Here is a 41,607-nt window from a genome sequence, read left to right on the forward strand (position 1 = left end):
GGAGATGGGGAGATGGGGAGATGGGGAGAGAGGGAGATAGGGAGATGGGGAGATGGGGAGATGGGGAGATGGGGAGATAGGGAGATAGGGAGATTTTTATTAAGGGTAATTATCCTGACATGATATAATAACCAATTTAAATGCGCGACAGGTTAGCCGGGGAGTTAATCTAAAAAAATAAGCATTCAGCTATCAGCTGAATGCTTAAAAAAGTTACTAATTTTTCAGTTTTATCAATCAACCGTCAACCGTCAACCTCTTAACCGTCAACCTTCAACCTTCAACCTTGGCCAAAAGGCCACGCTACGCGAACAACCTCTTAACCTTCAACCTTGGCCAAAAGGCCACGCTACGCGAACAACCTCTTAACCTTCAACCTTCAACCTTCAACCAAATAACCTTGGCCAAAAGGCCACGCTACGCGAACAACCTTTTAACATTAAACCCTTAATCCCCAGTAATGGACAAACCATCAACCCAGATTTTTGGACACACTCCACCAGAGGTAAACTCAGGCTCTTTTTCCACATAAATAATGGATTTCAGCAGTTCCCGAAAATCTCCGGCTACGGTTGCGGAATCAATACTAGTTAATTCTCCTTTATTCACCATCCAACCATCAAAGGGTAGAGAAAAGGAACCTTCGAGTGCTTTAACTCCCGCATGAAGCGCATTCACCTCATCAATCCAAATCACATTTTCGGCTTGCTCCAAGCTGTATTCTTGTTCAGCAGATTGACCAGGAAAAACATGATAGAAATTAGGGCTAACTGTAACTTTTGCCCCCATATTGGCATGACCTGTTGGTTGAGCATTCAGGCGTTTGGCGCTGCCAGCACTGTGCAGAAAATTGCTTAACACCCCTTCTGTAATTATGGGTACTCGACGAGTAGGTGTTCCTTCTCCATCAAAATAGACCGGTGCTACATTCTTTGGATGTAGCTCATCATCACAAACAGAAAGCAGAGGAGAAGCAATTGGAGTACCTAGAGACTCGGGAGTCGAGAGGCTTTGCTTGTCTAGAATATTCTGAGCATTAAATAAATTAGAAAAAGCATTCAGTAGACTCAGGAAAGCTTCGGGAGAGAACACTACCCGATATTTTCCGGACTTAACTTTCTCATAGTTCAAGTGACTGATGGTTTTCTCAGCAGCTTCTTGCAGACAAGTCTGAATATCCAGAGTTTCTAAACCTTGACTAATCTTATAGGCACCAGCACTACGGGGCTTTTTCCCTTCTTCCTCAGTTTTGGTATAAAGATAAATGGAAGCAGAAGAGCTAGCTTGCTGGCGCAATGCCCCATCACTATTGAGATAAAAGCGCTCAACATCCCGTTGAGATAGTCCATTGTAAGGAACTCCGGCAATAGCTGAGTGAGCGTCCAGTAACTTTTTCTCTGAATCCAGTAGGGTTTCTACTAATTTAGATACTGGCTGTTGAGGCACTTGATTATTGGGAATCTCTGGAATCGATACTGTTGACTCAGGGCTAAAGTCTGGGGCGTTTTCCTTCACCCCAAAACTACTCGCCTCATAAGCGGTTTTTAAGGCTAGTTCCAACCCAGTTGGGTTGGTATCGGTAGTTGAAGTAATGCCTACTTTCTGGTCTTGATTCCAAACCCGTACAGTTACACCAGAGCGATTAGATGCCTCAACCTGTTTTGGCTCACCCTGGTCTACTTGAACACCAGCTTCATCCACTGCAGAGCCATAAATATCGAATTTTTCAATTCCCAGGCGTTTTGCGATCGCAATCGCCGAATCAGCTATCTCATTAATCTTGGTCATGTTATCTTAAATTTTGAATGTTGGGTTAACAAAAAAAAGAGGCATCATATCAAATCCGGTTAATCACTTCGGATGTAAGCGTATGCGCTACGCGCACGCTACGCGAACAGCGATCAGCATTCAGCGATTAGCTAATCGCTGAATGCTTACGATAAGTCTTCAACCGGAGATGATAGTCTAACACTAGTCCCAAAGCCTGGCTGCTGGGGTAACTTACCGTCCACCAACCGTAATCGAATCTACCTTGATATGAGGCTGACCGACGGTGACATAAACACTGCCGCTAATGGAACCACAGAAACCAGCGGCTAATCCTAAGTCTTTGGAACACATGGAAATCTTATTCATAATTTCCTTAGCTTCCCCAATCAGAATTGCCCCTTTCAGGGGTTTAGTGACTTTGCCATTTTCAATCAAATAGGCTTCATCGACACCAAAGTTAAATTCCCCAGTAGCACCAACACTACCACCGCCCATCCGCTTGCAGTAAATACCTTTATCGATAGAAGCAAATAAATCCTCTACCTCGTAATCACCAGGAGCAATGTAGGTATTGCGCATCCGTGAAGCAGCAGCATAGGCATAATTCTGACGGCGGCCACTACCTGTTCTGGGGTGTCCAGTCAGCTGAGACCCTGCCCGGTCGGCGATAAAATTCTTCAGTATGCCATTTTCTATCAACAGAGTTCTTTGGGCTGGCATGCCCTCATCATCCATATCAATGGTTCCAAAGGCATTGTCAGATAACCCTTCATCCCAGGCAGTAAGGCTTTCGTTAGCAATCTTCTCGCCTTTTTTGTCAGCAAACGGAGTAGTTTTCCGCTCAATCTGGGTCGTTTCCAACAGATGTCCACAGGCTTCATGGAAAATTACCCCACCAAAGGAATTGGCCATGATAATCGGGTAAGTTCCAGACTCTACGTAATCCGCATAGAGCATCTTACCAGCAGATTCAGCAACTTCCTCAGCAGTACCATTATAATCCCAGGCTCTTAGAAACTCTGGGTTACCGGTACTACCAGCACGCTTGCCAATCGAAGAGCGATGGTCGCCATCAGCACATAGTAGGTTATATCCCACAGACTGAGTTAAACGAATATCTCTGGCAAAGGTGCCATCACTAGCTGCTACCAGAACTTCCTGCCAATCCCGGAAATAAATAGCCCGTCGGGATTGGACATGGCTAGCCTTGCGCTGGAGTGCCCCATTGGCATCCAGGAGTACTTCTCCCATTTCTGCCATGGAACTGCAACCGGATAGCCAAGTGTCTTTGCCTTTAGCAGTAGCGTAATCCCGCAACAGTTCCAGGTTAGTTTCTGGGATAAAGGCATTAGGGGTAGGTAATTCCAGCCCTTGAATAGACAGGGCTTTCTCCAAAGCCGCTTTTAGCCCCGAAAAGGATAGGTCATTAGTGCTAACATAGCAATCTGACTTACCCCGAAACACTCGGATACCAGCACCAGAGGAAAGGCGGGGAGAAATGCTAGTAATGGCATCATCTTCAGCAAGACAGCTGATGTAGTTGACCCGTTCTAGGAAAAACTCAATGAAATCAGCACCAGCTGCTCGTCCTAATCCCAGGAGGGTGGAAAGGGGAGCTCTCCAGCTTTCATCAAAGCTTGAGGATGTGGATTGGTATTCCAGAGTAGGTAGTTCTTTGGATAGAAGTAGGGTTGGGGGCATATATAATTTCCTTATCCTTTGGATATATATCCTTTTGATGATGGGTTTTATATCTGCCAGTCTAGCAAAATCCTCAAAAGTTGGTTGAATCTGGTTCTATACTATGGGGGATGAGCTTTCTTGATTTAAAATTATTCATCTCTTACTTAATTTCAGATTATTTTTATGAAGACTAAAGGATTTCACCATGTAGCGATTATTTGCTCATATTATGAAAAATCGAAACAGTTTTATGTGGATATTTTATGGTTTTCGATTATTGAAGAAACCTTCCGAGCTGCTAGAAATTCTTATAAATTGGATTTACAAGTGGGTGATGGGGATAGGATTGAGTTATTTTCCTTTCCTAATCCTCCTGAACGAGTTAGTCGTCCTGAAGCTTGCGGATTGAGACATTTAGCATTTCAAGTAGATGATATTCAAGCGTCGGTGAATTATCTCAAATCCAAGGGTGTGGATGTAGAAAGGATTAGAATTGATGAGCATACTGGGAAGCGATTTACGTTTTTTCAAGACCCAGATGGATTGCCGTTAGAAATGTATGAAAGTTAAATGGAATCGGGAATCGGGAATCGGGAATCGGGAATCGGGAATCGGGAATCGGGAATCGGGAATCGGGAGCAGGGAGCAGTTCATTTATAATAGTAACCCACCCCTAACCCCTCCCAGGATGGGAAGTTAAAATATTGTATAATTTCCTAAGAAGTAAAATTTTCAAGGAAACTCAAGAAAATGTCTTGGGATAGCTACATCGATAATCTAAGAGGTTGTCTGAGAAGTCTCATTTGCTACATCCAAGCCCCCGTTGGTCCCCCGAGCGAGCAATCCCTCGGTCGGGGGACTTTTAGAAGCAAATTGACTCTTCCCCCAAAGTTGGGGGGCTAGGGGGGCAAAATTCAGTATCAAAAAACTTTTCAGATATCCTCTAATTGGACAATCTAAAGACGCTAATGGAAGGTAACAAAATAAGTATAGCTGTTTTTAGCCTAATGAGGTACAAATATTTTTTTACTTCTTCCCTCTTTTGACTTTACTGCTCCCTGCTCCCTGCTCCCTGCTCCCTGCTCCCTGCTCCCTGCTCCCTGTTCCCTGTTCCCTGTTCCCTAAAACCCAAAAACTCCTTACTAGCTTGAGAACCGCTATAGAGTAAAGCAATGACTAAAACAAGTGATCTATATTCTCTGTATGATGTTGATAATGAAAAATGGTTATTAGAAACTCTGAAACTCCTAAAAGAAAAACGACTAGGAAATCTCGACATAGAGCATTTAATTGAGGAATTAGAAGGATTGAGTCGTCGAGATAAATTAACAGTTGAAAGTTTTTTAGAACAAATTATCCGACATTTATTACTCCTGAAATATTGGCAAGAGCAATATGACTATAACGCGAACCATTGGCAAGCGGAAATTATGAGCTTTAGAACCCAACTGGACGAGTATTTAACTAAAAATCTCCGCAATCATTTACAAGAAAATCAAGCCAAAGTTTATAAAAAAGCCTTAAAATATGTCAGAAAAAAAACCGCTATGATGATTCAATTTCCTGAAGACTGTCCCTATGCTCTCGAACAATTATTAGATCAAGATTGGCTGCCTTGAAAAGCTGATATTTAAGTAGTCAGCGGTCAGTGGTCAGCAGTCAGCGGTCAGCTTTGTGGCAAAGGCTTTGGCCTTGGCCAAAAGGCCACGCGGGGCGCGTTTGGCCACGCTGTGCGAACGACCCTGGGACCTACCCATTAGCTGATAGCTGAACGCGCACGCGTGCGCGTAGCGCATTAGCTGAATGCTTACTAAAATAAAGATTGAACTTGAAGTATTGAGTCAAAGACCACTTGATTGCTAGCAGCGCTGTCATCAAACTCATCAATAGACGTGCTAGGATCAATAAACCCAATGATATAGTAAGAACCAGGGTTGAGGTTAGGAAAAGAACCACTCCATGTTGCGTAATCCCAATTGAAAGGATCTAAGGAGCTTATTGTATCGCTACCAAGTAACCAATAGCGTAAGGTGCGTTGCAACGCACCCTACAGGTGTATTTTATGGGTAAGTCCTGTTCAAGTATTGAGTCAAAGACCACTTGATTACTAGCAGCCCTGTCATCAAACTCATCAATAGACCTGCTAGGGTCAATTTTTTGTCGGCGTTGCTGAATCGAGGAATCAATGCGCGATCATCTGGTTTTGTTAAAGCCCCCTAAATCCACCAATTTTGGAGGACTTTGAGAGTTTTATCACACCAAAAATTTGGCACAATCATACCCAAAATCAGCAATTTTTTTTTGTTAATCTACTTGCTATTCAGTTGACAATACCAAGAAGCATGGTATATGTATTTTGGGATCTTTTCTGCTTCAAACTCCAACAGATTGTCCTGTGGTAATATAGCTGGAAAAGGTGCTGTTTGTTCGCACACTCGAAACAAGCTTGCTTCCAGATAATCTAGCTTGCCCTTGGCATTATAAACAGCCTTTTTAACATTCAGCTCCCCATTGCCCCATGTCTGGCATCCTAACTGGCCATGAGAAGGGTCTGAGTATAATTGCCGTGAGTAAGTGATCACCTCTTCCACGGGTGTTGTTCCACCTGGTCGAACCCTATAGGTTCCTGGCATTAATTTCTTGCCTGGCAACGACAATTGAATCTCCGCAACATTGCCTCTGGCTGGTGCATTTGCTCCCCCCTGAAGACAAGCTCTAGTAGCATCTGATTCGCATTGCTGCTTAGGTATGCTGGAAACTTGAAACAGATATTTGATAGTATTACCCTGATTGATCAAAGTAATATCGAAAGCCCCATTATTATCGTCAGTGATAGACTCGGCATAGTTATCTGGATTGGTCAGGACTGAAGAGGGAAAGTCCACATGGGCTTCAAAATTAAATTTTTCAGCATAAAAATGAACTATCTCATTTTCACTCTTGGACTGAAATCCTTGTTGACCAGTCATTTGATGTTCGTCGTTTTGGTATGGAACTGTTGCTTGAGAAAACGGCTTTGAAACAGCTAATAAAGTAGCTCCAAAAGCTGTAGCACCAAAAACAACTATGAAATAATAGGTTTTAAACCATCGATTCTTTCTCAAAACTTCCACCTCCTGACGGGGTTAGTCTCAGGGCAAACGCATCTTATTTTTGTACATGCTGGCGGGGTGAGGATTTCAGCGTACGAGTCCTGTTTTTAATCAATTGATGAAATCCTGACTGGATAAGGGTTTTGGAATTTAGATGCGTTTGCCCTGGGGTTAGTCTACCCTCGATAAGTTAGCTAACACAAGTCTCTCGACCACATACCCCTAGACGAAGATAAAATCACGGCTTATAGACACGTTTGTCGTCTCATCGAGGATACCGATGAGATCACCTTGGTAAAAGATGGTAATGTCTGAGGGGTCAGTAACACTATAATACAGAGAGTAGCTACTGGCACTGCCAAAGACTCGGATGCGATCGCCTTCATTCGAGTTGAAGTCAAGAATGTTAGCATATCCAACACCTCGATAGTAAGCTTCATAGGAGTCACCCAAGACAAAGATATCTGCTCCGGCATTACCAGTCAGATTATCATATTCACCAGTACCAGAATTGAAGACATTAGGATTTGAACCTGTGAGGACATCATCCCCTGACCCGCCAAACAGTGTGTCACTGTTTGCACCTCCAATCATTGTATCGTCACCGGAAAACCCTTTTAGAGTATCATTGCCAGCATCGCCGTAGTAGCGTTCGTTGCCAGTATACCCGTAAATGTAATCATTACCATTGCCGCCGTGAAAAGTGTCGTCACCCAAGGAGGTAATATTAACGTAATCGTTACCATCACCGAGATAGAGCAAGTCATCACCATTCCCACCATCAAGGGTATCATTTCCAGTTCCACCATCAAGGGTATCATTGCCTCCATAGCCGTAGAGGGTGTCATTTCCAGAATTTCCCAGCAGCTTATTATTAGCGCTGTTACCAGAGATGCGGTCATTCCCTGAGCCACCATAGGCATTCTCAATCAGCGAGCGGCTATCACCGTTGTATTGAAGGGCATTGAAGACATGGCCACGGGCATAATGACCGTTGCCTAGATAGGCTTGCTGGAAGTGCCCCCCGCTGGTATCAAGGTTAGACCAACCACCTGGACTCAGGTCGATGGATAGATTAGTGGTGTAGTTAGAGAAGTCGTAGGTATCAATCCCATTACCATCCCAGATGGTGCGGAAGATGCGGTTAGCACCAGGTGTGCCTTGCCCGACACCATTGACAAACATCTCCCCGGTAGTGGTTGAGAATTTATAAGTGGTGTTGGTAGCATTGTAGCCAAACCATGCACCATACATATGTTGGATCGCCGCAATATCGTACATCATCAGGGACTGGGCATATCCGAATTCCTCGTTGGTATAGTGATCTGCCGAATGCCCGACATAGGAGCGGTAGGTCATAATCGAGAACTCCATGGAGTCGCGATCGGAGTTCATAGCGACATTACTAACACCACCAATCTGATGACCGTGTTTCAGGCCCAAGGCATGACCAAGTTCATGCCCGAAGGTATGATAAGCAAAGTTGCCAATGACGGGGTTATTGTAATCGTTAGGATTGAACCAGATATCGCCTCCTTGGACAGTGTTGGCAGGGTAATAGGCCCACGCTGTATTGCTTCCTAATTCAGGCGGTATGTTAGACTCGGCCATACGAATGGTGGCATTGCGGTCATTGGCACCGGTCAGTTCAGACGGGTTGAGTAAGGAAACATTATAGAATTCTCCCCCTGGCCCAATCCATGCCCCGGCCACAGCTCGCTGGGTTGCGTTTAAGGTTTGGAAGCTAGCTCCATGATACGTACGGTGTGGATAATTGGACTCATAGTCATTGATGCTATTAGGGAAGCTAAAGCTCAGTGAGGTAGAAGACCACTTAACCCCACTCAGTAAGCCATCAATGTTATTGTTGCCGGTTGCTGTTACAGTTGTTGATTGTAACCCAGTCATTGCTATTGCCTCTAAAGTTTGAATTAAGTAGAACTTGTGTATTGATGAGCAACCGATTACTAACTGCCATGACTACCCTAGTGGTAGGCATTAAGCAATTAGTGCATTAGCTGAAAGCTGAGTGCTGATAGCTGATGCAGGAAGTATCTATAGACTGATCAGGCCAAACACCAAAAGTTATGCAGTAAACTTTCAATATGTTGACAGTTACAGATTCCAAAAAAAATCACAAAAATGCCTCTGTTAGTAGCGAGTAAAAACCTTATTAGTCAAAGCTAGTAAATCGTAATTTTATTGGTTATTGGTTTATTCATTAACCGGTCAGTTCATCTAAAAATCAAGCATATCAAGTCAATTAATTAGCCCATCTAGACCCCAAGACTCACGCGATAACCATGAACTGACCTATCGAAGACAGATAGTTTGAAGCTGGATTTAAGTAATTAGTTAGGAGTTTTATAAACTTTTGGTATTGATGGCTTACTTATATCCAATCAAATTTTATATCTAACTCAGATAAAAATTATAAAGTTTACGGAAAATTCACTAAACCTTTAACTATAAAAAGCTTTGATAAAGATGAGATAGAATATGCATATTTTATCTATTTTTGCACAATGGATGTAATCTATAGCGTTTCTCATAGTTATGAGGTACATTCAATTTTTCCATGGGCCATTCCCTACTCCCTACTCCCATTAACCCAGGAGGAAGTACCTCACCCAATTGAGAAACGCTATAATATATTGACATCTCCACTAGAAATGGTAGAGAACACAAATTAACCACTAGTAGCCATTTGCTGTTAAAGAAGTCATACCACCCACATCAAGGTTCGATCCCATGGCTGTATAAAACGCGATGTTCTGAAGGAACATCGCGTTTTATACTTTGGGCTAATCCCATCTAGGGATCACCTTCACTCAATCTTCTGTAGCCCAGCACCTCAATGCGATCGCAAACAACCGTCATCCTTCAACCTACCCTAAGGCAAGGCCAATAACCTTCAACCTTTAACCTTCAACCTTTAACCTTCAACTTTAAACATTCAACCAATACCATTCAACCAATACCAACCGCAACTTAATTGACCACCGATGGCTTCAACTCATCTTCGGTGTCAGCACTGGTTGCCTTAAGGCCATTATCCGGCAAGGGATGACGAGCCTCAATGAGTTTGATCGCACGACTGACACTTTCTGGCAGAATCACCACTAAACCACCATCAGCCACTTTATCCAAACCCCTATCAATTGCCTCTGTTTCGTTGAGGATAATCTCATAGTTGGACTCGCGATTTTCCTCTCGTATGCCCTTACGAATTAACTCAGCTGCATCACCACTGGGACGTCCTCTTAAGTCATCATCTTCTTTGATAATAATCCTGTCAAAGATTTTTGCTGAGAGTCGTCCTAATTCAATAAAGTCTTCATCCCGGCGATCCCCAGGACCACCCACAACCCCAAAGCGCTCTCCCGGCCAGTTGCGCACAAAACTACCCAATGCCTCGTAACTAGCTGCATTGTGGGCATAATCCACTAGAGCATGGTAACTGCCAAGATTGAACAAATTCATTCGTCCTGGTGTCTGGTCTACAGAAGCCCGAAATGTGGTCAATGCCTTTCGAATGGCCTCAATCGAGACCCCTTGAGCAAAGGCAGCAAGACTAGCAGCTAGAGCATTAGCAATCATAAAAGGTGCCCGTCCCCCAATTGTCACTGGCACATTAACTGCCTGCTCAATCCGCAGGGTCCAATCCCCTTTGATGATAGATAAATAACCATTTTCGTAAACCGCCGCCAGACCACCACCACTAGTGTGATTTTTGACCAACTCATTCTCTGAGTTCATCGAGAAATAAGCCACTTGACCCTTTACCTTTTCTGCCATAGCTCTGACTAGGGGGTCATCAGCATTGAGGATAGCATAGCCCTTCGGACTCACCACTTCCGCCACAACACTCTTCACCTTGGCCATCTGTTCAATGGTGTCGATGTCTCCAATTCCCAAGTGGTCAGCGGAGACATTTAAAACCACCCCAATATCACATTTGTCAAAGGCCAAGCCAGAACGCAGGATCCCACCCCGGGCAGTTTCGAGGACTGCCACCTCAACTGTAGGGTCTCTGAGAATTACCTGAGCACTTTGGGGTCCAGTGGTATCACCTTTTTCCACCATATATTCATCAATGTAGATGCCATCTGTAGTGGTATAGCCCACAACCTTTCCAGTTTGGCGATAGATATGGGCAATTAAGCGGGTTGTGGTGGTTTTTCCGTTGGTACCTGTAATCGCGATGATGGGAATACGGTTAGGTTGGCCATTTGGGAAGAGCATATCTAGGACTGGTGCTGCCACATTCCGGGGCTGACCTTGACTAGGACAAACATGCATCCTAAAGCCAGGGGCAGCATTCACCTCAACCACCACCCCATCAGCTTCCCGTAAAGGCTTAGTGATATCGGAGGTGACAATATCAATTCCAGCAATATCCAGACCAATAATTTTGGCAACCCGCTGTGCCAGCCAGATAGTTTCTGGATGGATGTTATCGGTGTGGTCTACAGCAATACCCCCAGTGCTGAGATTGGCAGTTTCCCGCAAGTAACAAACTTCCCCCTTTCTGGGTATACTGTCCAATCTGTACCCTTGCTTCTTCAATACACTGTCACTGGTAGCGTCTAACACAATTTTAGTCAAGAGATTGTCGTGTCCCTCACCGCGATGGGGATCAAGGTTAGTTTGCTCAATCAGTTCCTCAATCGTAGACCTACCATTCCCCACCACATGGGCAGGGATACGCTCTGCTACCGCTACTACCTTGCCATTGACCACAAGAATCCGGTGGTCAAAACCTTTATAATAGCGCTCCACAATCACAGAGCGGGAGACTTCTTTGGCGGTCTTATAGGCAGTCTGCGCCTCTTCCCAGCTATTAATATCGAGGGTAATGCCTCGTCCATGATTCCCATTCAGGGGTTTAATCACAATCGGGTAGCCACCTACATACTCAATTGCCCCTTCCAACTCATCTAGGAATCGAATCGTTGTCCCCCGGGGAACCGGTACACCAGCATCCCTCAGGATTTGTTTGGTACCTTCCTTATCACAAGCCAACTCAACCCCTAAAATCCCTGAATAATCACTCAATGTGGCTTGAATCCGCTTTTGGTGGACACCGTAGCCCAGTTGAATCATCGCTCTCGCGCTCAGCTGCATCCAGGGAATTTCTCTGGCTTCGGCTTCCTTAACCAGGGATTGAGTGCTTGGTCCTAAAGCTGAATTATTAGCCAGTTCTTGTAAATCTTTCAGGTCTTGTTCTAATTCACTTTGGGGATAGGTTTGCTTATCAATGATGCTACGACACAGCCGCACAGCTGCCCTAGCGGCATAACGACCCACCTGCTCATCAATGTACTCAAATATGACCTGGTAGACTCCTGGTGTCGCTGTTTCCCTAGTGCGACCAAATCCAACCCCCATGCCTGCCAGATCTTGTAGTTCTAGGGCAACGTGTTCAATGATGTGCCCCATCATGGTGCCTCTGGCAACCCGAGCAAGGAATCCCCCCCGGACACCAGGGGAACAGAAATGCTCTTCCAGACTGGGTAGGACAGTCTTTAGTCCCTTATAGAAGCCAGGAATCTCGTTGGAGGGGGTATTTGCCAATTCCTCTAAATCGAGACGCATGACAATAAGTTTGTGATGTCCAATACTCCAATAATTAGGGCCACGTAAAGTCTGGATTCTCAGAATTCTCATATCAACTGAAACTTCGGTGGTGATGCTCGCTGAATGTGCAAGGAAGCCTAAAGACCCAATTTATCAAATAAATTCCGCCTTTATCGCCTACTTTGGCACTACTTTGGCACATTATGAGCCGATTGGCACGCTTGAAAACTCTAGCTCCAATCCGGGAATCAGGCGATCCGGTAGGCTGCTGATTAGATTTGGGATAATCTTATTATTATCAACCTTGGAGATAAAAAAAACTGTTGACACAGAACAGTTTTTTCAAAATTATCCATAATTATCCATTGCACCCAGCAAGTCCTCAGATGAGTTCCCCCAACTACAGTCATGAGGAAAACCCCTGATTAAGGCGCTGCATCCCTTGGCACAGGGCAGGTAAAGCCATACTCAAAAGTGTGGGCTGGTTATTGCGCTTGTTGTCCAGGAGGTAAGGTTTAGCTTTCTACTGCGAATAACGAACGCTTCTGAAAGTGGTAGCGATCGCCATGACACAGAACATGCACTCGCAGATTGTGGATACTGATCGGGTCGTTATGACCAATCTTAGGCTGGTTGGTGTAAGACATTTCCTTGGGATCAATAATTGTGACAGTGCCTTTACCCATCACTTCTAACCAACCATTTTTTTCAAACAAAGCACAGGTATCTTCATCGATTCCGATGGCCAATCGCTCCGGATGTTCCGAAATAGCACTGATCAGGCGTGCCATACGATTCCGATGGTGGAAATGTTGATCGACAATCACCTCTGGAATGATTCCTAAGCCCATGGTTATATCCACCAAAGAACGATTAGGAAACTCACCACTACCACCACCAGCAATCATGTGATGACCCATAACTGCAGCCCCAGCACTTGTCCCAGCTATGGTAATCTCGCTCTGATGAACCCGCTGCCGAACTTTTTCCATTAAGGGGGTATCGGCTAGTAGCCCGCACAAGCGTAGTTGGTCACCTCCAGTCATGAATACCCCGGTACAGATTTCCAAGTACTCTAGTAAGTCTTGGTTTTCTGCTTGATAGCGATCGCGTATATCTAGCAACCGAATTTCCTCGGCTCCCATGTCTTGAAAGATGCGTTGATAGCGACTGCCAATCACGCTTGGTTCTCTGGAGGCTGAAGGGATAATGGCAAGGCGAGCATTAGTTCCTCCAGCACGCCGAAAAAAAGTTTGCAGGATCTCTCGTCCGTGAACTTTATCTTCAGCGCCGCCGATTACCAAAATAGCTGGTTGAGTGGACTTAGGCATCCTCATTATTTGCAATTGAGATTCTAACTGCTGCATTATATTAGTAATGGGCATGAGGTGAGTTGAATACTTTTGAGTAGTGCTTTTTAGTTAAAATGCCACATTATAGCAATTTTTCCGTTGAATCCGTGATTTTTTAATGATATTCACGCATTATAGCCTTACCATTTATGCATAATCACTGATTATGTATGTTACCCTCTTCTGACAGGATTCTTAGCTCCAGACCCCTACCCTCCCTTAACTCCTTGTGCGATTTGACATTATCACTCTGTTTCCGGATTTCTTCACCTCTCCCCTGAGTTCAGGGCTGCTTGGTAAGGCACTCCTCAAACAAATAGCCGAAGTGCATCTGATCAACCCCCGAGACTTTGCTACTGACAAGCATCGACGAGTTGATGATGAACCCTACGGTGGTGGGGTGGGAATGTTGATGAAACCAGAGCCGATTTTTGCGGCTGTAGAGTCTTTACCCATTTTACCCCAGCGTGATGTCATCTTAATGACTCCCCAGGGGCAACCGATGAAACAGCAATTGTTCAAAGAATTGGCCACAGGTTATGATCAGCTGGTGATAATTTGTGGACACTACGAAGGTGTGGATGAGCGGGTATTACATTTAGTCACCCGAGAGGTATCACTGGGGGATTTTGTCTTAACCTGTGGAGAAATCCCAGCCCTAGCCATGATTAATGGTGTCACCCGGTTGCTACCAGGAACAGTAGGCAAAGCCGAATCCCTTAAATTAGAAAGCTTTGAAGCCGGGTTACTGGACTATCCTCAGTACACCAGACCTGCTGAGTTTCGGGGATGGAAGGTTCCAGAAGTTCTGTTATCAGGAAATCATGGGGAAATTGACCGTTGGCGTAAAGAGCAGCAAATTCAGAGAACCAAAGAACGCCGTCCTGATTTGTTTGACACTCTCTAAATAGCAAAGGGAACAGGGAGTAGGGAGTAGGGAGTAGGGAATCGGGAATCGGGAGTAGGGAATCGGGAATCGGGAGTAGGGAATCGGGAATCGGGAATCGGGAATCGGGCATGGCTTGTCAAATGAAAATGGTATATAAAAAGAGATTGTCAAGCTCCTACTAAGGCAAACTTTAAGATAAATACTGTTGCTAAAATCCACATGGTAATAGTCGTTTCGTGAACTTTACCCTGAAAAGCCTTCAACAGAGGAAAGGTAATTAAACCGACAGCTAAGCCATCAGCAATCGAATAACTTAAAGGCATGATCAAGATGGTGAGAAATGAGGGAATTGACTCGGCTGGATCGTCCCAATGGATTTTTATAACACTTCCGATCATCAACACTCCAACCATGACTAAGGCTGGTGCTGTGGCAAAGCTGGGAATGGCAGATAGAAAGGGAATGAAAACTATGGATAGGGCAAATAAAATGGCAGTAACAACGGCAGTCAAGCCAGTGCGTCCCCCTTCCAATAGTCCTGATGCAGACTCAATATAGGTGGTTACTGTAGAGGTGCCTAAGATTGCCCCAGCAGTAGTACCGATTGCATCTGCCATAAAGGCTCGCGACCCATGGGCAAATTCCCCCTTTTGATTGATATAACCTGCTTTGACTCCTAGTCCAGTTAGGGTACCAACGGTATCAAACAGATCCACAAACAGTAGCACAAATAGGATACTCAGTAGTTCCCAGATATTGGTCTGAACTACCTGTGACAGACCTACAAATGCCTGACCAAGTAAATCTCCTGGCCACTGGGGTAAGGCAACAATTCCTTGTGGCCAAGGGGCTATCCCCAAAATCCATGCCAGTAATGCGGTGGCGAGAATACCCCACAGCAGGGCTCCGGTAATGCGTCGAGCGATCAAGGCTGAGGTAATTAGAATCCCGACAATGGTTACTAATGTGGCTGGCTCAGTCAAATCTCCCAAGGTAGTGGTAGTTGCCTGAGACTGAGTAATGATACCTGAGCTATTGAGACCAATATAAGCAATAAATAAACCAATGCCTGTGGTGGTGGCTTGTTTAATGCATTCGGGAATCCCAGTGACAATTTTACGGCGAACTCCAGTAACCGTCAGCACTATAAAAATTAATCCTTCAATGAAAACCGCAGCCAGAGCAACCCGCCAATCTATGCCTAAACCCAACACTACTGAAAAGGCAAAGTAGGCATTGAGACCCATGCCTGGTGCTAGGGAAAATGGATATTTGGCATAGAGTCCCATCACTAAGGTTGCCAAAGCAGCTGAAATCCCGGTGGCAATCACTAATTCCCCAAACAAATCCTTGGGTTGTTGGAGGAAAATGGCATTAGACAAAATATCGGGATTGACCACCAGAATGTATGCCATGGTGACAAAGGTGGTTACTCCCGCCAGAATCTCGGTACTAAGTTTGGCTTGGTGTTGATCAAATTGGAAGAATTTAGCGATCGCGATCGCTAACTCTAAAATCCCTAACCTCTGCTGGCTCCAATCCATCCTTTGAGGATAGATTAGGGGTTGCCTGAAATAACAAAACGACCAACACATACCACAAAACCGCCAACTGCTGTGACCAAAATGCCGATCAATGTCCAAATTTGTGCCTTGCTTGAACCGTTTAATTCTTTGAAATCCGTTGCAATCGCGTTTTGCTTGCTCTCTATTTTTATTAGTGTTTCGTTTATCGTGTTGACATCTTTTTGAAGGCTGTCTAGCTTCCCGTTTATGTCTTTTAAGACTTCCTCTAAGGAGTAAGTAATTGTTATGGGTGTCTCGCTCATGGGTTAAATTTCTAATTGATTATTGGTGATGTCATATACCCTTGACTTTTATTGCAAAATATTTTTTACAATAATACCAAATAATTGTATACTAGCTTAGTTTGGTAATACTGCATCCAAAGAATTTGGCTGAGGTAGTTATATGGATGACTTGGTGAAAAACTATATCGCTGAAAAAAAACTAAACGTTGCATCATGGGCCGAGCTCCGGGAGTGTCGTAAAACTGGGAGCAAATCCCTACACACCACTGTCGAGTTTATGCCCGGACAGGTAATCTGTAAATTTGGCGCAAAAAAAAGCCTAGATCGCCCTAATTATTTAACCGTCCAAATTGACGATTGCCAACATATTATGCTCGACCCAGAGTTTTTGCAGTATCTCAATCATAGCTGCGCTCCCAATGTATTTTTCGCTCCGAGCGATCGCGTTGTGAGAGCCATAACTAAAATTAAAATTGGCGAGGAAATGACTTTCTTCTATCCATCAACGGAATGGTCGATGGATAGAGAATTTGATTGTATTTGTCAAAGCAAAGATTGCTTGGGGACTATTCGAGGTGCCGCCTACTTAGCCTTAGATATTTTAACAAAATACAAACTCGCGGAGCATATACAACAGCGCTTGGCTAAAGGACCTTGATGTCTTAAAATTTGCTTGCTCAACAGTTTTAATAAACAGTCTTAAATAAAAGCGGGAGAGCTACCACTATGAATAAATACGATGACATTGCCGAGTATTATGACTCCACTATGAAGAGTGGGTATTACGACTATCCGAAAGAAGCTCAGTCCCTCGACTCTATCCTCAAAGGTCGGAAAAAACTTCTCGAAATAGGGGTGGGAACGGGATTGCTTGCAGAAAAACTGCTGGAATTAGATCCCAGCTATGAGATAACTGGAATAGATTTTAGTCCTGCTATGTTAGAACGGAGTAAAGCTCGTTTGGGAAATCGGGCAAAGGTAGTAGAAGGTAATGTGTTATCAATGGATCTACAGGAATCTTTTGATGGAATATATTCCCATGGGGGTCCGGCAGGTGTATGTCGGGTTGGTAAGGATTACCACTTATACAGTTTTCTGCCCAATTTTGAGGACACCGTTAAAATGTTAGACAATATTGCCCGCCATTTAGTTGACGGAGGCTTGTTTGTACTTAACATTCAAGCCGAAGAAATTGATGCAGATGGCGAGCAAGACATTGGCAACGGCATTGTTTACGCTCAGCAAAAGCATCTCGCTTTCCTAGACAATCAAGAAATGTACTTTTGGGAAACAGATTATCGTTTCAAAAAAGAAGGTGAAATAGTGGCGAGCGATCGCCATAAGTTCTTAATGGTGTACGGCCAACTTCTAGAAGATACGATGAAGGCGGCAGGGTTTAAGTTAAAAGAGGCGACTCGCGACGATTTATATATGGTTTACCAAAAAGTGATGTAAAAGCAAGTTTGAGGTAAGCATTCAGCCGTCAGCCGTGAGCTTTTAGCTCACGCTACGCGAACAGCCGTCAGCTTATTTTATTCAAAAGCTGTTCGGTGTAGCGTGCGCTATGGGCATAAACTGTTCAGTGTAGCGTGGCCACAGGCCTTTGGCTGATAGCTGATACGCGACACGCTAATAGCTGATAGCTGATAGCTGAATGCTTACAGTTTGAGTGCGACGCAACGAGAACAAATTATTCACAACAATTAAGATTTGGCAGTAGCATGATCTCAAAAGACGATAACAACCAAGAAATAAAAGATGGATGGCGAGATGATGTAGCTGAATTTAGAAATTGGATGAAAATTATTCCAACTATTCCTGAGAAATTGTTTAAGATTGCCAGTGATATTCCCACCCCGGCACTGGTGTACGACCTAGATGCCATCACTGACACTGTAACCGCTTTACGAAACGACCTCAGACAAATTCCGAATATTGAGCTTTGTTTGGCTGTTAAAGCAAACCGCTGCCAATCTGTGTTGCGTCATATGGCTAAACTTGGGCTAGGAGCAGACATTACCACCATACAAGAGCTAGATGCTGCCATGGCAGCAGGGCTGTGGCCAATCTACTCTACAGCACCAGGCTTCTCAGTTGCCGACCTTAAGCGTTTGGCAACTGAGGGTGTGATTCCAGATTTGTGCAGTTTGTCTCAGTTGCGTGTCTGGTGTGAAAGCGCTAACCCAGACAAAAGAGTTGGGCTTCGACTTCGCCTTCCTTTTCACGAAGATGCCAAGGCTAAGAATGTAGTAACCAGGTGGAGTAGATTTGGAGTTGATCCAAAAGATTCTGGTCTACACAGCCTAATACAAACCCATAAGCTTGAGGTCGTCCATCTTCATGTTCATGAAGGTGAAACTTTTTCAGAAGCAGATCTACATCAGACCCTTGATTTGCTAGTATCTTGCTTGGAAATCTTTCCTAAAGTTGAAGTGCTCAATCTCGGCGGCGGTTGGGCTTACCTGTTCCATCTGCAAAAACCTGAAGCACAACGGGTTTGGAATCTAGTAAATAAAACCATTACTCGTATCAACAACCAGCGCCAGCAACCAGTGCGGCTTGTGATTGAGCCAGGAATGCTATTGACTATGATGGCGGGCTACCTGGTTGCGGAGGTCAAAGCAGCAGACGATCATCCCTCTGGGCATCGCATTGTGGTTTTGGATACCTCTGCTTGGAACTTGATGTTCTGGGCACCATGTCCAGCAGTTGCTCAGATCCCTTTCCGAGAAGGACCTATGTTGGTGCATGACCTCGCAGGTTGTACCTGTTATGAGACAGATTATTTTTGTCTTAACGAAAAGATGGCAAGAGTAGAGGTTGGTGACCGCGTGATCCTGAATGCATCGGGTGCCTACACGAGCAGTGTGGCACGGAGTCTGCATGGACTACCAATACCGAAAGAGTTTGTCATTCGCGACAACCGTCTATGCCTGGTTGACTGATCATATTGGGTGAGCAAAAAAAAGCTTTTCAAACCCTTTTGCTCCCCGTTCCGTCACCAGACCGGGTTTTCAAGGAAAGACCCAAGGAATCACACTGGCGCGATCGCAAACTTTGTGATCAGCTGCAAAAGCTGATTACACTCCTTATTATTATTAATAAAGAAGTGGCCACCAGGAAACATGTGTACCGTGAAAGTGCTACTGGTTTGGTCACGCCAGGCCGCAAGCTCATCACTGTTGGCGTCGGTATCCTGCAAACCTCCGAAAGCAGATATCGGACAATTAAGTGGGGGTTCGCTAGTGTAGGTATAGGTTTCGTTAATCCCGAAATCCGCTCGCAGGATCGGTAGAAACAGCTCCATTAGCTCCTGGTTTGCTAGCACAGCCTCTGGTGTGCCATTATATTTACGCAATGCTTCGATCAACTCAGACTTGGGCAAGTTATGAAGGGGAGGTTTTCGAGCAGGTACTTGAGGAGCGCGGCGACCGGAAATGAACAGGTGTCGAGGACTCGGGGCTTCCTGGCGGCGGAGTTGACGGGCTAATTCAAAGCTGATGAGTGCTCCCATACTGTGACCAAAAAAGGCAAAGGGGATATCTAGATAGGGCAGTAAAGCTGGTGTTAGGGTTTCAATCAGAGGCAATAGGCTAGTAACCAGGGGTTCCCGCATTCGCTTGCCCCGTCCAGGCAGTTCCACTGGGCAGACTTCGATATGGGGTGCCAATGGGTCTGGCCAAGTGCGAAAGCTTGAAGCAGCACCACCCGCATAAGGAAAGCAAAATAGGCGCAGGCGGGCTTTAGGATTGGGTTGTGGGCGAGTGATCCAAGAGTTGGTAATAATAGTCATTAGTTATTTTGAAGAGAACAGGGAGTAAGGAGTAGGGAGTAGGGAGTAGTGAACGAAATTATCACAATTCCGACACGGATCCCTATCTTTGGAAAGTAATCAATAGACTTCGCCGTAGAAGTTGGGAAATGGATCACTTTTGTAATACAAGATAATAGGCTTAGTTGTTATTTCACCAAGCCCATAAATAGTTTACAATAAATTTTATAATAAAATCCGATTTATATTATAAAATTTATTAAGTTATTTTTATCAGTTTATTGACAATTAATTAAGCTTTAAAAAAGTATTTAAATTATATAATTTTTACTAATAAAATAGTTAAAAATAAATAATGGATATATTTTTGATATCCATTATTTATTTAAAAATAAGATGTGTTTACCCTAAAATTTTAAGCGATCGCTATAACTTACAAAAATTAAATTATATAGTATTTTTAGTTGAGATGTAAACATAGGATTGATAAAAAAAAGGAGCAGGGAGCAGTATTAAAGATCTGCAAAAATTTTTTGATGTTATGATAAATCGACAATATTTTTTATTATACCAGTTTTAAAAAGTCCTGTCATACACTAAGTTGCGCTCCAAGATAGTATCTTAATCAAAAGGTGATGCAGTGATAGGGTGATGACAAGAAAGTGCTAGGTATGAATGTAACTTGGTATGATCTTTTGGTTGGCAGTACTCTTCAGGATTATTTTTAATCGAGAATAAGTGCTGTTTTTTCAGAATTTGCAACCACTCTGCTAGGGATTCTACTTCCGCGTGTAGATGTAGAAACTCTGCTTTGTTGCAAGGATTCTCAGTCCAATCCCCTACTAAATCCAAGCCTCCAGTCAGAAAAGCGGCTTTACAAGCATGGCGTAGAATAGTGCCTCTTTTAGTTTTGGGAATAGTGCCACTAACCAGCAGCAGCACCCCATAGACCTGTAGGTGATAGTGTTGAGCTAGCACCTGAGCAATAGCCTCAATTACCTCATTAATATCCAGGTTTTGCTGATAACTCTGCTTCACCTCCTGAGCAACCACCAACCGCTGGTGACCATTGACCTCTATAGTGAAGGCCGCACCGAAATTTCGTCGCAGTGAAGGATGACTAGTTTCTACTGTCCTTTCAATGTCTTGGAAATAATAGTTACGACCTTGGATAGTAATCAAGTAATTTATCCTTATTAAGCTCTACTAACTTCAGTTTTAGTTCAAGAGCGCGGCTACTGACAAAAAATTCAGGGAAAGTTATGAGAGTTTTTATCAAATGTCATTTTGGACATAACTGACTTAAAAATATCAAAGAACTTATTTTTTTGTTCCCTAGAATTTCAGGCTATCTAACAGTCTTGAGGATCAAAAGCCAAGTTAATCTAGACACCTGACTAGATTAGGCTTTGGGAAGTTTTTTCAGTACCACAGCGTAAGCTACCTGTCTTGAGACCGTCTTTATAGATGATGCAATCCCAAGTATAGGTTGGCGTTTGCGCAATGTTTGAATTACCTGAGCGCGACGTAAGCGATGGGAGCATGTCACTTATGCAGAACATTTGTACATTAGCTATAGCCCCCTCATGGGTAAAAGCCAAGCTCATATGGTACATAGTTCATTTGTTCTGGAACATAGACTTGCTCCCCATCAATTTGTCAGAACAATTTAATAGTAGCCCTGTTATATATCTGTGATCCTCATAAAACTCATAGAAAAACTCATAGAAAAACTCATAGAAAAACTCATATCTCACGAAAAACTCAGGGAGCATGCCACTTATGCAGCAACATTAGTACATTATCTGGGGAATGGGGAATGGGGAATGGGGAATGGGGAATAGGGGGAGCATGTCACAAAGCGCCGAATATTTGGGGAGCAGGTCAATTTTGTAAGAACACTTGAACTACAAACCCTTGAACTACAGTGTTTTCGGGGCTTCAGTACCAGTCAGGAGTTTTTAGTACATTTGTTCTAATAATTTGACCTGCTCCCCAAGACCAGAGCACTTGAGACCAGCCAGACAGTTAACTCAAGTGCTCATAAAAGTAAATTGATCATCGAGTGATGCAGTGATGAGATAATGAGGGGATAGAACTATCATCGGTCAAGTGCTTGATTGACTGATTGTTTATTTTGTATTGTTTATTGTGTCAACTTCTATGAGTTGACCACCCCTGTAGACTCTAAACCCAAGGACCTTGAATTGCAAATGTGATACCAGGCTCTTGAATGTTCACAAACATGATCCGACCATTGGGTGAGAAGCAAGCACCAGCAAATTCACTGCTGTTGAGGGCATTCCGTGCCAACTGGTAAAGCTCACCTTTAGGATTGACCCCAACCAGGAATTGGTCACCACCACCATCTTCACAGAGGATGAGATCTCCAGAAGGACTAATGGTCACATTATCTGGGTGTTCTAGTAAGCTGCGGTCATGGGACTCAATAAACAGTTCAATGGTGCCACCCTCTTGGGGATTGCTACCAGGAACATAGCGCCAGACTTGACCAGCTCCATTGGCCCATCCAGTCTTTGGATTTAAAGAACCACCACTAGTACAGGTAAAGTAAACCTCATTATTACCGTACCATGCCCCTTCTCCCCTGGTAAATTGGGTTGCTCCCTTAGCAAAACCTTCCACCCGCACAGTATCTTCTTCCGGGTCTACATCCTCAATCCGAACCCATTCTACTGCCATGGGTTTACCGACAGGGAAGTTTTTAACAGTGATTTTCTGAAATGTTCCCTGGATCTTTAATGCCTCCAGTACACCCCCTGCTTTTAAGTTGCTTGGTTGCTTGGGAATAAAGCGATAGAACAGACCATCCATCCTGTCTTCAGTCTGATAAACAATCCCAGTCTTGGGATCTACTGCAACGGCTTCATGGTTAAAACGACCCATTGCCACTAGAGGCTCAGCTTGCACTACTTCACCGGTAATGGGCACTTCAAAGTTATAGCCGTGCTTCATCGAAACACTTCTGGGGTCATCTACCGGATAAGTGGTGGGAGTAACGGTGCTTTCTTCACAAGTAATCCATGAACCCCAAGGGGTTGGTCCACCACTACAGTTTCGCTCAGTACCAGCAAGGGAAGTGTACTGTTTGACCAGTTGACCATTGGCTCCCACTACTAGTGTTGTCGTCCCACCCAGACACATGGGGTCATACTTGATATACTCTACTGCTACCAATCCATGTTTATCCAGTTGATGGGGGCTAAGTTCATGATTGCGCACCAGGACAGTATTGCCTCCCGGTGCAGGAAAAGCACCCATGCCATCGGGTCTACCAGGCACCAAATTGCTATCACTCATGGTGTCACCTGTGCGGGATAAAATTTTATAGCTAAATCCGGCTGGCAGGTCTAATAATTGATTAGGGTCTGGCTGAAGTGAACCGAAGCCTTTACCTCGAAATGCTTTACCAAGAGCCTTCTTGGCAAAAACCTCTTTCAACGGGGATGCCAGAATTACACTGGCGGTGCTAGCACTGGCTAAGGCAAAGAAGTGACGTCGTGATAAAGTCATTGGTGGATAACGGATAGGTGTTTGATCAGTGACATACTCCCGACGTTGCCCTAACGGGACAACGCGGGCTTCTTACCAACACCAGCCACTGCTTCGGTTACTCGGTAAGCTTTATTACTGACGGAATGCCCTACCGCCAAATTTAATATATTGATTGCCGCATTTACATCCCGATCCGCCACATAACTACAGTGAGGACAAGAATGAATGCGGTCTTTTATTTTTTTGGGAACTTTCTTTCCACAGTTAGAGCAGTTTTGGCTAGTGTTGCGGGGATTTACTGCTTTCGTGATTAGTCCAGCATTTAAGGCTTTGACTGACAAGATAGACAGAAATTGACCCCAACCAGCATCAAGGACTGACTTTGCCATTTTGGTTTTAGCCAGACCTTTAATATTAAGTTTTTCGTGAGCCACTAGATCATGACTATCTAGCAACTCTTTCGCGGTCTTGAAATGGAAATCTTTTCTGGTATCAGCAACCTTCTTATGGGCTTTTCCAAGTTTTGTTACAGCCTTTTTTCGGTTGTTGCTACCTTTTTTAGACCTGCTGACAGCTTTTTGGATTTTCTTTAGTCTCTTCTGAGCCTTTCGGTAGTACTGAGGAATGAGCACCTCGGAACCATCAGATTTTACCAAGAAAGACTTAAGACCCATATCTATACCAACGGGATTAGCAACATTATCTATCGGAATAACATCCGGAATGGTATCATCTTGAATTGACAGCGTAACATAATAGCCGTCAGCCTTTCGGGTTATAGTAGCTGTCTTGACTTTGAATCCTTCAGGAATAGATCTGTGGTAGATCATCTTGACTTGCCCAAATTTTGGAAGAGTCAGAATACTGCCATTGATAGGATTCTTGGAGAGAGACGGAAAAGTAAAGGAGCGATATCTGTTCTTTCCTTTAAACCTTGGTCTTCCGCTCTTTTTTCCGTTGCTGTCACCCTTTAAAAATCGCGCTATAGCCAGGTCTACTCTTTTAACACAGTCTTGTAAGACATGAGCATGAATTTCTCCATACCAAGGTCTATCTTTCTTTAATTGAGGTAGAGTCCTCTTTTGAGAAAAATAGTCGGGATTGTTCCTTAGGTTTGGTAAATGACAAACAATAGGACAGGAATTTATGGAGCAACGATTCTGTTCATACCAGTTAAACCTGTCTGCCAATAGATAGTTATATTGATAGCGCAGCATGTCTAACCACTTTTCTATTTTGGCAGTCTGTGACTTAGTTAGTCGCAGTCGGTACTGGTATGCTGATCTCATTATTGCTGCCTCCTGTTTTTCGACCTATTATTCTAGTAACAGATGTAATTACATGTGTCAATGCATAATGAAAGATAAAACACTGATGATTCGACTGACTAATTTCGAGAAAAAACAGCTGAAACAAGAAGCTGAACGCAGGGGAATGACCTGTTCTGAATTACTGAGGAGTTTAATAGCTCGTTTCCCTGTCCCCAAAGAGTCCTAGTTGGTGACTCCGTTTTACGCTCGTCACCGGGCTATCCTTCCTAGAGACGAAACCTGATTGTTAGTGGAGCCTTAATCATAAAGTTTTAACCCTTTTATGCATAACCGACCAACCATAAAGGCTCCACTATCCTTACGGTAACTTTGAGACGCTGACCCTATTGGGTACAGCGCGGGGCTGCCGCCCTAAAGCTCAGACAGATCTGCTCTATGCCCATCAGGATAAATCGTCGAACTATCCAAGTAGGCATCACAAATATCGACGTTCTCGGCTCGAAATAAGTTGCAACCCCTCAACTGAGCCTTAGTAAGGATAGCTCTTTTCAGGTTAGCATTACTCAAATTGGCATGGCTGAGATTGGCATGGCTAAGGTCAGTGTCCCTCAAGTCCGCTGCTTGGAGATTGGCACCAGCGAGATTTGCCCCCTGTAAATTAGCACGACGTAGATTTGCTCTGAACAGATTGGCATTCTGAAGATCCGCCCCAGAGAGATTGGTCTGGTAGAGTTGGGCATCACTTAACTGAACTGCTTGAAGTTGAGCTTGCTGCAACTTGGCTTGACTTAGATTAGAGTAAGGCAGGTAAGTCTTGTTAAGATTGCTGCTGCTCAGGTCAATTGCTTGTATATCTGCTTCAAACAGGTCAGCTTCACTGATATCTACTCCACTAAAGTCTCGTCTACCCCTAGCGTATTGTTCAAGTAACTCCGATCCACCAATCTTTTTCATTGCGCTATAGATAGGTCAGCTTTTGCCGCCCAATACCAATTTATAAAATAATGTCAATGCGTATTTATGCTTAATTATTTTATAAAGGTATAACTTTGTAGCGCCTTACACAGTTAATTATAATTCTTTTTTAATATTTGTGAACATTTGCTACGTAAAAATAAAAATCCTTGACAATCTAAGTTTTTTTTGTTATGAAGTTTTTATTTTATCGGTAAAGGTAGGGAACAGGGAACAGGGAACAGGGAACAGTGATAAGATTTTGCAGGGAGTAGCTGCTGAGTGGTGATAGCTGACCGCTCAAGGTATCAAACAGAAAAAAGTGATGTTATCAGCAGGGAGAGCCACTGGGGAAACTGCCTAGTGGTCAAGGTCGGGAGCTATCCAGGAAGTATAAGTCTAGATTAGACCTCTTGCAAAAGTATTTTTCTGATAGTGTTTACGTAAATTCTTGTCCACTGTTCCCTGTTCCCTATTCCCTGTTCCCTATTCCCTGTTCCCGACAACTGCAAGAAGTCTATTGGTGTAAAGATATTAAGCAAAGCTTCCTGTTCTGTTGCAACTAAGATGTCACAACTGCCAGTATCAATCGCTCAGCACTACCACGAGCGCACCAAATATGCTCCAGAAACCATATCAGCCAAAAATAAGGGCTTAGACTGGGAGAAGCAGCCGATACCTTTTAAAGACTACAAAGTTGGGACTAACTTTGACCTAAAACCATACTTCTCACAAGACCGGGAGCAGTTTACCTCTGAACCGAGTAAGACTTGGTGGCGGCTGTCCCAGTTACTACTGTGTAGTTATGGTTTGACGGCTAGGCTGGAGACAATGGGACCACCACTTTATCTGAGGGCAGCTCCCTCTGCTGGTGGCTTATACCCAGCTGAAGTTTATTTGATTTCCCGTGGTACTCCCGTATTACCATCAGGACTGTACAACTATCAGTGTCTTACCCATTCTCTAGTTCATTTTTGGCAGAGTGACGTTTGGAGTACACTGCAAGAGGCTTGCTTCTGGCACCCAGTTTTGGAGAGTACGGAACTCGCTATTGTAACTACAGCGGTATTTTATCGCTCCGCCTGGCGCTATGAAGACCGGGCATACCGCAGAATTTTTCTAGACACTGGTCATCTGCTAGGTAATATTGAGTTAGCTGGGGCTTTGAGTGATTACCGACCTCACCTAATTGGTGGGTTTGCTGATGAAAAAGTTAATGAACTGCTTTATCTAGACCTGGAACAAGAAGGAGCGATCGCAGTAATTCCCCTGGCCGATCAGCTCAAAGTTGAACAAAACTTGCCCATCGCCCCAACTGTGTTAGCATCTCCTACTGAGGTTAATTACCCAGACATTCCAGATGGAGAATTATTGGGGTATTTGCACCGCGCTACGGAAATTAAGCAGGGTGGTGATTGGAAGGCTAAAGGTAATAATTCAAAGAGTACAAAAATTGACGACCAGTTAGAAGACAAGTACAACTTTCCGTTTTGTGATAAAGTTTCAACTTCTACAAACCCCATAGATTGGGGGGAGTTAACCAGCTCAGGTAATGTACCGAAAGCATGTTTAGATACTATTCTAAAACGACGCTCTACCCGAGCTTATAGTGCAGCTAATCTGACCTTGGAGGAGCTAAAAGCTCTTTTGGATTTTACATACCAACCTCAGCATTACATTGAGCAGGGGTTAGATGGAACACCAGATTATTTTGATTTAAGTTTAATCGAAACATTTATAGCAGTATCTGGGGTAAATGATCTAGAAGAAGGCTGCTATTATTATGCGCCTAACGCTCAAGAATTGCGGCAAATTCGCTTTAAAAACTTCCGGCAGGAATTGCATTTTCTGTGTTTAGGGCAAGATTTGGGTCGAGATGCCAGAGCAGTGGTGTTCCACACGGCAGACTTACAAAAAGCAGTGGCTCGATTAGGCGATCGCGCTTACCGTTACTTGCACATGGATGCTGGTCATCTAGGACAGCGGCTGAATCTAGCAGCTATTTACCTGGGTTTAGGAGTAAGTGGTATTGGTGGCTTCTTTGATGACCAGGTAAATGAAGTTTTGGGTATCCCTGTTGATGAAGCGGTTGTTTATATTACGACTTTGGGGCGTCCTAGAACACGGCTTTGAGGTTTCGGGAGTAGGGAGTAGGGAGTAGGGAGTAGGGAGATGGGGAGGTGGGGAGATGGGGAGATGGGGAGAATGTCTGGTTTTGAAACAAAAGCCACACCCAAGCTATAACGGCTTGGGTGTGGCTTTTTAGGCGGCTATTTTATACAAAAACGGCGGCTATAAGGGAAAATATTAACAAAAATGTAAACTTTGTTTTCGTTATGTTACATTAAATTTAATACTTTCTTAAGCATTCGTACCTAGAGGACTAATCAACTACATGGCGGAACCAACCCATCTGGCTGAGCTTGAGCAGGGTATAAAACTCTGGAATCAATGGAGAGACAATCATCCCAAACTGATCCCTGACCTGATGGAGGTAGACCTGAGTGGGAAAAACCTCAATGGTTTCAATCTCTTTCAAGCGGAGCTAATGGGAGCTAACTTGAGTGGGTCATTGCTGATTTATACTGACCTGACTGAGGCTTGTGTAGTTGGGGCAATTTTTGATAAAGCTATTCTTCGTCACGCTTACTTGAATAGAGCCAAGCTTACCCGTACATCCTTTCAAAGAGCAGACCTGACTATGACATCTTTGGAAGAGGCTAACCTAATTAGGGTTAACTTTTCTCTGGCAGACCTTGAGGGAGCTAATTTGTATAGAACTAACCTGATTGCTGTGAATTTCACCAAAGCCAATCTGAGTAGGGTCAACTTCACTGAGGCGGTGATGACTGGGGCTAATCTTAATGAAGCTCAACTGATTGGTAGTAATTTTGATAAAGCTAATTTAACAGGAGCAGATCTGGTTAAGGCTAATCTGAAAGGGGCTAACCTTAGTCAAGCTAATCTTAGTTATACCAACCTCAGAGAAGCTAACCTTAGTGAAACCAACCTCAGAAAAGCGAATCTTACCGGAGCTGATTTAACTCATGCCAACCTTCGGGGGGCTAATCTGATTGAAGCGGAACTTGATGGGGTGATATTGAATACGAGTATTTAGTTATATAGGAAAGGGAGTAGGGAGTAGGGAGTAGGGAGTAGGGAGTAGGGAGATGGGGAGATGGGGAGATGGGGAGATGGGGAGATGGGGAGATGGGGAGATGGGGAGATGGGGAGATGGGGAGATGTTTATTAAGGGTAATTGTCATAACATGATCTAACAGCAGGGTAGGGTGGGGAGGATAAATGCCATTGACCTTGGCCTTTAGGCCACGCTACGCGAATGGTCACGCTACACGAACACTTCTGAGCTGATAGCTTATAACTGATAGCTTATAACTGATAACTGATAACTGATAGCTGATAACTGATAGCTGATAACTGATAGCTGATAGCTGATAGCTTACCCTTTAGTGCATAAGTGGTGCAGAAAAAATATTTCGATAGGCTTGTCGAGTCTTGATTAAGTCGGCTTTGATCGAAATATCCGCACTCACATTCTGCATAAATCGCTAATGATGAATTTTCAGCTGCCATGGTCTGATCGCCGCCATACCTCTGAATCTTCTGTGAAGAAAAAACACTGTAATGGTTCAATAGGTCAAATTAAAAAAATCAGACAGGGTGCTCTAGGTAGTCTCTTTGTGACTCTGTTTTGGGCAATTACCCCACCAGTTTTTGCCGCTGAGTATCTCACTCTACGTTTAGGGCCATTTGAGCAATCGGTCGCTATCACGGAATTAGAAACCTTTGCTGAGACAGGGGAGTTATCACCAGCACTGCAACCCTATGGAGATATCCTCACGCCACAGATCCGGAAGATTTTGACCAATAGCCTCAAACTCAACCCTAAGACCACAGAAACCTTTATTAATGACCTTCTCCTCTCCAGCGATGGCGCACGGTTGTTGGAAAGACTAGGGTTAGCACTCCCTGATAGTAGTTTAGAGCAATTAAAAGCTGCGCTGTTGTTAGGAGCAAGGCAAGTCAATGGTTTAAGTGTGCTGAGTTTTTTACGGGCTTATCCAGGAGAAAATATCACTTTGGATGCTTCGTCTGCTGTTGGCATTGCCCTACAGCTCAATGCTTCCTACTGGAAGAGTTTAGCAGTTGGTCCAATTTTAGAGCAAGATTTGGCTGTTGCGGACGCTGCCACCTTTCGCCCTAAATTTGACCCTGCTAGTATTGGTCCTCAATTGGTTAAACAGCGTAAACTAAGACTAAGAGACCAACAACGGCAACGTACTATTATTGTAGATCTATACTGGGCTGATGATACTACTGGACCTTTGGTAGTTCTCTCCCACGGATTTGCTGCAGACCGCAAATTTCTGAGATATTTAGCACGCCATCTAGCGTCTCATGGTCTTACTGTTGCTTCCCTAGAGCATCCTGGCAGCAACTTTACCAGGATTAACAACTTGTCAGCACCAGGTAAACTTGGGGATTTGTTACCTCCGGGGGAGTTTATTGACCGCCCCAAAGATGTCAGCTTTCTCCTGGATGAGTTGGCTGACATCAATCAGAGATATTCTACCATGCTTGGGAAACTGAATACTCAACAAGTTACAATTATTGGTCATTCATTGGGGGGCTACACGGCTTTAGCGTTGGCTGGGGGAAAACTAAATTTAGAGGAACTGCGACAGTTTTGTAAAAATCGCTCTCCTGTGGGCAGATCCCCAGCAGATTGGTTCCAATGTGCAGCGGCTGATTTACCAGAAGACGAGGTTAATCTTACTGATCAGCGAGTGGTGCAAGCGATCGCTTTGAATAGCGTAACGGGGCGTTTGTTTGGTACTAAGGGTTTGCGTCATGTTACTGTACCAACTTTAATGTTAACGGGTACCGAGGATGCCATTACACCAGCGCTAGACCATCAGTTACGGTCTTTTAATCAGTTGGGGGGTTCTAAGTATTTGATCAGCGCCATTGGTGGCACTCACCTCAGTGTGACTGACCCGAAAAATCTTAACGATGCGATCGCTAGAAGTACTTTAGTCAAAGAGGTGGTTGGGGACGATGCCCATAGCCTGCGGCAACTGGTCAAAGGTGTAAGTTTAGCGTTTATTAAGCAGCTAACTCCAGAAGCTCAACGCTATGAACCATTTTTAACCCCAGCCTACGCTCAATCTCTTTCGAGTCCCAAAATTTCCTTGCGTCTGAGTACAAAATTACCTGCTACCATGGCAACTTGGTTTCAAGTTATATCCGTGGGAAATCAGCAGGTTGCTATTAACTTTAAGGACGTAAATTATGGATCGCTCAGCTCAATTCAGTTCTATTTTTATCCTAACACTAAATTCATGACACCGAATACTTTTTGCATTGGACAGCTGAATCAATTGTTTACTAAACTTGTTAACAAGTACCGCGAAAAAGCAACTCGCCTCAGTTAAGTTTAATAGTTTTAGGGAGTAGGGAGTAGGGAGTAGGGAGTAGGGAATAGGGAATAGGGAATAGGGAGTGTGGGGAGATGGGGAGATGGGGAGATGGGGAGATGGGGAGATGGGGAGAATAATTCCTGTAGGGTGGGCAGTGCATGATTGGTGATTAATTGGCTTGCCATCGGGAAGGTAAGCACTGCCCACCCTACGATTAATATTACTGCATCACTATTCTCTAGTCCCGATTCCCGATTCCCGATTCCCGATTCCCGATTCCCTTCCCCCCTTATTAAGGGGGGTTAGGGGGGATTCCGATTCCCGATTCCCGATTCCCGATTCCCTTAATTAATTGGTAGTTTAGGATTATAAAGTTTTATAACTTATAGCCAATATGGCCAGACTTTTCTATTAGTCATGCTGGAAGTTTATATTAAGACTTAATAGAAATTAATTGGGTATATCGCTATCATGGAAATCTTTGATCTAGGTTTCGTCGAGAGGTTAGAAAGTGACAGCTTTGTCTCTGACAGTAGTGATCAGAAAATGCCTGATGTTGTCGGTGGTAAAAGTAGCAGGATTCGTTGGCCTCATAATGATGAACCGCAGCAGCAGCCTACTACAATTGTGACCATACCCATAGAATTACCGTATTGTCCTCTTTACTTATTTCCTGATGGCACAATTGGGCATAAATGTTTTGATACTCGTCCTTTTTAAGGATAGCGGTAATAATATTCATTTATCTTATTCATAAGGTACACAGGATTTATTCCCTGTTCCCTATTCCCTGTTCCCTAAAATCTACAACTTGTGTATCTCACCTATTTGATTTTTGCTATAGTCACTACACCCAGCCAACCGCATTTTTGATTTGATATACCGCCAACTCCCGGTCTATATGTTTCTTGGCTTTAAGAATCGGACTGTTAGGACTTTTGTACCAGCGCTGGGAGCGGAAACAAAAACCATTGGGCGTTATTGCCTCCCAACTATAGCGAGTGCGATCAATCAATAACCAAATTTCATAAGAGTGATAGGTCTGTTGGGGAAATTTAAGAATACCAATTTCTAGCAGAATGCTCATGCGCATCCGCGATCGCTCTATACGTTTGAGTAATTCCAGAAAACACAATGCTGCCCGTTTAGCCGCCTCATGAGTGGGGTAACGGTAGCGATCGCGGGGTTCAAATTTGAAGTCTCGACTACTAAGGCGGAAATGAAACTTGCCTGAAGCATCCTCGACATATATCACACTCCAAGGGGTTTTCGGGTACTTTACACAAAAACCTGGAGCTATTAATTTAACCGCAGTTGCCATCCTTATCCCTTTGCTAAACCGTTGCTGAGAGGATCTTAACCAAATTTTTCTCGATCACCAACGGAGGGTTTTGGTCAATGAGCCTGACCGAAGGTCATTACCCATTACCGATTACCCATCATTCTCAATCATGCCACAATTGAGCCACGCCCTTTTATATCATGTCAGGATAATTACCCTTAATAAAAATCTCCCTATCTCCCCATTTCCCCACCTCCCCATCTCCCCACCTCCCCATCTCCCCATCTCCCCATCTCCCCATCTCCCCACACCTCCCACCCTTTCCTTAATTATGGGTATTCAACCAGACTTGATATTAGGCATGTGAGAGATCAATATCATCCTGGCCGTAGGCTTGCCAAGCCAAGTCTACTAAGCCATCAACAATAGCAGCAGCTACTACCGCAGAACCCTTACGACCATCAATCCGAATGTGGGGAATTAAAGAGTCCGTCAACCGAGATTTAGCCACATCCACCTCTACAAATCCCGCAGGTACCCCAATCACCAAGGCTGGTCGAATTTCCTCTGCTTCAATCAACTCCACCAATACTGTCAAAGCTGTCTGAGCTTGACCAATAACAAAAATTCCTTCTGGATAGCGTCTAGCTAAGGTTTGCATCCCCCAGGCTGCCTTAGTCTTTTGTTTTTGGGGACGAGTGAGGGTTTCCATGCTGCAATACACCGGATTAGCAAAGGTATGTTGAATGTGGGGAGTGATCCCCACTTGTACCATTGGCACATCCACTACAATTGTGCTACGAGCAGCTAGAGCTGCTGCTCCTGCTTGTAATGCCCGCTCAGAAAAATGAATCAGAGACTTATACTCAAAGTCGGCTGTGGCATAAATCACCCGCCGCACAATCTCGTATTCTGCTGGTGAAAAGACATGCTCGCCTATTTCACGGTCAATAATTGCCAGACTTTGGGCATCAGTTATATGCCATTCCATGAGGACTCTTCAGACAAACTGGTTGTGATTATTTTGACATTATTATGCTTGCTCTAGGGGTTTTCATATTAGGGAATAGGGAATAGGGAATAGGGAATAGGGAATAGGCAAGAGGCAAGCTAGCAAGCTAGCAATAGGCAAGCTAGCAATAGGCAAGCTAGCAACAGGCAAGAGGCAAGAGGCAAGCTAGCAAGCTAGCAACAGGCAATAGGCAAGCTAGCAACAGGCAACAGGGAAAACTGATCTGACTCCCCATCTCCCCATCTCCCCATCTCCCCATCTCCCCATCTCCCACACTCCCCATCTCCCCATCTCCCCCACACTCCCCACACCTCCCACACTCCCGACTCCCTACTCCCTACTCCCTACTCCCTACTCCCTACTCCCTACTCCCTGTAACTAAAAATTAAGAATAATTGCAATTTGATTCAGATTCTCTTATATCCCTAATCGATATGTTTAGCTTGGCAAGAGGATTTGGCGAATTAGATACCAGGGAAAGAACACTTATCCCTAAGGATAGTCATTACCTCGGACTTCTGAGAAAATCTAAATCACGAGAGGTCTTAAGGCTGTTCGCGTAGCGTGGCCAAAGGCCAAGGCTGTTCGCGTAGCGTGGCCAAAGGCCAAGGCTGAAACTCTCTTGGTTGCTGAGTAACAAATCCATAAAATTGTTACATTTTTGATGATTGATGATTGATTTTTGATGCTTAATGCTTAATTTTTGATGATTGATGCTTGATGTTTGATACTTGATACTTGATATTTTAACAAGGGAGAATAGGATATGAAATTGGCTTACTGGATGTATGCAGGTCCTGCCCACATTGGCACACTGCGCGTTGCGAGTTCTTTTAAGAATGTCCATGCTATTATGCATGCCCCCCTAGGGGATGACTACTTCAACGTGATGCGCTCCATGCTAGAGCGAGAGCGGGACTACACTCCGGTAACTGCTAGTATTGTTGACCGGAACGTGCTAGCACGGGGTTCTCAGGAAAAAGTAGTGGACAACATCACCCGCAAGGATCAGGAGGTAAACCCTGATCTGATTGTGCTAACTCCCACCTGCACCTCCAGTATCCTACAAGAAGACCTGGAGAACTTCGTAAACCGGGCTCAGATGGATGCCAAGGCTGATGTGATGTTGGCAGATGTCAACCACTACCGGGTCAATGAATTGCAAGCGGCTGACCGCACCCTAGATCAAATTGTTCAGTTCTACCTCAACAAAGCCCGCAAGAAGGGTGAGCTCCCAGAGGGCAAAACCGCAAAGCCCTCGGTGAACATAATTGGTATTTCTACCCTTGGCTTCCACAATCAACACGATTGTACTGAACTGAAGCGGTTGATGGCTGATTTGGGCATTGAAGTTAACGAAGTCCTCCCAGAGGGAGCGTCTGTCCACAATCTGAAAAATTTACCTCGGGCTTGGTTTAACCTGTTGCCTTATCGGGAAATTGGCTTGATGAGTGCCCGTTACCTGGAAGAAGAGTTCTCGATGCCCTATGTCGATATTGCTCCTCTGGGTGTGGTGGAAACTGCTCGTTGTATCCGTAAGATTCAGGAAATCCTCAATGGTCAAGGTGCTAATGTCGATTACGAAGAGTACATCGACAACCAAACCCTGTACGTTTCTCAAGCTGCCTGGTTCTCTCGCTCCATCGACTGCCAAAACTTGACCGGTAAGAAGGCTGTGGTTTTCGGAGATAATACCCACGCTGCCGCTATGACCAAGATTCTGGCACGGGAAATGGGTATTCATGTGGTGCTGGCTGGGACTTACTGCAAGTATGATGCGGATTGGTTTAAGGAGCAGGTGAGCGAATACTGTGATGAGATCCTGATCAGTGATGATAATGGTGCGATTGGGGATGCGATCGCACGAATTGAACCTGCTGCGATTTTCGGTACCCAAATGGAACGGCACGTTGGTAAGCGATTGAACATTCCTTGTGGTGTGATTGCTGCTCCCATTCATATCCAAAACTTCCCCATCGGTTATCGTCCCTTCATGGGTTACGAAGGTACTAACCAAATTGCTGATTTGGTCTACAATTCCTTTACCTTGGGTATGGAAGACCACTTGTTGGAAATCTTTGGTGGTCATGATACCAAGGAAGTGATTACCAAGGGGATCTCTGCTGATTCTGACCTGAACTGGAGTAAGGACGCTAAAGCAGAACTGAATAAGGTGCCTGGTTTTGTTCGCGGTAAAGTGAAGCGCAATACTGAGAAGTTTGCTCGTGAGCGTGGCTTTAGTGAAATCACTCTTGAAGTGATGTATGCCGCTAAGGAAGCTGTAGGGGCTTGAGCTTAATACAGATTTAACCTGAATCAGGGGAGGTGGGGAGATAGGGAGATAGGGAGATAGGGAGATGGGGAGATAGGGAGATGGGGAGATGGGGAGATGGGGAATCAGATCAGTTTTCCCGATTCCCAATTCCCGATTCCCGATTCCCGACTCCCGACTCCCGATTCCCGATTCCCGATTCCCGATTCCCGATTCCCGATTCCCGATTCCCGATTCCCGACTCCCGATTCTTTGTACCTTTTTCAAAGTCTGTGACTCTATCGACGAATATTGCTGTGATTGCTCCGAAAAAATTTAATTATTATTTACAAAAAATCTGAATAGCTAGACCCGCCTATGGCTTCTGGTGGGTATGGATGATTTTGCCCAGCCATGGTCTATGGTGAGCAACGTTAACGGGTGGATCTCATTAAAGCTGTTTGAGCCGCTGGTGCGTTACGGGACGGGCTGTCCCAACAAGGCGTGAAGAGGCAGAAAATGAGGGCGAGCCCGTCCCTAACGCACCCTACGCAACATTTACAACAGTAGTACCCCCGCTTCATTCACCCTGGTGATTTAAGAGTTTTGTTTATTGTAATACTTTTTTATAAACTAATTTATAAAAATAGTTATTTAAATATTAAATTTAATAAATAAGATTTAAATTGCTTGAGATAATTGCTTAAACTCAAAAAAATCGATTTAAGCTAATTTAAAGGCTAGATCGATCAAAAAAACCCTGTATTTTCTAGTGCAGTTGGTGAATAATGCAATAAGCGCCGAAGCGATGCAGAGGTGCGACCCGTGGCGAATTTAATTCGCCAACGGAAAGCGCACCTAAGCGGTCTTGGGGGTTTCCCCCATGAGCGACTGCATCAAGACAAGCCAAGCAATCTATCGCTGGCTTTAGGGTCCCTCGCTTAACTAGTGCCTGAGATAAATCAAGCAAGCATAATTTTGGCAATTATGCTTTCGGCTGGCTTAGGGGCAAAGACAAAAGAAGAATTTTTATCTGAAACAGGAGATAACTAAAGGTGAAACTTTCAGTTTATGGAAAAGGTGGTATCGGTAAGTCCACAACTAGCTGTAATATCTCAGTTGCCCTAGCTAAGCGGGGTCGAAAGGTGCTGCAAATTGGCTGTGACCCGAAGCATGACAGCACATTCACTCTGACTGGTTTTCTGATCCCTACCATTATTGATACCCTTCAGGAAAAGGATTACCACTACGAAGATGTCTGGCCTGAAGATGTGATTTACAAAGGTTATGGTGGTGTTCATTGCGTAGAAGCTGGTGGTCCCCCGGCTGGTGCTGGTTGCGGTGGCTATGTAGTTGGTGAAACGGTTAAGCTGCTCAAGGAACTGAATGCTTTTGATGAGTACGATGTGATTCTGTTTGACGTTCTGGGTGATGTCGTCTGTGGTGGTTTTGCTGCTCCCCTCAACTATTCCAACTATTGCATGATTGTCACGGATAACGGTTTCGATGCGTTGTTCGCTGCTAACCGGATTGCTGCTTCTGTTCGTGAAAAAGCTCGCACTCACCCGCTGCGTCTGGCTGGTCTGATTGGCAACCGCACCTCTAAGCGCGACTTAATCGATAAGTATGTCGAAGCTGTGCCCATGCCAGTGCTGGAAATTCTGCCACTAATTGAGGACATTCGTGTCTCTCGGGTTAAGGGCAAAACGATTTTTGAAATGGCAGAAACTGACCCTAGCCTGGAACCGGTTTGCCAATACTATCTCAACATTGCTGACCAAATTCTGGCACAGCCTGAGGGGGTTGTACCTCAAGATGCACCAGACCGGGAGTTGTTCTCTTTGCTGTCTGACTTCTACCTAAATCCTCAAACCCCAGCAGTGACTGAGGAAGAAGAATTAGACCTGATGATGGTGTAAGCAAAGGTTGAAAGAAAGGTTGAAGGTTAGGAGGTTGAAGGTTGAAGGTTGAAGGTTGAAGGTTAGGAAGTTGAAGGTTAGGAAGTTGAAGGTTGAAAGTTAGCAGGTTGAAAGTTAGCAGGTTGAAGGTTGGAAGTTAGCAGGCGTAGGGTGCGTTAGGGACGGGCGAGCCCTCATTTTCTCGGTAGCCAGTGTTGAGACAGTCCGTCCCGTAACGCACCACCGGGTCAAACAGCTTTAATGAGATGCACCCGGTTGAAAGTTATAAGAGTCAACAGCAAACCTGAAAACCTTAAGCCGGAAAACCTTCAACCAACTAACCTTCAACCCTTAAAACCTTCAACCTTCAACCATTAAAACATTCAACATTCAACCTTCAACCCTTAAAACCTTCAACCCTTAAAACCTTCAACCCTTAAAACCTTCAACCATTAAAACCTTCAACCTTTAAACCTTCAACCTTAAACCCTGAAAACTTTAGAGAGAAACCAGGAGAGGAGAATTTTAAATGACTGTTGCTCAAACCCCTCAAGCCCTAGATTTTGAGTGCGAAACTGGGAATTACCATACCTTTTGCCCAATTAGCTGCGTGGCATGGCTTTACCAAAAGATTGAAGATAGCTTCTTTTTGGTGATTGGTACTAAGACTTGTGGCTATTTCCTCCAAAATGCGATGGGGGTGATGATTTTTGCTGAGCCACGCTATGCTATGGCGGAGTTGGAAGAAGGGGATATTTCGGCTAAGCTCAATGATTACGAGGAACTGAAGCGGTTGTGTTTGCAGATTAAACGCGATCGCAATCCTAGTGTGATTGTCTGGATTGGTACCTGCACTACGGAAATTATCAAGATGGATTTGGAAGGCTTGGCTCCCAAGCTGGAATCTGAGATTGGGATTCCGATTGTGGTGGCTCGTGCTAATGGCTTAGACTATGCTTTCACCCAGGGTGAAGATACTGTGTTGGCGGCTATGGCTCACAAGTGTCCGAAGGAAGCACCCCAGGTGGAAGAGGAGAAACAAGAACGGAATGCGATCGCAAAACTCCTCAACTTTGGACGCCAGAAAGAAGAGGTGGCTGCGGAAGAGTCAGACTATGCGGATCATCCACCCCTAGTGTTGTTTGGCTCCCTACCTGACCCGGTTGTGACTAACCTCACCCTAGAGTTGAAGAAGCAGGGGATTAAGGTGTCTGGTTGGTTGCCTGCTAAGCGTTACACGGAATTACCAGTAATTGAAGAAGGTTACTATGTTGCTGGGGTGAATCCCTTCCTCAGCCGCACCGCTACTACTCTGATGCGCCGCCGCAAGTGTAAATTAATTGGCGCACCTTTCCCCATTGGTCCGGATGGCACTCGGGCTTGGATAGAGAAAATGTGTTCTGTGTTTGGTATTGAACCAAAAGGCTTGGCAGAACGGGAAGCTAAAATTTGGGAAAGCTTGGAGGATTATATCCAGCTGTTGCGTGGTAAGTCAGTATTTTTCATGGGGGATAACTTGCTGGAAGTTTCCTTAGCTCGTTTCCTCGTTCGTTGCGGGATGACTTGCCATGAAATCGGTATCCCTTACATGGATAAGCGTTATCAGAAGGCTGAGTTAGCTCTGTTAGAACAGACTTGCCACGAAATGGGTGTACCAACTCCTAAGATTATCGAGAAGCCAGACAATTATAACCAGATTCAGCGGATTTATGAGTTGGAGCCGGATTTGGTAATTACCGGTATGGCTCATGCTAATCCTTTGGAAGCACGGGGAATTAATACTAAGTGGTCCGTTGAGTTTACCTTTGCTCAAATGCACGGCTTTACTAATGCCCGAGACATTCTGGAATTGGCAACTCGTCCGTTACGTCGTAATAACAGTCTCAAGGATTTGGGTTGGGATAAGTTAGTGAAAGAAGAGGCTAAAGTTTAGCGCTTCTTAGTGGAGTAGGGAAGTCAGAAGAGGGATCCCCCCTAACCCCCCTTAATAAGGGGGGAATTTTATAAGGGGGGCATCTTGCTGTGGAACGGGCCTCTGGCCTGTTTCCTGCCCACTCCACTCATATTCATTCTCCCCCTCTCATTCCCTGTTCCCGTCTTGATGCAGTCGCTCATGGGGGAAACCCCCGCGTGAAGGTAATGGTGCGCTTACAGTCGTCGAATTAAATTCGCCACGGGTCGCACCTGAGGCATCGCTAAAAATCATCATTGTCAGCCATGCTTTGCGCGAGTGGGGGAAACCCCCGTGAGGCCACTGCATCGCTTGTCTGTACCCCCATCTCCCCATCTCCCCACCTCCCCATCTCCCCATCTCCCCATCTCCCCATCTCCCCACCTCCCCATCTCCCCATCTCCCCATCTCCCCATCTCCCCATCTCCCCATCTCCCCATCTCCCCATCTCCCCATCTCCCCATCTCCCCACCCTCCCTCTAATTATGGGTATTCAACCTGACTTGATATTACTAACACAAGCTATTAAAAGCTTTTTAAGCATCCAATAAAAGCTTTTAATAAATCCTTTAACTGCAGTAAATTAATTCAACAAAATCTTTAACTAATCGATACGTAGAATTACGCTAACTTTATAATCAATAGCGAATTTTTCGCTTAGTATTAATCTATAAATGGAAGTATTCAGCCGACAGCTAACGCCATAGGCGCATCTACCATTGCCAGCTATCAGCCATTGCATGAGCTGAATGCTTACCTATAAATAGGGATTTTTTTCCGGTTAATTATCTTATATGAAGGGGAAAAAATCAATTCATTATAATGATATTCCGGATTTTTTTAGGCACCAATCAATATCTGTGCTCACTGTTGAATACAACAATTACAACGTAAGCTAATGGGCTACGCGCAGGCTACGCCAACAGCTATCAGCGTGTCGCGTATCAGCTAATGGGCTACGCGCAGGCTACGCCAACAGCTATCAGCGACCACTGACCACTGACTACTGACGGCTGAATGCTTACATTACAACACTAGTATCAGAACAATTATTGTGCCTTTAATTTCCCAAATTTAACTGCAAATTTGGCGTTGCTTATTCTGGGTATGGTTTTGCCCCCCTAGCCCCCCAATTTTGGGGGGAAAAATACTTTCTTGCGTCCCCCAAAGTTGGGGGATTTAGGGGGCTTGACCAAAACCAGATGATCGCGCATTCATTCCTTGATTCAGCAACGCCGCAAATTTAGGCAGCATCAATATTCCATTATTGGAGTAAATAAAAAAATGGCAATTATTTTAGGAACTCTCAACGAAGATAATTTAGAAGGTCTCCCTGAAAACGACATCATTCAAGCTTTAGATGGAAACGATATTGTTCGAGGACGGGAAGGGAATGATCTTATCCAGGGAAATCTAGGTGAAGATGTAATTTATGGAAATCAGGGTGATGATGTAATCCAAGGAAATGAAGGGAATGATCAACTCTTTGGTGGAGAAGGTGACGATGTAATTCAAGGTGGCGCTGGGAATGATCGAATTTGGGGTGATAGTGGTAATGATGTCCTCCAAGGCGGTGCAGGACATGATACTTTCCGAGACAGTAGCGGTGTTAACTATTTTGACGGTGGAGAAGGTTTTGATACCGTTACCTTTCAAAATCTAATCAACTCTGGTATTAAGCTCAATTTGGCTGAAGGCACTGGTAGTTACACCGATGAGCAAGATCAGGAAGTAGCACAAACTTTCATTAGTATCGAAAGGGTATTTGGTACTAATTTTAATGACGAACTAATTGGTAACGAGGTTAACAACACTTTCTTCGGTTTAGAGGGTGATGACAAATATGTCGGTGGTGCAGGACATGATACTTTCCGAGACAGTAGCGGTGTTAACTATTTTGACGGTGGAGAAGGTTTTGATACCGTTACCTTTCAAAATCTAATCAACTCTGGTATTAAGCTCAATTTGGCTGAAGGCACTGGTAGTTACACCGATGAGCAAGATCAGGAAGTAGCACAAACTTTCATTAGTATCGAAAGGGTATTTGGTACTAATTTTAATGACGAACTAATTGGTAACGAGG

The 41,607-nt window shown here is 44.4% G+C and carries 41 protein-coding genes; 20 read left to right on the forward strand and 21 right to left on the reverse strand.

Translation table 11 applies throughout. From position 1 onward, the window contains the following. The first annotated feature begins 286 nt into the window (after nt 1-286). Nucleotides 287-451: a hypothetical protein gene (locus F6K51_RS18845; RefSeq protein WP_293022802.1), complete on the forward strand. Its 165-nt coding sequence runs from the start codon at nt 287-289 to the stop codon at nt 449-451. On the opposite strand, the gene F6K51_RS18850 is transcribed toward F6K51_RS18845, so the two are convergent. Together F6K51_RS18850 and F6K51_RS18855 are read right to left on the reverse strand one after the other, a co-directional pair. Beyond that, entirely contained in the window at nt 448-1,788 is a 1,341-nt protein-coding gene (locus tag F6K51_RS18850) for a TldD/PmbA family protein (protein WP_293022804.1), read from the reverse strand. The genes F6K51_RS18845 and F6K51_RS18850 overlap by 4 nt on opposite strands. Before the next feature lie 213 nt (nt 1,789-2,001). Beyond that, on the reverse strand, nt 2,002-3,471 hold the full coding sequence (locus F6K51_RS18855) for a TldD/PmbA family protein (protein ID WP_293022807.1): 1,470 nt from the start codon (nt 3,469-3,471) through the stop codon (nt 2,002-2,004). A gap of 165 nt (nt 3,472-3,636) precedes the next feature. On the opposite strand from F6K51_RS18855, the gene F6K51_RS18860 reads away from it, so the two are divergent. The 3 genes from F6K51_RS18860 to F6K51_RS18870 all read left to right on the forward strand — a co-directional run bounded on the left by F6K51_RS18860 (nt 3,637) and on the right by F6K51_RS18870 (nt 5,072). Next, nucleotides 3,637-4,023, forward strand: a complete 387-nt coding sequence (locus F6K51_RS18860; protein WP_293022809.1) for a VOC family protein — start codon at nt 3,637-3,639, stop codon at nt 4,021-4,023. 472 nt (nt 4,024-4,495) lie between these two features. Next, complete coding sequence (locus F6K51_RS18865; RefSeq protein WP_293022812.1) at nt 4,496-4,621, forward strand: hypothetical protein; 126 nt, start codon at nt 4,496-4,498, stop codon at nt 4,619-4,621. Nucleotides 4,622-4,625: 4 nt separating this feature from the next. Further along, nucleotides 4,626-5,072, forward strand: a complete 447-nt coding sequence (locus F6K51_RS18870) for a DUF29 domain-containing protein (RefSeq protein WP_293022815.1) — start codon at nt 4,626-4,628, stop codon at nt 5,070-5,072. A 690-nt stretch (nt 5,073-5,762) separates the two neighbouring features. Here F6K51_RS18870 and F6K51_RS18875 read toward each other — a convergent pair. Both F6K51_RS18875 and F6K51_RS18880 read right to left on the reverse strand, forming a co-directional pair. After that, on the reverse strand, nt 5,763-6,557 hold the full coding sequence (locus tag F6K51_RS18875; RefSeq protein ID WP_293022818.1) for a hypothetical protein: 795 nt from the start codon (nt 6,555-6,557) through the stop codon (nt 5,763-5,765). A 210-nt stretch (nt 6,558-6,767) separates the two neighbouring features. After that, nucleotides 6,768-8,453: a M10 family metallopeptidase gene (locus F6K51_RS18880; RefSeq protein ID WP_293022820.1), complete on the reverse strand. Its 1,686-nt coding sequence runs from the start codon at nt 8,451-8,453 to the stop codon at nt 6,768-6,770. Between the two features lie 617 nt (nt 8,454-9,070). On the opposite strand from F6K51_RS18880, the gene F6K51_RS18885 reads away from it, so the two are divergent. Continuing rightward, complete coding sequence (locus tag F6K51_RS18885; protein WP_293022822.1) at nt 9,071-9,238, forward strand: hypothetical protein; 168 nt, start codon at nt 9,071-9,073, stop codon at nt 9,236-9,238. A 298-nt stretch (nt 9,239-9,536) separates the two neighbouring features. Here the strand turns inward: F6K51_RS18885 and cphA are convergent, their stop codons facing one another. Both cphA and F6K51_RS18895 read right to left on the reverse strand, forming a co-directional pair. Then, nucleotides 9,537-12,215: a cyanophycin synthetase gene (cphA, locus tag F6K51_RS18890; RefSeq protein ID WP_293022824.1), complete on the reverse strand. Its 2,679-nt coding sequence runs from the start codon at nt 12,213-12,215 to the stop codon at nt 9,537-9,539. 425 nt (nt 12,216-12,640) lie between these two features. Continuing rightward, entirely contained in the window at nt 12,641-13,492 is an 852-nt protein-coding gene (locus F6K51_RS18895; RefSeq protein WP_293022927.1) for a cyanophycinase, read from the reverse strand. A gap of 214 nt (nt 13,493-13,706) precedes the next feature. On the opposite strand from F6K51_RS18895, the gene trmD reads away from it, so the two are divergent. Next, nucleotides 13,707-14,384 (forward strand): tRNA (guanosine(37)-N1)-methyltransferase TrmD, encoded by a 678-nt coding sequence (trmD, locus tag F6K51_RS18900; protein WP_293022827.1) that lies wholly within the window; start codon nt 13,707-13,709, stop codon nt 14,382-14,384. On the opposite strand, the gene F6K51_RS18905 is transcribed toward trmD, so the two are convergent. Genes F6K51_RS18905 through F6K51_RS18915 form a run of 3 tightly spaced genes read right to left on the reverse strand, consistent with a single transcriptional unit; the run spans nt 14,381 to nt 16,194 of the window. Further along, on the reverse strand, nt 14,381-14,506 hold the full coding sequence (locus F6K51_RS18905) for a hypothetical protein (RefSeq protein WP_293022830.1): 126 nt from the start codon (nt 14,504-14,506) through the stop codon (nt 14,381-14,383). The genes trmD and F6K51_RS18905 overlap by 4 nt on opposite strands. Before the next feature lie 27 nt (nt 14,507-14,533). Continuing rightward, a complete protein-coding gene (locus F6K51_RS18910; RefSeq protein ID WP_293022833.1) occupies nt 14,534-15,910 on the reverse strand; it encodes an NCS2 family permease in 1,377 nt (458 codons plus the stop codon). A 14-nt stretch (nt 15,911-15,924) separates the two neighbouring features. Next, on the reverse strand, nt 15,925-16,194 hold the full coding sequence (locus tag F6K51_RS18915; RefSeq protein WP_293022836.1) for a hemolysin XhlA family protein: 270 nt from the start codon (nt 16,192-16,194) through the stop codon (nt 15,925-15,927). Between the two features lie 142 nt (nt 16,195-16,336). Here F6K51_RS18915 and F6K51_RS18920 point away from each other — a divergent pair, with 142 nt between their 5' ends. The 3 genes from F6K51_RS18920 to F6K51_RS18930 all read left to right on the forward strand — a co-directional run bounded on the left by F6K51_RS18920 (nt 16,337) and on the right by F6K51_RS18930 (nt 19,121). Beyond that, nucleotides 16,337-16,834: an SET domain-containing protein-lysine N-methyltransferase gene (locus tag F6K51_RS18920; protein ID WP_293022839.1), complete on the forward strand. Its 498-nt coding sequence runs from the start codon at nt 16,337-16,339 to the stop codon at nt 16,832-16,834. Between the two features lie 68 nt (nt 16,835-16,902). Further along, nucleotides 16,903-17,631 carry a class I SAM-dependent methyltransferase gene (locus F6K51_RS18925; protein WP_293022842.1) on the forward strand — a complete coding sequence of 243 codons (729 nt, stop codon included), beginning with the start codon at nt 16,903-16,905 and terminating at the stop codon, nt 17,629-17,631. 266 nt (nt 17,632-17,897) lie between these two features. Next, nucleotides 17,898-19,121 carry a hypothetical protein gene (locus F6K51_RS18930; RefSeq protein ID WP_293022846.1) on the forward strand — a complete coding sequence of 408 codons (1,224 nt, stop codon included), beginning with the start codon at nt 17,898-17,900 and terminating at the stop codon, nt 19,119-19,121. An 89-nt stretch (nt 19,122-19,210) separates the two neighbouring features. Here the strand turns inward: F6K51_RS18930 and F6K51_RS18935 are convergent, their stop codons facing one another. The 6 genes from F6K51_RS18935 to F6K51_RS18960 all read right to left on the reverse strand — a co-directional run bounded on the left by F6K51_RS18935 (nt 19,211) and on the right by F6K51_RS18960 (nt 25,689). Further along, complete coding sequence (locus tag F6K51_RS18935; RefSeq protein ID WP_293022849.1) at nt 19,211-19,969, reverse strand: thioesterase II family protein; 759 nt, start codon at nt 19,967-19,969, stop codon at nt 19,211-19,213. After that, nucleotides 19,969-20,106 (reverse strand): hypothetical protein, encoded by a 138-nt coding sequence (locus F6K51_RS18940; protein ID WP_293022852.1) that lies wholly within the window; start codon nt 20,104-20,106, stop codon nt 19,969-19,971. Before F6K51_RS18940 ends, F6K51_RS18935 begins: the two co-directional genes overlap by 1 nt. Nucleotides 20,107-20,569: 463 nt before the next feature. Further along, nucleotides 20,570-21,130, reverse strand: coding sequence for a hypothetical protein (locus F6K51_RS18945; protein WP_293022855.1), 561 nt, complete (start codon nt 21,128-21,130; stop codon nt 20,570-20,572). A 1,005-nt stretch (nt 21,131-22,135) separates the two neighbouring features. Beyond that, nucleotides 22,136-23,482 carry an alkaline phosphatase PhoX gene (locus F6K51_RS18950; RefSeq protein ID WP_293022858.1) on the reverse strand — a complete coding sequence of 449 codons (1,347 nt, stop codon included), beginning with the start codon at nt 23,480-23,482 and terminating at the stop codon, nt 22,136-22,138. 50 nt (nt 23,483-23,532) lie between these two features. Next, entirely contained in the window at nt 23,533-24,753 is a 1,221-nt protein-coding gene (locus F6K51_RS18955) for a transposase (protein WP_293022861.1), read from the reverse strand. Between the two features lie 393 nt (nt 24,754-25,146). Beyond that, the gene (locus F6K51_RS18960) at nt 25,147-25,689 is read right to left on the reverse strand and encodes a pentapeptide repeat-containing protein (RefSeq protein WP_293022864.1); all 543 of its coding nucleotides are present in this window, start codon (nt 25,687-25,689) and stop codon (nt 25,147-25,149) included. A gap of 413 nt (nt 25,690-26,102) precedes the next feature. On the opposite strand from F6K51_RS18960, the gene F6K51_RS18965 reads away from it, so the two are divergent. The 4 genes from F6K51_RS18965 to F6K51_RS18980 all read left to right on the forward strand — a co-directional run bounded on the left by F6K51_RS18965 (nt 26,103) and on the right by F6K51_RS18980 (nt 31,145). Continuing rightward, nucleotides 26,103-26,255 carry a hypothetical protein gene (locus F6K51_RS18965; protein WP_158069392.1) on the forward strand — a complete coding sequence of 51 codons (153 nt, stop codon included), beginning with the start codon at nt 26,103-26,105 and terminating at the stop codon, nt 26,253-26,255. A gap of 1 nt (nt 26,256) precedes the next feature. Then, nucleotides 26,257-27,822, forward strand: coding sequence for a SagB/ThcOx family dehydrogenase (locus tag F6K51_RS18970; protein WP_293022869.1), 1,566 nt, complete (start codon nt 26,257-26,259; stop codon nt 27,820-27,822). A 262-nt stretch (nt 27,823-28,084) separates the two neighbouring features. Continuing rightward, nucleotides 28,085-28,807, forward strand: a complete 723-nt coding sequence (locus tag F6K51_RS18975) for a pentapeptide repeat-containing protein (protein WP_293022872.1) — start codon at nt 28,085-28,087, stop codon at nt 28,805-28,807. A 454-nt stretch (nt 28,808-29,261) separates the two neighbouring features. Beyond that, a complete protein-coding gene (locus F6K51_RS18980; RefSeq protein WP_293022875.1) occupies nt 29,262-31,145 on the forward strand; it encodes an alpha/beta hydrolase in 1,884 nt (627 codons plus the stop codon). Between the two features lie 11 nt (nt 31,146-31,156). Here F6K51_RS18980 and F6K51_RS18985 read toward each other — a convergent pair whose 3' ends face one another. Beyond that, complete coding sequence (locus F6K51_RS18985) at nt 31,157-31,315, reverse strand: hypothetical protein (protein WP_293022878.1); 159 nt, start codon at nt 31,313-31,315, stop codon at nt 31,157-31,159. On the opposite strand from F6K51_RS18985, the gene F6K51_RS18990 reads away from it, so the two are divergent. Together F6K51_RS18990 and F6K51_RS18995 are read left to right on the forward strand one after the other, a co-directional pair. Beyond that, complete coding sequence (locus F6K51_RS18990) at nt 31,296-31,436, forward strand: hypothetical protein (protein WP_293022881.1); 141 nt, start codon at nt 31,296-31,298, stop codon at nt 31,434-31,436. The genes F6K51_RS18985 and F6K51_RS18990 overlap by 20 nt on opposite strands. Before the next feature lie 165 nt (nt 31,437-31,601). Beyond that, nucleotides 31,602-31,850 carry a hypothetical protein gene (locus tag F6K51_RS18995; RefSeq protein ID WP_293022884.1) on the forward strand — a complete coding sequence of 83 codons (249 nt, stop codon included), beginning with the start codon at nt 31,602-31,604 and terminating at the stop codon, nt 31,848-31,850. Between the two features lie 127 nt (nt 31,851-31,977). On the opposite strand, the gene F6K51_RS19000 is transcribed toward F6K51_RS18995, so the two are convergent. The 4 genes from F6K51_RS19000 to F6K51_RS19015 all read right to left on the reverse strand — a co-directional run bounded on the left by F6K51_RS19000 (nt 31,978) and on the right by F6K51_RS19015 (nt 34,070). Further along, the gene (locus tag F6K51_RS19000) at nt 31,978-32,385 is read right to left on the reverse strand and encodes a hypothetical protein (RefSeq protein ID WP_293022887.1); all 408 of its coding nucleotides are present in this window, start codon (nt 32,383-32,385) and stop codon (nt 31,978-31,980) included. Between the two features lie 382 nt (nt 32,386-32,767). Further along, nucleotides 32,768-33,403, reverse strand: coding sequence for a precorrin-8X methylmutase (locus F6K51_RS19005; RefSeq protein ID WP_293022890.1), 636 nt, complete (start codon nt 33,401-33,403; stop codon nt 32,768-32,770). A gap of 157 nt (nt 33,404-33,560) precedes the next feature. Beyond that, nucleotides 33,561-33,707, reverse strand: a complete 147-nt coding sequence (locus tag F6K51_RS19010; RefSeq protein WP_293022893.1) for a hypothetical protein — start codon at nt 33,705-33,707, stop codon at nt 33,561-33,563. A 222-nt stretch (nt 33,708-33,929) separates the two neighbouring features. Next, on the reverse strand, nt 33,930-34,070 hold the full coding sequence (locus F6K51_RS19015; RefSeq protein ID WP_293022896.1) for a hypothetical protein: 141 nt from the start codon (nt 34,068-34,070) through the stop codon (nt 33,930-33,932). A gap of 120 nt (nt 34,071-34,190) precedes the next feature. On the opposite strand from F6K51_RS19015, the gene bchB reads away from it, so the two are divergent. The 4 genes from bchB to F6K51_RS19035 all read left to right on the forward strand — a co-directional run bounded on the left by bchB (nt 34,191) and on the right by F6K51_RS19035 (nt 39,506). Next, complete coding sequence (bchB, locus tag F6K51_RS19020; RefSeq protein ID WP_293022899.1) at nt 34,191-35,717, forward strand: ferredoxin:protochlorophyllide reductase (ATP-dependent) subunit B; 1,527 nt, start codon at nt 34,191-34,193, stop codon at nt 35,715-35,717. 80 nt (nt 35,718-35,797) lie between these two features. Continuing rightward, nucleotides 35,798-36,037, forward strand: a complete 240-nt coding sequence (locus tag F6K51_RS19025; protein WP_293022902.1) for a hypothetical protein — start codon at nt 35,798-35,800, stop codon at nt 36,035-36,037. A 693-nt stretch (nt 36,038-36,730) separates the two neighbouring features. Next, nucleotides 36,731-37,594, forward strand: coding sequence for a ferredoxin:protochlorophyllide reductase (ATP-dependent) iron-sulfur ATP-binding protein (bchL, locus tag F6K51_RS19030; protein WP_070391049.1), 864 nt, complete (start codon nt 36,731-36,733; stop codon nt 37,592-37,594). A gap of 508 nt (nt 37,595-38,102) precedes the next feature. After that, a complete protein-coding gene (locus F6K51_RS19035; protein ID WP_293022906.1) occupies nt 38,103-39,506 on the forward strand; it encodes a ferredoxin:protochlorophyllide reductase (ATP-dependent) subunit N in 1,404 nt (467 codons plus the stop codon). Between the two features lie 147 nt (nt 39,507-39,653). Here the strand turns inward: F6K51_RS19035 and F6K51_RS19040 are convergent, their stop codons facing one another. Continuing rightward, the gene (locus F6K51_RS19040; RefSeq protein ID WP_293022909.1) at nt 39,654-39,956 is read right to left on the reverse strand and encodes a hypothetical protein; all 303 of its coding nucleotides are present in this window, start codon (nt 39,954-39,956) and stop codon (nt 39,654-39,656) included. An 852-nt stretch (nt 39,957-40,808) separates the two neighbouring features. Here F6K51_RS19040 and F6K51_RS19045 point away from each other — a divergent pair. Next, nucleotides 40,809-41,607: calcium-binding protein (locus tag F6K51_RS19045; RefSeq protein WP_293022912.1), on the forward strand; the 799-nt coding region annotated here is incomplete at its 3' end.

This window comes from Moorena sp. SIO3I8 (assembly GCF_010692325.1).
Taxonomy (GTDB): Bacteria; Cyanobacteriota; Cyanobacteriia; order Cyanobacteriales; family Coleofasciculaceae; genus Moorena.

Bases quoted from the DNA above. Each gene is read 5' to 3' on its own strand.
- F6K51_RS18850 (WP_293022804.1), bottom strand. From the start codon at position 1,788: ATGACCAAGATTAATGAGATAGCTGATTCGGCGATTGCGATCGCAAAA.
- F6K51_RS18855 (WP_293022807.1), bottom strand. From the start codon at position 3,471: ATGCCCCCAACCCTACTTCTATCCAAAGAACTACCTACTCTGGAATAC.
- F6K51_RS18860 (WP_293022809.1), top strand. From the start codon at position 3,637: ATGAAGACTAAAGGATTTCACCATGTAGCGATTATTTGCTCATATTAT.
- F6K51_RS18870 (WP_293022815.1), top strand. From the start codon at position 4,626: ATGACTAAAACAAGTGATCTATATTCTCTGTATGATGTTGATAATGAA.
- F6K51_RS18880 (WP_293022820.1), bottom strand. From the start codon at position 8,453: ATGACTGGGTTACAATCAACAACTGTAACAGCAACCGGCAACAATAAC.
- F6K51_RS18885 (WP_293022822.1), top strand. From the start codon at position 9,071: ATGGATGTAATCTATAGCGTTTCTCATAGTTATGAGGTACATTCAATT.
- cphA (WP_293022824.1), bottom strand. From the start codon at position 12,215: ATGAGAATTCTGAGAATCCAGACTTTACGTGGCCCTAATTATTGGAGT.
- F6K51_RS18895 (WP_293022927.1), bottom strand. From the start codon at position 13,492: ATGCAGCAGTTAGAATCTCAATTGCAAATAATGAGGATGCCTAAGTCC.
- F6K51_RS18910 (WP_293022833.1), bottom strand. From the start codon at position 15,910: ATGGATTGGAGCCAGCAGAGGTTAGGGATTTTAGAGTTAGCGATCGCG.
- F6K51_RS18915 (WP_293022836.1), bottom strand. From the start codon at position 16,194: ATGAGCGAGACACCCATAACAATTACTTACTCCTTAGAGGAAGTCTTA.
- F6K51_RS18920 (WP_293022839.1), top strand. From the start codon at position 16,337: ATGGATGACTTGGTGAAAAACTATATCGCTGAAAAAAAACTAAACGTT.
- F6K51_RS18925 (WP_293022842.1), top strand. From the start codon at position 16,903: ATGAATAAATACGATGACATTGCCGAGTATTATGACTCCACTATGAAG.
- F6K51_RS18930 (WP_293022846.1), top strand. From the start codon at position 17,898: ATGATCTCAAAAGACGATAACAACCAAGAAATAAAAGATGGATGGCGA.
- F6K51_RS18935 (WP_293022849.1), bottom strand. From the start codon at position 19,969: ATGACTATTATTACCAACTCTTGGATCACTCGCCCACAACCCAATCCT.
- F6K51_RS18950 (WP_293022858.1), bottom strand. From the start codon at position 23,482: ATGACTTTATCACGACGTCACTTCTTTGCCTTAGCCAGTGCTAGCACC.
- F6K51_RS18955 (WP_293022861.1), bottom strand. From the start codon at position 24,753: ATGAGATCAGCATACCAGTACCGACTGCGACTAACTAAGTCACAGACT.
- F6K51_RS18960 (WP_293022864.1), bottom strand. From the start codon at position 25,689: ATGAAAAAGATTGGTGGATCGGAGTTACTTGAACAATACGCTAGGGGT.
- F6K51_RS18970 (WP_293022869.1), top strand. From the start codon at position 26,257: ATGTCACAACTGCCAGTATCAATCGCTCAGCACTACCACGAGCGCACC.
- F6K51_RS18975 (WP_293022872.1), top strand. From the start codon at position 28,085: ATGGCGGAACCAACCCATCTGGCTGAGCTTGAGCAGGGTATAAAACTC.
- F6K51_RS18980 (WP_293022875.1), top strand. From the start codon at position 29,262: ATGATGAATTTTCAGCTGCCATGGTCTGATCGCCGCCATACCTCTGAA.
- F6K51_RS18985 (WP_293022878.1), bottom strand. From the start codon at position 31,315: ATGGCAAGCCAATTAATCACCAATCATGCACTGCCCACCCTACAGGAA.
- F6K51_RS18995 (WP_293022884.1), top strand. From the start codon at position 31,602: ATGGAAATCTTTGATCTAGGTTTCGTCGAGAGGTTAGAAAGTGACAGC.
- F6K51_RS19005 (WP_293022890.1), bottom strand. From the start codon at position 33,403: ATGGAATGGCATATAACTGATGCCCAAAGTCTGGCAATTATTGACCGT.
- F6K51_RS19010 (WP_293022893.1), bottom strand. From the start codon at position 33,707: ATGGGGAGTGTGGGAGATGGGGAGATGGGGAGATGGGGAGATGGGGAG.
- F6K51_RS19015 (WP_293022896.1), bottom strand. From the start codon at position 34,070: ATGGATTTGTTACTCAGCAACCAAGAGAGTTTCAGCCTTGGCCTTTGG.
- bchB (WP_293022899.1), top strand. From the start codon at position 34,191: ATGAAATTGGCTTACTGGATGTATGCAGGTCCTGCCCACATTGGCACA.
- F6K51_RS19025 (WP_293022902.1), top strand. From the start codon at position 35,798: ATGGGGAGATGGGGAGATGGGGAATCAGATCAGTTTTCCCGATTCCCA.
- F6K51_RS19035 (WP_293022906.1), top strand. From the start codon at position 38,103: ATGACTGTTGCTCAAACCCCTCAAGCCCTAGATTTTGAGTGCGAAACT.
- F6K51_RS19040 (WP_293022909.1), bottom strand. From the start codon at position 39,956: ATGGGGAGATGGGGAGATGGGGAGATGGGGAGATGGGGAGATGGGGAG.